Annotated in this window: 57 protein-coding genes and 2 tRNA genes (1 of these 59 cut by a window edge); 36 read left to right on the top strand and 23 right to left on the bottom strand. The window is 70.5% G+C overall.

Features of this window, described 5'->3' with window-relative positions; genetic code table 11:
* The 5 genes from KXC43_RS38440 to KXC43_RS38420 form a co-directional block, all read left to right on the top strand.
* A protein-coding gene (locus KXC43_RS38440; protein WP_221381156.1) for a M48 family metallopeptidase crosses the window boundary here: on the top strand, positions 1-366 show its 3' end. 696 nt of this gene lie to the left of the window's left edge; the window shows 366 of its 1062 coding nt (coding positions 697-1062); the start codon falls outside the window, past its left edge; it ends in the stop codon at positions 364-366.
* Between the two features lie 21 nt (positions 367-387).
* Complete coding sequence (locus KXC43_RS38435) at positions 388-1743, top strand: dipeptidase (protein WP_221381155.1); 1356 nt, start codon at positions 388-390, stop codon at positions 1741-1743.
* A 10-nt stretch (positions 1744-1753) separates the two neighbouring features.
* A complete protein-coding gene (locus tag KXC43_RS38430) occupies positions 1754-3247 on the top strand; it encodes an FAD-dependent monooxygenase (RefSeq protein WP_221381154.1) in 1494 nt (497 codons plus the stop codon).
* A 161-nt stretch (positions 3248-3408) separates the two neighbouring features.
* Entirely contained in the window at positions 3409-3723 is a 315-nt protein-coding gene (locus KXC43_RS38425) for a hypothetical protein (protein ID WP_251804212.1), read from the top strand.
* Between the two features lie 67 nt (positions 3724-3790).
* Entirely contained in the window at positions 3791-5371 is a 1581-nt protein-coding gene (locus tag KXC43_RS38420; RefSeq protein WP_221381153.1) for an ATP-dependent DNA ligase, read from the top strand.
* 812 nt (positions 5372-6183) lie between these two features.
* On the opposite strand, the gene KXC43_RS38415 is transcribed toward KXC43_RS38420, so the two are convergent.
* Positions 6184-7314, bottom strand: coding sequence for an SURF1 family cytochrome oxidase biogenesis protein (locus KXC43_RS38415; RefSeq protein ID WP_221381152.1), 1131 nt, complete (start codon positions 7312-7314; stop codon positions 6184-6186).
* Positions 7315-7953: 639 nt separating this feature from the next.
* Here KXC43_RS38415 and KXC43_RS38410 point away from each other — a divergent pair.
* Positions 7954-9474 (top strand): cobyrinic acid a,c-diamide synthase CobB, encoded by a 1521-nt coding sequence (locus tag KXC43_RS38410; RefSeq protein ID WP_255645564.1) that lies wholly within the window; start codon positions 7954-7956, stop codon positions 9472-9474.
* 151 nt (positions 9475-9625) lie between these two features.
* Positions 9626-10234, top strand: a complete 609-nt coding sequence (locus tag KXC43_RS38405; RefSeq protein WP_438870942.1) for a TIGR03086 family metal-binding protein — start codon at positions 9626-9628, stop codon at positions 10232-10234.
* 61 nt (positions 10235-10295) lie between these two features.
* On the opposite strand, the gene KXC43_RS38400 is transcribed toward KXC43_RS38405, so the two are convergent.
* Positions 10296-12551, bottom strand: a complete 2256-nt coding sequence (locus KXC43_RS38400) for a transglycosylase domain-containing protein (RefSeq protein ID WP_221381150.1) — start codon at positions 12549-12551, stop codon at positions 10296-10298.
* A 65-nt stretch (positions 12552-12616) separates the two neighbouring features.
* On the opposite strand from KXC43_RS38400, the gene cobC reads away from it, so the two are divergent.
* From cobC to KXC43_RS38380, 4 genes are all read left to right on the top strand, one after another.
* The gene (gene cobC, locus KXC43_RS38395) at positions 12617-13669 is read left to right on the top strand and encodes an Rv2231c family histidinol phosphate aminotransferase CobC (RefSeq protein ID WP_221381149.1); all 1053 of its coding nucleotides are present in this window, start codon (positions 12617-12619) and stop codon (positions 13667-13669) included.
* Between the two features lie 173 nt (positions 13670-13842).
* A complete protein-coding gene (gene cobT, locus KXC43_RS38390; protein WP_221381235.1) occupies positions 13843-14889 on the top strand; it encodes a nicotinate-nucleotide--dimethylbenzimidazole phosphoribosyltransferase in 1047 nt (348 codons plus the stop codon).
* Positions 14886-16076 carry a uroporphyrinogen-III C-methyltransferase gene (gene cobA / locus KXC43_RS38385; protein WP_221381148.1) on the top strand — a complete coding sequence of 397 codons (1191 nt, stop codon included), beginning with the start codon at positions 14886-14888 and terminating at the stop codon, positions 16074-16076. The genes cobT and cobA overlap by 4 nt, the downstream gene beginning before the upstream one ends.
* A gap of 30 nt (positions 16077-16106) precedes the next feature.
* A complete protein-coding gene (locus tag KXC43_RS38380) occupies positions 16107-16484 on the top strand; it encodes a VOC family protein (protein WP_221381147.1) in 378 nt (125 codons plus the stop codon).
* Here KXC43_RS38380 and KXC43_RS38375 read toward each other — a convergent pair.
* Positions 16472-17902, bottom strand: coding sequence for an alpha,alpha-trehalose-phosphate synthase (UDP-forming) (locus tag KXC43_RS38375; protein ID WP_221381146.1), 1431 nt, complete (start codon positions 17900-17902; stop codon positions 16472-16474). The two genes, KXC43_RS38380 and KXC43_RS38375, sit on opposite strands and share 13 nt — an antisense overlap.
* A 208-nt stretch (positions 17903-18110) precedes the next feature.
* On the opposite strand from KXC43_RS38375, the gene KXC43_RS38370 reads away from it, so the two are divergent.
* From KXC43_RS38370 to KXC43_RS38350, 5 genes are all read left to right on the top strand, one after another.
* Positions 18111-18593 carry a hypothetical protein gene (locus KXC43_RS38370; protein WP_221381145.1) on the top strand — a complete coding sequence of 161 codons (483 nt, stop codon included), beginning with the start codon at positions 18111-18113 and terminating at the stop codon, positions 18591-18593.
* A gap of 145 nt (positions 18594-18738) precedes the next feature.
* Entirely contained in the window at positions 18739-20415 is a 1677-nt protein-coding gene (gene ettA / locus KXC43_RS38365) for an energy-dependent translational throttle protein EttA (protein ID WP_221381144.1), read from the top strand.
* Positions 20416-20451: 36 nt separating this feature from the next.
* Complete coding sequence (locus KXC43_RS38360) at positions 20452-20856, top strand: acyl-CoA thioesterase (protein WP_221381143.1); 405 nt, start codon at positions 20452-20454, stop codon at positions 20854-20856.
* The gene (locus tag KXC43_RS38355; protein WP_221381142.1) at positions 20853-21512 is read left to right on the top strand and encodes a DUF8185 domain-containing protein; all 660 of its coding nucleotides are present in this window, start codon (positions 20853-20855) and stop codon (positions 21510-21512) included. Before KXC43_RS38360 ends, KXC43_RS38355 begins: the two co-directional genes overlap by 4 nt.
* Before the next feature lie 131 nt (positions 21513-21643).
* Positions 21644-22225 carry a type III secretion system chaperone family protein gene (locus KXC43_RS38350; RefSeq protein WP_221381141.1) on the top strand — a complete coding sequence of 194 codons (582 nt, stop codon included), beginning with the start codon at positions 21644-21646 and terminating at the stop codon, positions 22223-22225.
* A 182-nt stretch (positions 22226-22407) separates the two neighbouring features.
* Here the strand turns inward: KXC43_RS38350 and KXC43_RS38345 are convergent, their stop codons facing one another.
* From KXC43_RS38345 to KXC43_RS38330, 4 genes are all read right to left on the bottom strand, one after another.
* On the bottom strand, positions 22408-23661 hold the full coding sequence (locus KXC43_RS38345) for a delta-60 repeat domain-containing protein (protein WP_221381140.1): 1254 nt from the start codon (positions 23659-23661) through the stop codon (positions 22408-22410).
* A 103-nt stretch (positions 23662-23764) separates the two neighbouring features.
* The gene (locus KXC43_RS38340) at positions 23765-24184 is read right to left on the bottom strand and encodes a globin (RefSeq protein ID WP_438870940.1); all 420 of its coding nucleotides are present in this window, start codon (positions 24182-24184) and stop codon (positions 23765-23767) included.
* Positions 24181-25581: an MFS transporter gene (locus tag KXC43_RS38335; protein ID WP_221381138.1), complete on the bottom strand. Its 1401-nt coding sequence runs from the start codon at positions 25579-25581 to the stop codon at positions 24181-24183. The genes KXC43_RS38340 and KXC43_RS38335 overlap by 4 nt, the downstream gene beginning before the upstream one ends.
* Positions 25582-25790: 209 nt before the next feature.
* Positions 25791-26867, bottom strand: coding sequence for a mechanosensitive ion channel family protein (locus KXC43_RS38330; RefSeq protein ID WP_221381137.1), 1077 nt, complete (start codon positions 26865-26867; stop codon positions 25791-25793).
* A 232-nt stretch (positions 26868-27099) separates the two neighbouring features.
* Between KXC43_RS38330 and KXC43_RS38325 the strand changes: the two genes are divergently transcribed.
* The gene (locus tag KXC43_RS38325; protein ID WP_221381136.1) at positions 27100-27648 is read left to right on the top strand and encodes an HNH endonuclease; all 549 of its coding nucleotides are present in this window, start codon (positions 27100-27102) and stop codon (positions 27646-27648) included.
* Between the two features lie 6 nt (positions 27649-27654).
* Here KXC43_RS38325 and KXC43_RS38320 read toward each other — a convergent pair whose 3' ends face one another.
* Positions 27655-28443, bottom strand: coding sequence for a class F sortase (locus KXC43_RS38320; RefSeq protein ID WP_255645563.1), 789 nt, complete (start codon positions 28441-28443; stop codon positions 27655-27657).
* A 46-nt stretch (positions 28444-28489) separates the two neighbouring features.
* Positions 28490-28993 carry a hypothetical protein gene (locus KXC43_RS38315; RefSeq protein WP_221381134.1) on the bottom strand — a complete coding sequence of 168 codons (504 nt, stop codon included), beginning with the start codon at positions 28991-28993 and terminating at the stop codon, positions 28490-28492.
* Positions 28994-29257: 264 nt separating this feature from the next.
* Here KXC43_RS38315 and ctaJ point away from each other — a divergent pair, with 264 nt between their 5' ends.
* The 3 genes from ctaJ (at position 29258) to KXC43_RS38300 (ending at position 30704) form a co-directional block, all read left to right on the top strand.
* Complete coding sequence (gene ctaJ, locus KXC43_RS38310) at positions 29258-29545, top strand: aa3-type cytochrome oxidase subunit CtaJ (protein ID WP_308129449.1); 288 nt, start codon at positions 29258-29260, stop codon at positions 29543-29545.
* Positions 29546-29609: 64 nt separating this feature from the next.
* Positions 29610-29990, top strand: a complete 381-nt coding sequence (locus KXC43_RS38305) for a DUF5130 family protein (protein ID WP_221381234.1) — start codon at positions 29610-29612, stop codon at positions 29988-29990.
* Between the two features lie 147 nt (positions 29991-30137).
* Entirely contained in the window at positions 30138-30704 is a 567-nt protein-coding gene (locus KXC43_RS38300; protein ID WP_221381233.1) for a Uma2 family endonuclease, read from the top strand.
* On the opposite strand, the gene pepN is transcribed toward KXC43_RS38300, so the two are convergent.
* A complete protein-coding gene (pepN, locus tag KXC43_RS38295) occupies positions 30701-33262 on the bottom strand; it encodes an aminopeptidase N (RefSeq protein ID WP_221381132.1) in 2562 nt (853 codons plus the stop codon). The two genes, KXC43_RS38300 and pepN, sit on opposite strands and share 4 nt — an antisense overlap.
* A 129-nt stretch (positions 33263-33391) precedes the next feature.
* Here pepN and KXC43_RS38290 point away from each other — a divergent pair, with 129 nt between their 5' ends.
* From KXC43_RS38290 to KXC43_RS38270, 5 genes are all read left to right on the top strand, one after another.
* Positions 33392-34021, top strand: a complete 630-nt coding sequence (locus KXC43_RS38290) for a mycothiol-dependent nitroreductase Rv2466c family protein (RefSeq protein ID WP_221381131.1) — start codon at positions 33392-33394, stop codon at positions 34019-34021.
* Between the two features lie 79 nt (positions 34022-34100).
* Positions 34101-34313, top strand: coding sequence for a hypothetical protein (locus KXC43_RS38285; protein WP_221381130.1), 213 nt, complete (start codon positions 34101-34103; stop codon positions 34311-34313).
* Between the two features lie 11 nt (positions 34314-34324).
* On the top strand, positions 34325-35521 hold the full coding sequence (locus KXC43_RS38280; protein ID WP_221381129.1) for a DUF1015 family protein: 1197 nt from the start codon (positions 34325-34327) through the stop codon (positions 35519-35521).
* Positions 35522-35563: 42 nt separating this feature from the next.
* Positions 35564-36478, top strand: coding sequence for an alpha/beta hydrolase (locus KXC43_RS38275; protein WP_221381128.1), 915 nt, complete (start codon positions 35564-35566; stop codon positions 36476-36478).
* Positions 36479-36505: 27 nt separating this feature from the next.
* Positions 36506-36982 (top strand): ribose-5-phosphate isomerase, encoded by a 477-nt coding sequence (locus KXC43_RS38270; protein ID WP_221381127.1) that lies wholly within the window; start codon positions 36506-36508, stop codon positions 36980-36982.
* 2 nt (positions 36983-36984) lie between these two features.
* Here KXC43_RS38270 and KXC43_RS53625 read toward each other — a convergent pair whose 3' ends face one another.
* Together KXC43_RS53625 and KXC43_RS38260 are read right to left on the bottom strand one after the other, a co-directional pair.
* Entirely contained in the window at positions 36985-37425 is a 441-nt protein-coding gene (locus KXC43_RS53625; protein ID WP_221381126.1) for a hypothetical protein, read from the bottom strand.
* Positions 37426-37450: 25 nt separating this feature from the next.
* On the bottom strand, positions 37451-38671 hold the full coding sequence (locus tag KXC43_RS38260) for a GNAT family N-acetyltransferase (RefSeq protein ID WP_221381125.1): 1221 nt from the start codon (positions 38669-38671) through the stop codon (positions 37451-37453).
* 103 nt (positions 38672-38774) lie between these two features.
* Between KXC43_RS38260 and KXC43_RS38255 the strand changes: the two genes are divergently transcribed.
* On the top strand, positions 38775-39368 hold the full coding sequence (locus tag KXC43_RS38255; RefSeq protein ID WP_221381124.1) for a DNA-directed RNA polymerase II: 594 nt from the start codon (positions 38775-38777) through the stop codon (positions 39366-39368).
* Here the strand turns inward: KXC43_RS38255 and KXC43_RS38250 are convergent.
* Positions 39361-40233 carry an SDR family oxidoreductase gene (locus KXC43_RS38250; protein ID WP_308129448.1) on the bottom strand — a complete coding sequence of 291 codons (873 nt, stop codon included), beginning with the start codon at positions 40231-40233 and terminating at the stop codon, positions 39361-39363. The two genes, KXC43_RS38255 and KXC43_RS38250, sit on opposite strands and share 8 nt — an antisense overlap.
* Positions 40234-40312: 79 nt before the next feature.
* Between KXC43_RS38250 and KXC43_RS38245 the strand changes: the two genes are divergently transcribed.
* Positions 40313-41209, top strand: a complete 897-nt coding sequence (locus KXC43_RS38245) for a glycosyltransferase family 2 protein (protein WP_221381123.1) — start codon at positions 40313-40315, stop codon at positions 41207-41209.
* On the opposite strand, the gene KXC43_RS38240 is transcribed toward KXC43_RS38245, so the two are convergent.
* The 7 genes from KXC43_RS38240 to KXC43_RS51725 form a co-directional block, all read right to left on the bottom strand.
* Positions 41197-41568, bottom strand: a complete 372-nt coding sequence (locus tag KXC43_RS38240; RefSeq protein WP_221381122.1) for an AtzH-like domain-containing protein — start codon at positions 41566-41568, stop codon at positions 41197-41199. The genes KXC43_RS38245 and KXC43_RS38240 overlap by 13 nt on opposite strands.
* Positions 41569-41594: 26 nt before the next feature.
* Positions 41595-43217 (bottom strand): regulator, encoded by a 1623-nt coding sequence (locus tag KXC43_RS38235; RefSeq protein WP_221381121.1) that lies wholly within the window; start codon positions 43215-43217, stop codon positions 41595-41597.
* Positions 43214-43873, bottom strand: coding sequence for a cysteine hydrolase family protein (locus tag KXC43_RS38230; RefSeq protein WP_221381120.1), 660 nt, complete (start codon positions 43871-43873; stop codon positions 43214-43216). The genes KXC43_RS38235 and KXC43_RS38230 overlap by 4 nt, the downstream gene beginning before the upstream one ends.
* A gap of 1 nt (position 43874) precedes the next feature.
* Complete coding sequence (biuH, locus tag KXC43_RS38225; RefSeq protein WP_221381119.1) at positions 43875-44567, bottom strand: biuret amidohydrolase; 693 nt, start codon at positions 44565-44567, stop codon at positions 43875-43877.
* A complete protein-coding gene (gene atzF / locus KXC43_RS38220; protein ID WP_308129447.1) occupies positions 44564-46156 on the bottom strand; it encodes an allophanate hydrolase in 1593 nt (530 codons plus the stop codon). The genes biuH and atzF overlap by 4 nt, the downstream gene beginning before the upstream one ends.
* A 62-nt stretch (positions 46157-46218) precedes the next feature.
* On the bottom strand, positions 46219-46854 hold the full coding sequence (locus tag KXC43_RS38215; RefSeq protein ID WP_221381117.1) for a GntR family transcriptional regulator: 636 nt from the start codon (positions 46852-46854) through the stop codon (positions 46219-46221).
* A 662-nt stretch (positions 46855-47516) separates the two neighbouring features.
* Complete coding sequence (locus KXC43_RS51725) at positions 47517-47762, bottom strand: hypothetical protein (RefSeq protein ID WP_255645560.1); 246 nt, start codon at positions 47760-47762, stop codon at positions 47517-47519.
* On the opposite strand from KXC43_RS51725, the gene KXC43_RS38210 reads away from it, so the two are divergent.
* Positions 47728-48033 (top strand): MmyB family transcriptional regulator, encoded by a 306-nt coding sequence (locus KXC43_RS38210; protein WP_308129446.1) that lies wholly within the window; start codon positions 47728-47730, stop codon positions 48031-48033. The two genes, KXC43_RS51725 and KXC43_RS38210, sit on opposite strands and share 35 nt — an antisense overlap.
* Before the next feature lie 41 nt (positions 48034-48074).
* Here the strand turns inward: KXC43_RS38210 and KXC43_RS38205 are convergent.
* A tRNA-Gly gene (locus tag KXC43_RS38205) sits at positions 48075-48145 on the bottom strand.
* Between the two features lie 131 nt (positions 48146-48276).
* On the opposite strand from KXC43_RS38205, the gene KXC43_RS38200 reads away from it, so the two are divergent.
* The 5 genes from KXC43_RS38200 to clpX all read left to right on the top strand — a co-directional run bounded on the left by KXC43_RS38200 (position 48277) and on the right by clpX (position 52802).
* Positions 48277-48350 (top strand) — tRNA-Pro (locus KXC43_RS38200).
* A gap of 37 nt (positions 48351-48387) precedes the next feature.
* Positions 48388-49737, top strand: coding sequence for a trigger factor (gene tig, locus KXC43_RS38195; RefSeq protein ID WP_221381115.1), 1350 nt, complete (start codon positions 48388-48390; stop codon positions 49735-49737).
* A 259-nt stretch (positions 49738-49996) separates the two neighbouring features.
* Positions 49997-50626: a ClpP family protease gene (locus tag KXC43_RS38190; RefSeq protein WP_221381114.1), complete on the top strand. Its 630-nt coding sequence runs from the start codon at positions 49997-49999 to the stop codon at positions 50624-50626.
* An 11-nt stretch (positions 50627-50637) separates the two neighbouring features.
* Complete coding sequence (locus tag KXC43_RS38185) at positions 50638-51303, top strand: ATP-dependent Clp protease proteolytic subunit (protein ID WP_221381113.1); 666 nt, start codon at positions 50638-50640, stop codon at positions 51301-51303.
* A 209-nt stretch (positions 51304-51512) separates the two neighbouring features.
* On the top strand, positions 51513-52802 hold the full coding sequence (gene clpX, locus KXC43_RS38180) for an ATP-dependent Clp protease ATP-binding subunit ClpX (RefSeq protein WP_221381112.1): 1290 nt from the start codon (positions 51513-51515) through the stop codon (positions 52800-52802).
* Between the two features lie 71 nt (positions 52803-52873).
* Here the strand turns inward: clpX and KXC43_RS38175 are convergent, their stop codons facing one another.
* Positions 52874-53449, bottom strand: a complete 576-nt coding sequence (locus KXC43_RS38175) for a PadR family transcriptional regulator (RefSeq protein WP_221381111.1) — start codon at positions 53447-53449, stop codon at positions 52874-52876.
* 70 nt (positions 53450-53519) lie between these two features.
* Between KXC43_RS38175 and KXC43_RS38170 the strand changes: the two genes are divergently transcribed.
* The 3 genes from KXC43_RS38170 to KXC43_RS38160 all read left to right on the top strand — a co-directional run bounded on the left by KXC43_RS38170 (position 53520) and on the right by KXC43_RS38160 (position 55412).
* Entirely contained in the window at positions 53520-53879 is a 360-nt protein-coding gene (locus KXC43_RS38170; protein WP_221381110.1) for a nuclear transport factor 2 family protein, read from the top strand.
* Between the two features lie 45 nt (positions 53880-53924).
* Positions 53925-54467, top strand: coding sequence for a hypothetical protein (locus KXC43_RS38165; protein ID WP_221381109.1), 543 nt, complete (start codon positions 53925-53927; stop codon positions 54465-54467).
* 147 nt (positions 54468-54614) lie between these two features.
* Positions 54615-55412 carry a carbon-nitrogen hydrolase family protein gene (locus KXC43_RS38160; RefSeq protein ID WP_221381108.1) on the top strand — a complete coding sequence of 266 codons (798 nt, stop codon included), beginning with the start codon at positions 54615-54617 and terminating at the stop codon, positions 55410-55412.
* A gap of 80 nt (positions 55413-55492) precedes the next feature.
* Here KXC43_RS38160 and KXC43_RS38155 read toward each other — a convergent pair whose 3' ends face one another.
* The gene (locus KXC43_RS38155) at positions 55493-55708 is read right to left on the bottom strand and encodes a hypothetical protein (protein ID WP_221381107.1); all 216 of its coding nucleotides are present in this window, start codon (positions 55706-55708) and stop codon (positions 55493-55495) included.
* Positions 55709-56206: the final 498 nt, after the last annotated feature.

Raw genomic sequence — 56206 nt, 5'->3', positions numbered from 1 at the left:
GAGAGCGGCGGCGACCTGCGCGACAGCATCCACAAGATCGGCATGACTCTGGGCAGCACCCACCCCGTGCCCGTGGCCCGTGCCTCCGAGCTGCGCAAGTGGGTCGACTCCGGGGCGTACGCCGAGATCCTCGGCGGCGACTACCCCCGCCGCGACTCGGACGGCGACGCCTCGGTGAGCGACGACGTGAAGGCGGCCGCCCAGTCGTACCGCGAGACGTTCACCAACTCGCAGGATCCGCTGGTCGGTCTGCTCCGCAAGCTCGGCGACGGCGCCGGCGACCTGGCCGGATCGGCCGTGCGCGGCGCCCGCGGCTGGATGGGGGACGCCTCCCGGCGGGGCCGGCAAGACGGCGAAGAGAGCTGAACGACCCTTAGGATCATCCTCATGAGTTTGAGCGAAGACGATCTGCGCGCGGCCGTCGCGCGGGAGTTCCCCGGAGTCCGGGCCGACCTGGAGCGGCTGGTCCGCATCCCGGGCATCGCCTTCGAGGGTTTCGACCACTCCCACGTCGAGCGGTCCGCCGAGGCCGTCGCCGAGCTGCTGCGCGGCTGCGGTCTCGACACGCAGGTCGTGGTCCGCGGTGGCCAGCCGGCCGTCATCGGGCGCAAGGCCGCCCCCGAGGGCGCGCCGACCGTCCTGCTGTACGCACACCACGACGTGCAGCCCGTCGGCGACGTGTCGCTGTGGAGCAGCGATCCGTTCGAGCCGGTCGAGCGCGACGGCCGCCTGTACGGGCGGGGCGCGGCCGACGACAAGGCCGGCGTGATGGCCCACGTCGCCGCGTTGCGTGCCTTCGGCGACCAGCTGCCGGTCGGCGTGGTCGTCTTCGTCGAGGGCGAGGAGGAGTACGGGTCCGAGTCGCTCGACGCGATCATCGAGGAGTTCCGCGAGGAGCTGCGGTCCGACGTGATCGTGATCGCCGACTCCGGCAACTGGGACATCGGCCGCCCCGCCCTGACCACCTCGCTGCGCGGCCTGGTCAACCTGTTCGCCGAGGTCAAGGTGCTCAAGTCGGCGGTGCACAGCGGCATGTTCGGCGGCCCGGTGCCCGACGCGCTGATCACCCTGGCCCGCCTGCTGTCGACCCTGCACGACGAGAGCGGCGAGGTCGCGGTCGACGGACTGGTCGGTCGTGAGGGCGCGAGCGTCGACTACCCGGCCGACCGGTTCCGCCACGAGGCGGGCATGCTCGACGGCGTCGAACTGATCGGCAAGGGTTCGATCACCGACCGCATCTGGACCAAGCCGTCGATCTCGGTGCTGGGCATCGACGCGCCCCGCACGTTCGAGGCGGCCAACGCGCTCCAGCCCACCGCCAAGGCCAAGATTTCCGTACGCCTGGCGCCCGGCGACGACCCGAAGGCGGCGTACGCGGCCGTGCGGTCCCACCTCGAGAAGCACGTGCCGTGGGGCGCGGAGGTCGAGGTCACCCTGGAAGCCGACGGTGAGCCCTGCGTGATCGACGCGACCGGCCCCGCGTACGACGCCGCGCGCGCCGCCTTCCGCTCGGCCTGGGACGGTACCGACCCGGTCGACATGGGCGTGGGCGGCTCGATCCCGTTCATCGCCACCTTCCAGCAGCTGTTCCCGCAGGCCGCCATCCTGGTCACCGGCGTCGAGGACCCGCACTCGGCCGCACACGGACCGGACGAGAGCCTGCACCTCGGCGAGTTCGAGCGCGTGTGCGTGGCTGAGGCCCTGCTCCTCAAGAACGTGGCGGAGACTTTGTCGACGAAGTAAGGGGCGGCCGATGGCCGAGCTGTCGTGTGACGTGCTGGTGGTGGGCGCCGGCCCGACCGGGCTGATGCTCGCCAACTGGCTGGTCAAACTCGGGGTCGACGTGATCGTCGCCGACGGCAAGGAAGGCCCGACCCGCGAGTCGCGCGCCCTCGTCGTCCAGGCCCGCAGCCTCGAGATCTACGACCAGCTGGGCCTGGCCGACCAGGTGCTCGAGGCCGCCGAGCGCGCCGACGCGCTGGCGCCCGGCTTCCTCGACCGCGTGTTCGGGCGCGTGTCGCTCGGCCGGCTCGGCGGCACCCTCACGCCCTTTCCGTTCATCGAGGTCCTCGAGCAGAGCCGCAACGAGGAGATCCTCTACGAGAACCTGCAGAAGCTGGGCGCCGGTGCTCCTAGTCGGATTGTGCGGTGGGAGACCCCGGTGACGGCGGTCCGACAGGTCGAGGACGGCGTCGAGGCCAAGGTCGGCAACGACACCGTGCGGGCCCGCTTCTGCGTGGGCTGCGACGGGTCGAACTCGGCCGTCCGCAAGGCGCGGCGCATCGCGTACGAGGGAGTCACCAACCCGCACCGGTTCTACGTGATCGACGCGGTCGGCGTGGCCGGCCTGGTCGAGAACGCGATCAACGTACGCCCGGGTGGGAGCGATTTCCTGCTCGGCTTCCCGATGCGCGGCCGGCACGCGTGGCGCCTGCTCGGCCTGGTGCGCGACGAGGACGGTGACTCGCGGCTCACCGAGGAGGACGTGCGCCCGCGGATCAGGCGGTTCGCGGTCACGTACGGCGAATCGCGGTGGTTCGCCACGTACAAGGTGCACCACCGGGTCGCCGCGACCTTCCGGGACGGGCCGTTCTTCCTGGCCGGGGACGCGGCCCATGTGCACTCGCCGGTCGGCGGCCAGGGCATGAACACCGGCATGCAGGACGCGCACAACCTGGCCTTCAAGCTGGCCGACGTGCTGCAGGGGCGCCGCAAGGACGCGTGGCTCGACCGCTACGAGGCCGAGCGCCGCCCGGTGGCGCGCACGCTGGTGGCCACGACCGACCGGATCTTCGGCGCGATCACGTCGCAGCGGCCGGTCGCCCGGCTGCTGCGGCGAGTCCTGGTGCCGGTTGTGGCGCCGCTCGGTGTCCGTTTCGTACCCAGGCTGTCGGGCGGCGGGCGGGTGTTCCAGTACGTGTCGCAGATCCGCGTCCACTACTGGATGACGCCGAACGCGCGGGCCGCGGCCGGTGGGCGCCGCGACCCGGTGGTGGGCCGGCGGCTGCCCTGGGCGGGCGGCAACTTCGAGGTGCTGCGAGACCTCCGATGGCAAATTCACGCGTACGGCGGGGTGGCGGCGACCGACGTGCCGGACCTCAGCCTCCCGGTGCACGTCTTCCCGCCCGCGCCCGGCACCGGTCTGCAGCCGGGGCGCCTCTATCTCGTACGCCCGGACGGGTTCGTGGCCGCCGAGGCCGCCGTCTCGGAGGCGGCGGGCGTCTTCCCCGCGTTTTTGCGTGGCTGAGCGTTCGAGGCAGTGGGCGTCTTCCCCGCGCTGTCGCGTGGCTGAGCGTTTCGAGGCGACGGGCGTCTTCCGCGCGCACATGCATCGCTGAGCGTTTCGAGGCGGCCGTCACGGAGAGCAAACCGGTGCGGCGGGCGATCTCGTCCTGTTAGGATTAGAACATGCGTTCGAACACTGAGCCTGTTGTCACCCCGGGGCCCGCCTCGGTGTCTCTGGTGGTGCGGCCGATGCGCGCCGGGCCGCGCAACGCGATCGACCGTCTCCGTTCCCGTGATCGTCTGGAATCCATCGCCCGCCTGCGCTCCGCCGTGCTGGCGATGGACCAGCTCGACGTGGCCGACTGGGACGACGGCGCCCTCACCGACCATCTCGACGAGCTCTCGGCCACCCTCTGCGCCATCGACGCCCAGGTGACGCGTGTCGCCGAGGCTGTCCGGGCGCGCGGGTTCCGCATCGCCGAGCCCCGCGCCGCCTGATCCCTCCGATCCGTCGCGCGCCCGCAACGGGCCGAAAAGTGTCAGGGGGTGCTGCCAGGATGTGGGAGTGCGATTCGTAGACCTGGCGGCGACCTCGGCGGCCGTCGCGGCGACCTCGGGGCGCAAGGCGAAGGTCGAGCTGCTGGCCGGCGCCCTGCGCGCGCTCGACCCCGACGAGATCGCCGCCGGCTCGGCCTATCTGGCGGGTGAGCTGCGGCAGCGGCAGACCGGGGTGGGCTATGCGAGCCTGCGCGATCGGCCGGCGCCCGCCGAGGCCCCCAGCCTCACCGTGGGTGCGGTCGATGCGCTGGTCGCCGAGATCTCCGTGGTCGCCGGGGCCGGGTCGCAGGCTCGGCGGCGCGATCTGGTGGCGGCGCTCTTCGGCGCGGCCACGGCCGACGAGCAGCGACTGCTGGTCGGCTTGTTCAGCGGCGAGCTGCGACAGGGCGCCCAGGCCGGGCTGCTCGCCGACGCGATCGCCAAGGCGGCCGAGGTTCCGCTGACCGCGGTGCGCCGGGCCCTGTTGCTCTCGGGCGACCTGAAGCAGGTCGCGGTGGCGGCGCTCGCGGGCGGGGCCGTCGCGTTGGCCGAGATCAGTCTGCGGGTGGGCACGCCGCTGACGCCGATGCTGGCCCAGAGCGCGCCCGACGTGGGGGCCGCTCTGCTGGCCACGGGCACCCCGGCCACGGTCGACGTGAAGCTCGACGGCATCCGCATCCAGGTGCACCGCTCCGGCGACGAGGTGGCGGTCTTCACCCGCAGCCTCGACGACATCACCGCCCGCATGCCCGAGGTGGTCGAGGCTGTCCGCAAGCTGCCGCTGCGCGAGGTCGTGCTCGACGGCGAGGCGATGACACTCGACGCCTCCGGCCGCCCGCGCCCGTTCCAAGAGACTTCCAGCCGGGCCGCCACGCGCGGCGCCGCCGCTTCCCGCAAGACGGCCGTCGCAAGCGGCGCTGCGCAGGGTGGGGCGCCTCCGCTCGCTCTGGTGCCCTTCTTCTTCGACGTCCTCCATTTGGACGGCGCCGACCTGCTCGACGAGCCGGGCCGGGTCCGGTGGGCGGCGCTGGCCGATGCCCTGCCGGCTGAGCTCCTCGTCGGTCGCACCGCCGTGACCAGCGAGGAAGAGGCGGCCGCAGCCTTCGCCGCCGCGCTCGCGGCCGGGCAGGAGGGCGTCGTCATCAAGGCGTCCGAGGCCCCCTACGACGTGGGCCGGCGCGGCTCGGCCTGGGTCAAGGTCAAACCCCGGCACACCCTCGACCTCGTCGTTCTCGCCGTCGAGTGGGGGCACGGCCGGCGCAAGGGCTGGCTGTCCAACCTGCATCTGGGCGCCCGCGACCCCGAATCGGGCGGCTTCGTGATGCTCGGCAAGACCTTCAAGGGCCTCACCGACGAGCTGCTGCGCTGGCAGACCGAACGCTTCCAGCAGCTGGCCACCGCCGACGACGGCTGGGTGGTGCGGGTGCGCCCCGAACAGGTCGTCGAGATCGCCTTCGACGGCGTGCAGACGTCCCCGCGCTATCCCGGCGGCGTGGCCCTGCGCTTCGCCCGGGTGCTCCGCTACCGGGACGACAAGCCCGCGGCCGAGGCCGACACGATCGACATGGTCCGCAGCATCGGCAGCTTCCCCCGGCCGGATCAGCCCTGACCGCGGCCGCCACGAGACCAGCGCGCCGTGCAACACCGCTCTCGGCGACGATCCCGGTCTCCTCGGTGAAGTGCGGCGCGAATCGCTGTCTCGCGCGAGGCGGGCTTGGCCGATCGACGAGCTGGGCAGCGGCTCGATGTCTCCGCCGACATCGCCCTACTGGCCGTCCAGATGCCGGCAGGCCAGCACCGCAGCCGTGGGGCGAGGCCCTCCGCCGAGGCGGTCCGTCGAGGTAGGTTTCGCGACGAATTCCCACAGGGCCCGGTTGCCGCCCAGTGCGGAGGCCGAGCCGGCGATCCGGCCGGTGAGAACGGGCAGCGCCGGGCGGCCCGACCATGGGGATCGAGTCGGCCGCGCTGGATGCAGAGTCGCCCCACGTGTCGTCCCGGGCCCGTCCTGAAGGGCAGGTCCCGCGCCCGTGTCTCAGTGCGGTGGCTAGCACCGCAGCGAAATGATGAACGACGAGATCCGCTGCCCGGCCAACGGCGTCCTGGGCGTGTGGCCACGCAGCCGCGCAGTCGGAGGCGGGCGCTCGTCCACGCTCATCACCGCCGGCCTGCGCTGCGCGGAACTGGCCCAGTTGGCGGCATGGCCGTCTGCACACGGTGGGCGTCGGACCAGCGACCACGCTGCGTGGCAGCCGAGGCGGACCGATTGCGGTCGGCTCCTCGAAGCGGTCACCGGACGCGAGACTTGCCTCAGCATCCGCACGGTTGAGGCCGGCATCACCGACGATCAGCAGTCACCCGTCCGACCGTAGGCAGCCGAGGTAGCCCGGGCCGGGCTGTCCCGGGACGCGACCCTGTCCGGGATCAACCCCGTCGGCGGTCGGCTTCCGCGACCCGGTCGCCGGCGGCTGCAGCGGCGGCACGGCGATCAGCCTCTTCCACGCGGTCGCCTCCACTGCGGCGCCGGTCGACTTCCTCTACGCGGTTGGCGGTGGCGGCGAGCTTGCGGTCAGCCTCTTCCACGCGGTCGCCTTCTGTGCGGCGCCGGCCGGCTTCGTCTGCGCGGTTGGCAGTGGCGGCGAGCTTGCGGTCGGCGTCTTCCACGCGGTCGCCTCCGGTGCGGGGCCGGTCGGCTTCGTCCACGCGGTCGCCGGTGGCGTCCCGCCTGCGGTCGGCGTCGTCGACTCGGTCGCCTGAGTCGGGGCGTGGGCGGGTGGGGGCGCGCTCGCGAGCCCGCTGGTCGCTGCCGCCGTGGGCCTCTTTGCGGGCGTAGTAGACGTAGGCGGCGAGGGCCATGAGCGCGAACAGCCACCACTGCACGGCGTAGCCGCCGTTCTGCCAGGCGTCCTCGTGGTCGATCGGGATGCTGGTGAAGGCGGCGTCGGCGGCGGGGGTCTGCTCGGTCAAGAGCACGTAGGCGCCGTACACGGGGTAGGGCATTTCGGGCGCTAGGCGGGGCAGGGAGATCCGGCGGGTGTCCAGGCGGCCGTCGCGGCGTTCCACCGCCACGGGTCGGCTTTCCGACAGGTGGATCTGGCCGACTACCGTCACCGGGCCGGTCGGCGCGGGTGGCGCCACGGGTGCGGCGAGCGCGCCGCCGGGCGGCGCCGGCACCCAGCCCCGGTCGACCAGCACCGCTGTGCCGTCGGCCAGCACGAGCGGCGTGACGATCTCGAAGCCGACGTCGCCGTTGACCGTGCGACCGCGCGCCTGGATCTCGTGCGAAGGGTCGTATTGACCGGAAACCGTCACCTTCGTCCAGGCCAAATTCTTGCCCGGAGAAGTTCCGGCCGTGCCCGGCGCGGTCGGCCGGGTGAGCACCGAGGTGAGCGGAACGGCGGCCACCGAATCAGCGGCATCGATCCGGTCGTTTGTCGCGCTGCGCTCCTCGTACCGTCGCAGCTGCCAGTTGCCGAGCATCACCATGACCAGAGCGGCGGCCACCGCGAGCGCGGCCGCGGCCAGCCAGCGCGGGCTCAGCAGGAAGCGGTACACGCAACGAGGCTACCCGTCGCGCGGTCGCCGCCTGCCGGAGCCAGGTACTGTCCCTGTCCGGCAACGCAAACACCGGGCCGGCAACGGCTATGGGCACTGCAAACAACGGCAACAGCAACGGCTGCCGGCGCCGAATCGGAAAGCATCCGAGTCGGCACCGAGAGCAACGGGCTGAACCGGAGACATAGGCCTTGGCCGGAAGCATCGGGAGGACCCGAAGCATCGGGCCGGGCCGGAAGCATCGGGCCGGAAGGATCGGGCCGGACCGAGGCATCGGGCCGGCAACGGCAAGACGCATGGCCTGCTCGGCGCACCAAGCTGGGCGGGAGCAAGGGGCAACACCCGGGCGGCAACGGCACCACGCCGAGCGGGTGGGAGTTCGAGACGGCGACAGACAGTGTGTCGGCGGCAGGACGCCGGGCCCGGGGATGATACGAAGTCGGCGCGGGATCACACCCGGCCGGCGATTGGCACCGGATCGACGCGGTAAACATCGGGCTCGGCACCGGTGCGAGACCAATCAGGAAACGTCTTGGCTGGTTAAAGCGCGAGCCGGCGGGGAAGCAGCCCCGGCCGGTGACTGGCACGAGGCCGGCGGGGTCACCCCGGGCCGGCAGCAGAAAGGCCCGGGAAGACACGATGAGCGCCCAGCCCCGCCTGGTCGTGAGCGCCCCCGCCTCGGGGCACGGCAAGACCGCGATCGCGGTCGGCCTGCTGGCGGCGTGCGCGGCCCGCGGCATCCCGGTGGCCGGGTTCAAGGTCGGCCCGGACCACACCGACGCCGCGTACCTCGGTCTGGCCGCCGGACGACCCGGCCGCAACCTCGACCCGCGGCTGGTCGGCGCGCAGCGCATCGCGCCGCTCTTCCAGCACGGGGCCTCCGGCACCCAGCTGTCGGTGATCGAGGGCGCGATGGGCCTGTTCGACTCGCTGACCGGTCAGCCCGAGATCGACGGCACCGCCGCCGTGGCCGCTGTGCTGCGGGCTCCGGTCGTGCTGGTCGTCGACGTCGCCTCGATGGGGCATTCGCTGGCCGCGCTCGTGCACGGTTTCCGCATGTTCGACGAGATGGTGCACCTGGGCGGGGTCGTCCTCAACCGGGTCGCCTCGCCCCGCCACGAGCAGATGCTGCGGACGGCGCTCGACGACATCGGCATGCCGGTGCTCGGCGCGCTGCGTCGCGGCGATCTGCCCAACGTGCTGCCCGCCCGGTCGCACGGCCCGGTGCCGGTCGCGCACCGCACGGTCGAGGCTGTCCGCGCGGTGCGCCGGCTCGGCGAGGCGGTGGCGGGCAGTCTCGACCTCGACCGGATCGTGGCGCTGGCCGGTTCCGCGCCCGCCCTGCCGGGGCCGCTGTGGACTCCGGCCGAGGCGGCCGGGGCCGAGGTCTTCGAGCAGCGTCCGGTGGTGGCTCTGGCCGGTGGGCCGGGCGCGCCCTACACGTACGTCGAGACGGCCGAACTGCTGACCGCGGCCGGCGCCGACGTGGCCGTGGTCGACCCGCTGCGCGACGAGGGCCTGCCCGCCGGCACCCGGGCGCTCGTGGTCGGGGCCGGACTGCCCGAGGGGTACGCCGAGGAACTATCGGCCAACCGCCGGTTGTGTTCCTCGGTGGCCCAGTTCGCCGCCGACGGCTGGCCGGTGATCGCCGAGGGGGTGGCCCTGCCCTGGCTGGGCCGCGACCTGGACGGCCGCCCGATGTGCGGCGTGCTCGACGCCACCTCGGTGACCGGTGAGCAGACCGTCGCCGGCTATCGCGAGGCCACCGCGCCGGCCACCTCGCCGCTGGCCCCGACCGGAGCCCGCATCACCGGCTACAAGCAGCACCGGGCCATCGTCACGCCGCGTGCCGGCGCCGTGCCCGCCTGGACCTGGTCGGGCGGCAATCCGGAGGGCTTCGTCTGGCGTCAGGTGCACGCCTCGCAGCTAGGCCTGCACTGGGCGGCAGCGCCCGAGATCGCCAAGCGGGTCGTCGCGGCCGCCGTGGCCGGCCCGGCGCAGCTGCTGCCGCCGATCCCACTGCGACCCGTGCCGCCGATGTCGCCGCCTCCGCCGCAGGCCCCGGCTCAGCACCAGCCGGCTCAGCACCAGCCGGCCCAGTACAAGCCGGCTCCGGTCGCGCCGAACCTGAACGACACGGTGGACATCACCACGGCCTGACCAGTTCGTCAATCCGGAAAACGACGCTCCGCAAGATCGAAATGTCGGAATGCCTGACTCCGGGAAGCATCCGTGAAAACGCCCTTCGCCGAGCAGAAAAGTGTCGCACCCCACCCGTAACGTGGGGTTAACAGGCATGACGCGAAGGAGGATGGCCGTGGCCGATCGTGTTCCTCTGGACTTTGACCCACCGGTGCGGGTGCTGCGGGCTCTGCTGCTCGGCGTCGACAACGGTGAGCTGGCCAATCCCACGCCGTGCCCCGGGTGGACCGTCGCCACCCTGCTCGACCATCTGATGGGCCTGTCCGTGGCCTTCACCCAGGGCGCCCACAAACGGGTCGACGATTCCGCGCCCGAGCCCTCCGCCCACCATCTGACCCGCCACTGGCGCAGCCGCCTGCCCGTCCTGCTCGAAGATCTCGCCACGTCGTGGAAAGATCCGGCCGCCTGGACGGGCACGTCCCAGGCGGGCGGGGTCACCATGCCCGCTGCCGCGTTGGGTCACGTCGCGATGACCGAGGTGATCATGCACGGGTGGGACCTCGCCCGAGCCACCGGTCAGGAATACTTCGCGGACCCGCGCACTCTCGAGATCCTCATCGAGTTCCTGGCGCAGGGGCCCGCCGAGGGCACGCCCGGTCTGTTCGGCCCGGTCGTGCCCCTGGACGACGAGGCCACGCTCCTCGACCACGCACTCGCGCTGGCCGGCCGCGACAGCCGATGGCGTCCACCGCGCCGCCGGCCGGCCGTGGCGGCCTAGGGTCTGTTTCGCAGCGGGGCCGGGGCTGCGCCTCGCTCCCACCCCCGCTGCGAAACAGACCCTAGGCCTCGTCGCTCTCCCGATCGCGGTCCCGGCCGTCGTCGCGGTTCCGATCGCTGTCGCTGTCGCTGTCGCTGTCGCGGTCGCGGTCGCGGTCCCGATCACGGTCGCGGCTGCTCCAGCGGTCGACGAGGTCGTCCGAGGGCGGGGTGAACTTCGCCTTCGGCTGTCCCTTCAGCGCGTCCTTCAGAGTCTCGGCGACGGTGAACTTCGAGGTGGTCGACCGGTTCGAGCCCACGTTCATCTCCGGGTTGTCCGGGTCGGCGACGAAGGCGGCCGCCGCCAGCTGGGGAGTGAAGCCGCAGAACCACGCCGTCTTGTTGGCGTCGGTCGTGCCGCTCTTGCCCGCGACCGGCCGCTTCAGCGTCCCGTAGACCATCTCGGAGGTGCCCCACCCGCCGCAGCCGCCGCGCGCCGCGCCGTAGCCGGTCACGCACCGGGCCGCGTCCGTGGCCGCCCGCGCCACGTCGGCGCTGACCGCGCGGTGACAGCGCGGCGTCGCCACCGGCTTGCCCTTGTAGGTCGCGTCCGTACCGTCCCGGGTCCTGATCGCCTCGACCGGCAGCGGCTGGCAGTAGGTGCCTTCGGCCGCCAGGGTGGCGAAGACGTTGGCCATCTCGACCGGGGTCACGTCGCTGACCCCGAGGGTGAAGGCGCCCCACCCGCTCGCGTGCTCGGGGGAGGCCAGCCTGCGGTCGACCTCGGTGCGCCACCGCAGGCCGAGCCGCTCCGCCATCTTGACGGCCTTCTCGGCGCCGACCTTCTGCTCGAGCTGGACGAAGTAGGTGTTCACCGACTTGCCGAAGCCGCTCCACATGGTCTGCCGGCCGGTCATCGAGGGTGTCGAGTTCTTGGGGCACCAGTGCACGCCGCACGTCGCCGGCCCGGGCGCGGTGATGTATTTCGAATAGAACCGGGGCGGGCTGAAGAACGAGGTGCTCAGCGGCATCCCCTCGTCCAGCGCGGCCAGCATGGTAAAGATCTTGAAGGTCGAGCCGGCCTGGTACCCGGCCATGTCGCCACCGCCGAGCAACGGGTTCACGGTGTTCGGATAGTTGCCCTTGACGCCCTTGAACCGGCTGTGTTTGGCGTTGCCCTTCTGGTCGAGCGAGTAGCGCCGGTTGACCGCCAGGCTCAGCACCCGCCCGGTGCCGGGTTCGATGATCACCTGACCGTGAGCTATCCGGCTGCGCCGCTTCTCCTTGTCGAGGATGTGTTTCATGGCCGACGCCTGGATCTTCGGGTCGAGCGACGTGATCACCCGGTAGCCACCGCGCCGCAGATTCGCCTCGCGCTCCTGAGGGGTGGACCCGAAGGCGGGTTGCTCCTTCCACCACGACCGCAGGTAGTCGCAGAAGAAGCCCCAGTTGTTGTGCTTGTTGGCGATGCCGATGCAGTCGTTGGGCGGCGAGCTGAGGTTGAGCCGGATCTTCTCGCGCTTGGCCTCGGTCGCCTGCGACGGGGTGATCGCCTTGATCTTGAGCATCTGGTCGATCACGTAGTTGCGGCGGTCGGTGGCGGCCTTGCGGTCGTTGGTGGCCGGGTCGTAGGCCGAGGGCGCCTTGACCAGGCCGGCGAGCAGGGCAGCCTCGGTCAGGTTGAGTTCCCGCGGCGTCTTCGAGAAGAAGACCTGAGCGGCGGCGAAGATGCCGTACGCGCGGTGGCCGTAGTACGCCGTGTTCAGGTAGCGCTCGAGGATCTGCTGTTTGGACAGGCGCTTCTCGAGCTCGATGGCCAGCCGCATCTCGCGCAGTTTGCGCTGCGTGGTCTGCTCGGTGGCCTCCAGCGCCTCCTTCGGCGTCTGCGCGCTGTCCCGCAGCGCCATCCGCACGTACTGCATGGTCAGCGTGGACGCGCCCTGGGAGACGCCGCCCGCCTGCTGGTTGGCCACGAACGCGCGGGCCACACCCTTGGCGTCGACGCCGTTGTGCTCGTAGAAGCGGGTGTCCTCGGACGCAACGATCGCCTGGGTGACGTACGGGGACATGTCCTCGATCTTGATCGGCCGGCGGTGCTCCTCGTAGAACATCGTCAGCAGCGTCTTGCCGTCGTTGGCGTACACGTACGTGGTCTGGGCGCTCGGCACCTCGATCAGCTCTTCCGGCATGGCCTGAAGAGCTTCGGTGCCGGCCTTGACGCCGAGTCCGGCGACGGCGGCCAGGGGGTAGGCGAGACCGGCGATCACGAGACCCGCGATCAGGCCGGTACGGACGAGGGGTGCGACTTTTCCGGCTGCCACCATATGAAGGTAGGACAAAAACTCTCATGACCGTACGGATCAGCCGAAAGTGAGACGCCGATCGGGTCGGGCATTCTGATGCCATGACGATCGACCTCGGCCACCACGGCGACACGGAGGTGGGCGCCGGCCTCGTCGATCTGGCGGTCAACGTGCGCCGCGAGCCCATGCCGGCCTGGTTGTCGGCGCCGCTGCGAGCCTCGTTGGACGATCTCGCGGCCTACCCCGACGCTGCCGACGCCACCGCGGCCGTGGCCGCGCGGCACGGCCGGGATCCGGCTGAGGTCCTGCTGACGGCCGGCGCCGCCCAGGCCTTCGTGGTGCTGGCCCAGGCGCTGCGCGGAGCCCGCCGCGCTGTGGTCGTGCACCCGCAGTTCACCGAGCCCGAGGCCGCGCTGCGCAACGCCGGTCACCCGGTCGAGCGGGTGCTGCTGCGGGCGGAGGACGGCTTCCGGCTCGACCCCACGCTCGTACCGGCCGACTCGGACCTGGTCTTCGTCGGCAACCCCACCAACCCGACCTCGGTGTTGCACCCGGCGAGCGAGATCGCCGCGCTGGCCCGGCCCGGCCGCGTGCTCGTCGTCGACGAGGCGTTCTCCGACACGACGTACCGCGCGGGGGTTCCGGGCGAGCCCGAATCGCTGGCCGGCCGGCGCGACCTTCCGGGCCTGGTCGTGCTGCGCAGCCTGACCAAGACCTGGGGTCTGGCCGGCCTGCGCATCGGCTACCTGCTGGGCCCGGCCGATCTGCTGCCGCGGCTGGCCGCCGCGCAACCGCTCTGGGCAGTCTCGACGCCCGCGCTCGCCGCGGCCACCGCCTGCGCCGGCCCGGTCGCGGTGGCCGCGGAACGCGAGATCGCAGCCCGGCTGGCCGCGGAGCGCGATCATCTGGTGCGACGGCTGCGGCACGTGCCGAACCTCACGGTCGCCGGCGATCCGGCCGCCGCGTTCGTGGCCGTACGCTTTCCCGGCGCCGACAAGGCCCGCGTTGAGCTGCGTGAACGGGGCTATGCCGTCCGCCGTGGCGACACCTTTCCCGGCCTGGGCCCCGATTGGCTGCGCATCGCGGTGCGCGACACTGCCACTACCGACGCATTCGTCGACGTTCTGACCGCCGTACTCGAGGAGCGCCCGTGACCGCCGATCCAGGGTCTGTTTCGCACCAGGGGCGGGGCTGCGACGAGGCCCAGATCCCGCCTGGCGGCGTCCCGCGAAAGCCCGGTTCCAACACCGGGAGCCGGACTTCCGCGGGCCACCACCAGACGAAATCTGGACCGCGCCTCGCTCCCACCCCTGGTGCGAAACAGGCCCTGGACGCGACGATCGCCGCCGTCCGGCCCGCCGACGAGGTGGCCATGGCCGCCGCCCGCGACCTCCAGGCGCGGCTGACCAAGCCGGCCGGCTCGCTGGGCGCGCTCGAGGAGCTCTCGGTGCGGCTGGCCGGCCTGGCCGGGGTCTGCCCGCCCCCGCTGCCCACCCCAGCCACCGTCGCGGTCTTCGCCGGGGACCACGGCGTGCACGCCCAGGGCGTCACCCCGTGGCCGCAGGAGGTCACGGCCCAGATGGTCGCGAACTTCGTGGCCGGGGGCGCGGTCGTCAACACGTTCGCCCGGCAGGCGGGGGCCGACGTCATGGTGGTCGATGTCGGCGTGGCCATTCCGCTGCACGGTGGGGCCACCCTGCTCGACGCGAACGTCCGCCGGGGCACCCGCGATCTCTCGGTGGGCCCGGCGCTGACCCGCGACGAGGCCCGGGCCGCGGTCGAGGTCGGCCTCGGTGTCGCCGCCGCGCTCGTCGAATCCGGCGCGAAGTGCCTGCTCACCGGCGACATGGGGATCGCCAACACGACCCCCGCGGCCGCCCTGATCGCCGCCTTCACCGGCGCCGGCCCGGCCGCCGCCACCGGCCGCGGCACCGGCATCGACGACGCGACGCTCGAGCACAAGGTGGAGATCGTCGGGCGGGCGCTGGCCCTGCACCGGCCCGACCCGGCCGACCCGCTCGGCGTGCTGGCCGCCGTCGGCGGCCTCGAGCACGCGGCGCTGACGGGCTTCATCCTGGGCGCGGCCGCGCACCGGGTGCCCGTGATCATCGACGGCGTGATCGCCGCGTCGGCCGCCCTGGCCGCAGCCGCGTTCGCGCCCGACGCCGTGGCCGCGATGGTTGCCGGTCACCGCTCGGCCGAGCCCGGCGCCACCGTCGCGCTGGCCCACCTCGGCCTCGAGCCCCTGCTGGATCTGGGCATGCGTCTGGGGGAGGGCAGCGGCGCCGCGCTCGCGCTGCCGGTCGTCACGGCCGCCGTACGCGTGCTGCACGAGGTCGCCACGTTCGACTCGGCGGGAGTGTCGGAGAAGTGAGCAACGTCTATCCCCTCGGTCTCAAGCTGGCCGGCCGCCGGGTGCTGGTGGTCGGCGGCGGCGCGGTGGCCACGCGCCGGATGCCGGCCCTGCTGGCCGCGGGGGCCGTGGTCGAGATCGTGTCGCCCGAGCTGACCCCGGCCCTGCGCGGCCAGGTCGACGCGGGCCGGGCCGCCTGGAGTGCCCGCCGGTTCGAGCCGGCCGACGTCGACGGCGCCTGGCTGGTGCACGTCGCCATCGACGACCCGGCCGCCGCCGAGCAGGTCAGCGCGGCCGCCGAGCAGCGGCGGGTGTTCTGCGTCCGGGCCGACGACCGTGAGGCGGCGACGGCCTGGACGCCGGCCGTCACCCGGCACGGCCAGGTCACCGTCGCGGTCACCGACGGCGGCGACCGGCGGCGCGCGATGGCCGTACGCGACCTGGTCGCGCACGCCCTCGAGAGCAGCCCGCCCGCCGCACCCGAGCACAAGGGCGTCGCCCTGGTCGGCGCCGGTCCCGGCGACCCGGAACTGATCACCGTGAAGGGCCGCCGGCTGCTGGCCGCGGCCGACGTGGTGGTGGCCGACCGGCTCGTGCCCGGCCTGCTGCTGGGCGACCTGCGGCCCGAGGTCGAGTTCGTCGACGCGGCCAAGATCCCGTACGGGCCGGCCGCGGCTCAGGAAGAGATCAACCGCATCCTCGTCGAGCGCGCCCTCGAGGGAAAGTTCGTGGTGCGGCTCAAGGGCGGCGACCCGTTCGTCTTCGGCCGCGGCGGCGAAGAGGCGATCGCGTGCGCCGAGGCCGGCGTCCCCGTGCTCGTCGTGCCCGGCGTGACCAGTTCGATCGCCGCGCCCGCACTGGCCGGCATCCCGGTCACCCACCGCGGCGTCGCGCACGAGTTCACCGTCGTGAGCGGGCACATCCCGCCCGGCCACCCCGACTCACTGGTCAACTGGCCGGCCCTGGCCCAGCTGCGTGGCACCTTGGTCGTACTCATGGGCCTGAAGAACCTGGGCAGGATCGCCGCCCAGCTCCTCGCCGATGGGAAGCCCTCCGAGGCCCCCGCCGCCGTGGTGCAGGAAGGCTCGACCAGTCACCAGCGTTTGCTGCGCAGCACTCTCGGCGCGGTCGCCGGCGCGGTCGCCGAGGCCGGCATCCGCCCACCGGCCGTCGTGGTGATCGGAGACGTGGTCGACGCAGCGGTATAGAAGCGTCACTGTCTGGGTAGGTCGTTCGTCATGGACGGACGGCCGCAGATCACCTTGACCGCGACGGTGTTGGACGCGCCCGATGCTCGCGAGCTGGCCGGCTTCTATCGGCGGCTCCTCGGGTGGAGCGCAACCCAGGAGGAGGACGACTGGGTGGTGCTCGGCGCTCCCGGCGGCGGCGCCGGCCTCTCCTTCCAGACCGAGAAGCAGTACGCGCGGCCGGTGTGGCCCGCCCAGCCCGGGCAGCCGCAGATGAGCATGCACCTGGACATCCGGGTCGAGGATCTGGAAGCGGCGTGCGAACACGCCACGAAGGCCGGTGCCACGCTCGCCGACTTCCAGCCCCAGGAGAACGTCCGGGTCTTCCTTGACCCGGCCGGTCACCCGTTCTGCCTCTACGTGGACTGAGCCTCCGCCGGCTCCGGGGCGCGGCCCTCGGCCGCCACCTCGAGCGCCTCGAGGAACGTCTGCGCCCACTGGGCTACGTCGTGCGTACGCAGGTGGCGCTGCATCACCCGCATCCGCCGCTTCAGCTCGGCCGGCTCGGCGGCGACGGCCCGCATCAGCGCGTCCTTCACGCCGTCGGGGTCGTGCGGGTTGCACAGGAACGACTGGCGCATCTCGGTCGCCGCCCCCGCGAACTCGCTGAGCACCAGCGCACCGCCGGTGTCGGCCCGGCAGGCGACGTATTCCTTGGCCACCAGGTTCATGCCGTCGCGGAGCGGGGTCACCATCATGACGTCGGCCGCGACGTACAACGCGGCCAGTTCCTGCTTGCTGTACGACTGGTGCAGATAGTGGACCGCGGGCACGCCGACCCGGCCGAACTCGCCGTTGATCCGCCCGACCTCGCGCTCGACCTTGACCCGCAGCGACTGGTAGTGCTCGACGCGTTCCCGGCTGGGCGTGGCCACCTGCACCATCACCGCGTCGCCGACCTTGAGCTTGCCGTCGGCGAGCAGCTCACGGAAGGCCTTGAGGCGCAGCTCGATGCCCTTGGTGTAGTCGAGCCGGTCGACGCCCAGGATGATCGTTTTGGGATCGCCCAGCTCGGCCCGGATCTCTTTGGCCCGCGCCTGCACCTTGGGGTCGGCCGCCAGCCGTTCCATCTCGCGGGTGTCGATGCTGATCGGGAAGGCGCCCGCCTTGACCTTGCGCCCGTCGACCTGGATCGACTGGCCTTCGTAGCGGAGCCCGAGCAGGTGCCGGGCCAGGCGTACGAAGTTCTGAGCGGCCAGCCGCTGCTGGAAGCCCACCAGGTCGGCGCCGAGCAGCCCGCGCAGCACCTCGGCCCGGAACGGCATCTGCATGAACAGCTCGATCGGCGGGAACGGGATGTGCAGGAAGAACCCGATCTTGAGGTCGGGGCGCAGCTCACGCAGCATGGCCGGCACCAGCTGGAGCTGGTAGTCCTGCACCCAGACGGTGGCGCCGTCGGCCGCGACCTCGGCTGCGGCCTGGGCGAAGCGCTGGTTGACCGAGCGGTAGGCCTCACGCCAGCGACGCTTGTACACCGGCGTCTCGACGGCGTCGTGGTAGAGCGGCCAGATCGTCGCGTTGGACTGGCCCTCGTAGTAGCGCTCCAGCTCGTCGGCGCTGAGCGGCACCGGATGGATGTGGATGCCCTCGAGGTCGAACGGCTCGGGCGCCTCGCCGGTGCCGCCGGCCCACCCGATCCACGTGCCGCCGTGCTCGGTCAGCACCGGATGAAGGGCGGTGACCAGGCCGCCCGGACTGGTACGCCACTGGCGCTCCCCGTCCGGGGTGGTGACTTCATCGACGGGCAAGCGGTTGGCGACTACGACGAAGGAACTTCGTTCGGCCACGCTGAGTGCACCTCCGGGTCGTTTCTGTTCCCACTTGTGAGCCTACTGTGCGTAGCAGCACGAGGCGTGCCCAGTCTCGAGCCCGCCGTCGTGGACTGCGCTGGCGGCCGGGTGCCATCCTGGGCGCGTGACACCGTCCGCTGATCTTTCCCCGCCCCGGCGGCCGATCTTCTTCCCTGTGGTCATTGCCACGGTTTTCTTGACGATCATGGCTATGACGGGGGGCTTCGTCCTGGGTGAGCGCCAGCGCGACGTGCAGCGCGCGAACGGCGGCGGCCAGATTTCCGGTGACCAGCAGTCGCCATCCCCGTCGCCCGCTTTCACACCGCCCGGCGACTTCTGCCCGGAGGAGACGCTGGACACCGCGCGGAAGGTCGGGCTCGACGGCGATCTCTGGCAGGTGCTCAAGATATACACCGACAACGACAGCACCTACTGGATCTGCACGGATGCCAAGGGCGCGCTCTACTACCAGGGCAAGACCGGCGGCATCGACGCCAAGCTGGTCGAGGGCGACAACGGGCTCTTCCTGAAGAATGTGCGCAAGGTCGGCACCGACACGTACGAGGTGTACGACCAGCGGGGCAATCGGTTCGTGATCACACCCAGCCTGTTCGAGCTGACCTTCGCCAAGGTCGAGGGCAAGCCGCAGCGCAAGCCCCAGCGGAATGCGGCCCGCCGCGCCGGTTGACCGGGAATCCCCCGTACGGTCGAGGGGTTGTTAACAGAGGCCGGTGGGCGACCTGGAAAGATTGCCCCTGCATTCTGCAACTCATCCGGCGCTGATCCAGCGCTGAGCCGGCACGAAATCATCGATCACGGAGGTAGGGCGCACCGTGGCCCAGTTCATTTACGTCCTGGAGAAGGCGCGCAAAGCGCACGGCGACAAGGTCGTGCTCGACAACGTGACCCTGAACTTCCTGCCGGGCGTCAAGATCGGCGTCGTCGGCCCCAACGGCGCCGGTAAGTCGACGCTGCTCAAGGTCATGGCGGGAATCGAGACGCTGAGCAACGGCGAGGCCCGCCTGATGCCCGGCTACACCGTCGGCATGCTGGCCCAGGAACCCCCGCTCAACGAGTCCAAGACCGTCCTCGGCAACATCGAGGAAGCGGTGGCCGAGACCAAGGCCAAGCTCGACCGGTTCAACAAGATCGCCGAAGAGATGGCGACCGACTACACCGACGAGCTCATGGAAGAGATGGGCAAGCTGCAGGAGCAGCTCGACAACGTCAACGCCTGGGACCTCGACGCCCAGCTCGAGCTGGCGATGGACGCGCTGCGCTGCCCGCCCCCGGACGCCGACGTCACCCAGCTCTCCGGTGGTGAGCGCCGCCGGGTCGCGCTGTGCAAGCTGCTGCTCGAGGCGCCCGACCTGCTGCTGCTCGACGAGCCCACCAACCACCTCGACGCCGAGAGCGTGAGCTGGCTGGAGCAGCACCTGGCCAAGTACGCCGGCACCGTCATCGCCATCACGCACGACCGGTACTTCCTGGACAACGTGGCCAACTGGATCCTCGAGCTCGACCGCGGGCGCGCCTACCCGTACGAGGGCAACTACTCGACCTACCTCGACAAGAAGGCCCAGCGCCTGGCCGTCGAGGGTCGCAAGGACGCCAAGCTCAAGCGGCGCCTCACCGAGGAGCTCGAGTGGGTGCGGTCGAACGCCAAGGCCCGCCAGACCAAGAGCAAGGCCCGCCTCGACCGGTACGACGAGATGGCGACCGAGGCCGAGAAGACCCGCAAGCTGGACTTCGAGGAGATCCAGATCCCGCCGGGCCCGCGTCTGGGCAGCACGGTCATCGAGACGAAGGACCTGACCAAGGGCTTCGACGGCCGTACGCTCATCGACCACCTGTCGTTCTCGCTGCCCCGCAACGGCATCGTCGGCATCATCGGCCCCAACGGCGTCGGCAAGACCACGCTGTTCAAGACCATCGTCGGGCTCGAGCAGCCCGACGAGGGCACGGTCCGGGTCGGTGAGACCGTCAAGCTGTCGTACGTGGACCAGAGCCGTGAAGGCCTGCAGGGGCCCCAGACGGTGTGGGAGGTCGTCTCCGACGGTCTCGACCACCTCATGGTCGGCAAGGTCGAGATGCCGTCCCGGGCGTACGTCGCGGCCTTCGGGTTCAAGGGTCCCGACCAGCAGAAGCCGGTCAAGGTGCTCTCCGGTGGCGAGCGCAACCGGCTCAACCTCGCGCTGACGCTGAAGATCGGCGGCAACGTGATCCTGCTCGACGAGCCGACCAACGACCTCGACGTCGAGACCCTGGGCAGCCTGGAGAACGCGCTGCTCGAGTTCCCGGGCTGCGCCGTGGTCATCTCCCACGACCGGATGTTCCTCGACCGGGTGGCGACCCACATGCTCGCGTGGGAGGGCACCGACGAGGACCCCGACAAGTGGTTCTGGTTCGAGGGCAACTTCGAGGCGTACGAGAAGAACAAGGTCGAACGTCTCGGCGCCGAGGCCGCCCGCCCGCACCGCGTCACGTACCGCAAGCTGACGCGTGACTGAGCCGGCCCCGCGGCGGAAAACCCCGGAAAAGGGCTCATGAAGCGATTCGTCCACACTGTGCCCGTGCGCTGGTCCGACATGGACGCGTACGGGCACGTGAACAACGCGCGCTTCCTCACTCTCTACGAGGAGGCGCGCGTTGCCATGTTCTTCGTCGGCGCGCGCGAGCACGGGCTGGGCTCGTTCGAGGAGGGCATCGTCATCGCCCGCCACGAGGTCGACTACCTGCGCCCGGTCGACTATGGAGACCCGGTGCGCATCGAGATGTGGATCTGCGAGCAGCGCGCGGCCTCGTTCACCGTCGCCTATGAACTGTTCGACGACGACGTGCTGGCCAGCCGGGCCAGGTCGGTCTGCGTGCCGTACAACCTGGCCAACGGCCACCCGCGCCGGCTCAGTGAGGCCGAGCGCGAGTTCCTGCGGCCCTACCTCGAGTCATGAGCGCGCACGGGCTGCTCGGGGTCCCCGACGCCGGCGCCTTCCTGGCCCGGCTGACCCGGCTCGACCCCGCGGCCCCCGTGCGGTTGCGCAACACCGGCGGGCGGGTCGCCCTCTGGGGCAAGTTGCCGTGGGAGGTGCTGGTCACCCGTGAGGTGGCCGGGCACGGTCCGGGCGATGCCACGGTGGCCGCCGGTCAGCTGCTCGACGTGCTGGCCCGCGGCGGCGACGAGTTGCCCACGCTGCGGGATGCCGACTGGCGCTGGCCGCTGCCCCCGCCGGGCGGTGAGACGGTCGAGGCGGTCTCCGGCGCCGAGTTGAGCCGGCTGGCCGAGGCCGCGGCCGGCACCCTGCGCGAGGTCTCGGCGGGTGGGCTGGCGGGCCGTTCGGTGGGGCAGCGGGCCGTCCGGGATGCTCTGCTCGACCACGTGGCGCTCGTCGTCACCTCACCCACCGGTCGCTCGGTGGAGGTCTCCCAGCGACTCGTTCAGGCGATCTCCCGGATGGGTTTCCTCGGTCCGGGGGAGACTGAGGCTCCGGATACGCGGGTGCGCGTGGCGGGGAACTGGGTGGGCCTTTCGGCACCATATGGAGTGGCGTGGCTACAGGCGGTCAAGAAATTGACCGTAATGCCTATAGGTGGTCACCCGAAAGGGTGATGCATGGTCGTACGAGCGGTCCCGCCCTCCCGTTGGGGGGATGACCTCCGCGACCGGTACGGGTACCGTCGGCCCTCGGATCCACTCGCTACGTCCGGCAGTGGGTTCGCTGGGGAGTGAGGTGCACAAAGATGCCGTGGTGGTCATGGCGTCCGGGCTCGGCGGCAAGTAACGCGCCGGAGGCCGAGGATGATTCGGCGGCGCGCGGCACTCTGCGTGTCGGTGTTCCCGCGCAGCGTGAGCCGAGCCGGCTGCCGGTCCCGGTGGAAGGCGCCGCAACCGACGAGCCCGAGGTCGTCTCTCCGGTGACGCTCACGCGCATCGGCAAGGCGCTCGATCTGCTCGACATCCGGTTCCTGGCCGACGGCGGCGGAAGCCTGCTGGCGATGTGGGAACGACACGCGGTGCTGTTCACGCTGGAGGGCCCCGACGACGAAATTCTCGTCATGCGCGCCCGCCCGCACTCAACGGTCCCACCCGACTGGGCCGACCGCGCCTACCGCGTGGTCAACGAGTGGAACCACACCCGCCGCTTCTGCAAGGCCTACGTGGGCGACCCCACAGAACGTGGCCAGCTACCCATATACGCAGAACTACAGGTCCCCCTGGCCGCAGGCACCCACGACGCCCTCTTGACAGAACTACTGGACTGCGGCGCAGCAGTAGCCACAAGCTTCGTCGACTGGCTACACGACGAGGGCGCGCTGTTATAAGGCTCCGCTTCGCTCCGCGGCGATTTGCCCCAGGAGGCCGATGAGATGACGTGCGGTTTTTCGACGCCGCGGGGTTTGCGGCGGCGGAAAACCGCACGTCATCTCATCGACGGGCAAATCGCGGGTCGCTCACATCAGTGGTGGCTCCCGTATAAATAGGGCGTCGGGGTTGAGGGCTGGGCTTAGAGCGGGAACATGCCGATCCGGCCGTGGTACTCCTTGCCGAGTTGGTCGGTGTCGGAGCCGACGAGCAGGCCCTGCGGGGTGGCGACGAAGACCCGGACGCCCACGCCGCGCTTGCGGGTCGGGTTCCAGGAGAGGGCGCGCCCCGTGCTCGGGCTGACCGCCCCGATGCCCACCCGCGAGACAGCGCCCGGCCCCGGCCCCTTGTCGTCGGTGCCGTGCGGGTTGTCGAAGTAGCGCTGGTGCCCGCCGAGGTACACAGCCGAGCCTGTCACCGCGACCGCGTAGAGCGAGTCACCGCCGGTGCGCTGCACCCACGTCGGGTTGTGCCGCCCGGTGCCGCCGGTCTCGAAGCGGGCCGCCGAGTCGCAGAGCCGGTCGGGCGAGGACGCGCGGCCGGTCGCGGCGACCACGATGTAGGAGCCGTCGGGTGAGAATTTGACCTGCCGCAGGTACGTGTCGAAGCCCTTCATGCACTGCGGCTTGTAGGCGTCGGTGTACCAGCTGGTCAGCTGAGCTGACGGGCCGGCCACGTCGAACATCGCGATCTGCGTGCGGTCGTAGCCGCTCGCCCGCAGCAGGGCGCCCACCGCGACCAGCTTCCGGCCGTCGGGTGAGATGTCGAAGTGCTCGACCCGGGTGCGGCTGAGACCGGGGGCGCTCAGGCGGGCGTCGAAGCCGGAGTCCACCGCCCCCGTGGCCGAGCTGAGACGGGCCAGCCCGGCCCGGTTGACGCCGTTGATGTTCTGGAACGTCCCGGCCGCGTACAGCCGTGAACCGCGCGCCTGGACGGCCCGCACGTCGCCCCACCCGATCCGGGCGGTGAAGGCGCTGACCCGCTGGCCGCCGAGCGTCAGCTTGGTGATGCCGCGCTGGGCGGCGCCGTTCACGGTCTTGAAGGCGCCACCGGCGTACACCGTGCCGTCGGCGCCGGGCGCGAGGGAGTAGACAGCGCCGTCGACCCGTGGGGCGAAGGTGCGGATGGCGCCGTCACGCAGGCCGTACGCGAAGAGGTTCTTGCGGGCGAGGGTGGTCCGCCGGGCGGCGTCGGTGACCTTGGTGAACGCGCCGCCGACGACGACGGTGTCACCGACCACGGCCATCGACCAGACGGTCCCGTCCAGCACGTGCGGGGTGAAGTCGACGGGGTTGGGGGACACCACGGTGGAGTGGGCCATGTCAGCCGCGGCGGGGTGCGCGCACGCCACGACGGCGGCGGCGACGGTGGCGGCGGCGAGCAGGCGGCGGCGCATGGCGGAGCTCCTGGTCGTTATACCCGAATTAACAGGTGATGGGCGGGTTGGTCACCCGCTCAACGACCTAGCCGCGCCGCCGGAAACGATCAGCCCGGCTCGCTCAGGCGTTGACCATGAAGTACGCGGCGCGTTCCAGGTAGTCCCACAGCTGGTCGTGCAGGGGCTGGGGGAGCTCGAGGGAATCGACGGCGGCGCGCATGTGGGTCAGCCAGGCGTCGCGGGCGGCGGCGTCCACGACGAAGGGGGCGTGCCGCATGCGCAGGCGGGGGTGTCCGCGCGTCGCCGAGTAGGTGTTGGGGCCGCCCCAGTACTGCATGAGGAACAGCGTCATCCGCTCGGCGGCGGGCGCGAGATCGCCCTCGGGGTACATCGGCCGCAGCAGCGGATCGTCGGCGATGCCCTCGTAGAAGCGATCGACGAGGCGCCGGAACGTGGGTTCGCCGCCGACGGCGTCGAAGAAGGTCGGTGCGGTCACCTGTCCATCCTGCCAGGTGTAAGGAGCGGCGACCGCCGCGGTCACTGTCGCTCGGGTGTGACGCTTGTCGTCGCCACCGCCGGCCGGGGCGGCGCGGGTGGCGCGACGGGGGCGACCGGGGCCGGCGGCGGTGGTGGGGGCTGGCTCTCGGCGGCCGCGTCGGTGGCGGCGGCGAAGGTGGCGGAGCTGGGCCACCGGTATGCCAGGAGTGTCAGCGCGACCGTGCCGCCCACGCTCCACAGGCCGACCACCGCCGGCAGCCGGAAGTGGTCGGCGAGCAGGCCGGTGACCATCACGGCGCCGAACTGACTGAACTGGAGGCCGGTCTGCATCACGCCGTACGCGCGGGCGCGGTAGCCGTGCGGCAGGATCAGCACGAACTTGCCGTTGAGGGTGGGCACCACGCCGCCCTGGGCGATGCCGGACAGGGCCACCATGATGGCGACGATCGGCGCCGGCGGGGCGGCGAGCGCCGGCACCAGCGCGAGCGCTGACAGCACGGCGAGCGGTCGCACCAGCCGGTCGCGCAGGGCGGGCCCGGCGAGCCGGTTGATCAGCAGGCCGCCGACCACGAAGCCGATCGGCCCGGCCGCCATGATCAGGCCCTGGTTGAGGCCGCGGGCAGCCGGGTCGGAGTCGCCCTCGGCGGCCCAGGCGGCGGCCAGCCCCTCGGGCACGATCGCGAACATGGTGAGAACGAAGACCATGATCGCGATGGACCGCAACGTGGTCGAGCCGAACACCAGGCGGTAACCCTCGGCCGACTCGCGCAGCAGGTGGCGTCGCTCGGCGCGGTTGTGCGCGGCCGGCCGGGGCCGCACCCGGATCGCGATCAGCAGGGCCGAGACGGCGAAGGTGATCACGTCGATGATCAGGGCCACCTGCGGGTTGATCGCGGTGGCCAGGGCGGCGCCGGCCAGGTAGCCGAAGACCTGAGCGGCCTGCACGCTGGTGGCGTTGGTGGCGACCGCGATGGGCAGCATCTCGCGCCCCACCACCAGCGGCTGCAACGCCGAGCGGGCGGCCTGGGTGGGTGGGGTGCCGAGGGCAGCCAGGAAGACGATCAGCAGCATGACCGGGATCGGCATGTGCGGGATCAGCAACAGCGTGATGAGCACCATGCGATAGATGTCGGCGGCGATCAGCACCCGCTGGTAGGGGTAGCGCTCGACCAGTGCCGAGAGCACGGTGCCACCGATGACCCAGGGCAGGAACGTCACCGCGAAGGCTGCCGCCGACAGCAGCACCGACTGGCTCTGCTCGTAGACCAGGACGGTGATGGCGGCCCGGGCCAGATAGTCGCCGACCCAGTTGGTGACCAGGGAAAGGTAGAGCGCCCGGTATTCGCGGATGGCAAAGAGATCACGAAACGTGATCAGCCGCTCGCTCTCCGTAGGCGCGTCGGCACTGGCTGCCGTGCGCGCATCCGGGTCTTCGGACACCAGGCCCTCCATCGATCTCGGCATTCCGCCTGTTCAGACGGTCACCGGGGCACGCCCGCGCGGGGCCGGCGCCCGACGGGAACGTGATGCCGCATGTGCGAATGCTCAAGCGGATTCTGCCCGATCGTCCGAGCCGATGCTAGGGCGTACGGGCGGATTGTCGGCCATTCGGTCGAGGCCGGACATCACCCGGAAGAACTAATCCCAGCTCAGCTCGCCCCGCCCGGCTGCTGATCGTTCCCCGAATTCCCGAGGTACGCCGGAGGCACCGCACCCCGCGGCAGCAATCGAGAGGCGGCGATGCGCTCGGAGAGCCCGGAGGCCTCGAGCGCCTCGGTCAGGGCCCGCCGCAGCTCCCGCTGGACGGTCACCTGGCCGTCGGCGGTGGTCTTGGCGATCGTCCGGATCGTCGCGCCGTCGACGGTCAGTTGCTCGACCCCGACCACGTCGGGCGGCTCCAGGAACTCGGTCTGGTGGTCGGGCAGCTCGGCGACGGCCTGGGCCGCCTCGCGCAGGACGGCGATGGCCTGCTCGGAGTTGACGAAGCCGATCGGGATGTCGATCACGACCATGGCCCAGCCCTGGCTCTTGTTGCCGACCCGGACGATCTCGCCGTTGCGGATGTACCAGAGCACCCCACGCGCGTCGCGGATGGTGGTGATGCGCAGGCCGACGGTTTCGACCACGCCGGTCGCCTCGCCCACGTCGACCGTGTCGCCCACGCCGTACTGGTCCTCGAGCAGCATGAAGAGGCCGGCGATCAGATCCTTGACCAGGCTCTGGGCGCCGAAGCCGAGGGCCACGCCGACGATGCCGGCGCTGGCCAGCAGCGGCCCGAGGTTGAAGCCGAGCTCACCGAAGACCAGCAGGGCGGCCATCGTGAACACCACGGCGCTCACGAAGCTGCGCAGCACCGACCCGATCGCCTCGGCCCGTTGCCGCCGGCGCTCGGGGATGAACTGACCGTCCTCGGCCGTGGCCGTGACCTTCTCGCGCAGCGGGCGCAGCAGGGCCGGCATCGAGGCGCGGCTCGAGGTGTGGGTCAGGCGGTCGATCGCGCGGTGCAGCAGCCACCGGATGAGCATCGCGATCAGGATGATGCCGATGATCCGCAGCGGCTTCACGATGATCACGTAGCTGCTGTTGGCGAGCCACTGGTTGTTCGTCCACTCGAAGACCCGGCTGCAGACGACGTCGGTGTCGCAGATCGCGGACACGTCGGGCGACTGGAAGTAGTCGGTGGGGGTGGGCGAGCTCGGACCGGGGTTGGGGGCTAGCAACAACACGGGAAGCCACCGTACCGGGCGGGGACGGGCCGGCTCTCAGCCACCACTCAGCGCTGTGACCTCAGACGTTTACCGTCCGGCCACGGATTGTGCTCGCAATTTGGTCATCCATCAGGGACTATTGGCGCACGGGACCTCGTCGTCGAGGCCTCGCTACCAGACCACGGGCAGTATTCGACCAAGCAAAAGCATCAGGAGCGGTGACAAGCGCCAACCCCGAAGGGTGACAGCGATGCCTGACATACGACCTACAGTGGGCTCATCCGCGTTGGTTCTGAACGCCACCTACGAGCCGCTGTGCGTCGTATCTGTGCGTCGGGCGACCATCCTGGTGCTGACGGCCAAGGCCGAGTGCGTCTCCGACGGTGACGGCCTGCTGCACAGTGTGCACACCACCCTTCCCGTCCCGTCCGTGGTCCGCCTGACGAGGTACGTGAAGGTTCCGTACCGTACGCATGTCGGCCTCTCCCGCCGGGCGATCTTCGCGCGTGACGGGGGCCGGTGCGCCTACTGCCGCGGTTCGGCCGAGACCATCGACCACGTGTTCCCGCGCAGTCGCGGCGGCCTGCACGCGTGGGACAACGTCGTGGCGGCCTGCGCCAAGTGCAACCACAGCAAGGGCGACAAGACCCCGGCCGAGCTCGGCTGGCGGCTCCACCAGATACCAGCCGCGCCCCGGGGGGTGGCCTGGCGGGTGCTCGGACACCGCACGCCCGATCCCCGTTGGGCCGACTGGCTCGACCTACCTGCCGCCCCGGCCGTCACGGCTGAGGCGGCTTGATTGTTTCTAGGTCTTCTTCGCGGAGACCAGGGACGCGAAGACCACGATGTTGTCGGAATAGCCCGTGCTGCCGCCGACCCAGCGGCCGCCGCAGGTCACCAGGCGCAGTGACGGCCGGCTGTAGTCGCCGTAGACCCGCTGCACCGGCAGCTTGCCCTTGTCGAAGTGCTCGACCGAGTTCACCTCGAAGACGGCGACCGAGTTGTCGGCCCGGGTCACCTCGATACGCTGGCCCGGCTTGAGCTTCGGCAGGCCGTGGAAGACCGAGGGGCCCGTACGCGTGTCCGCGTGCCCGACGATCAGGGCCGGCCCGAACTGTCCCGGGGTGGGCCCGCCGTCGAACCAGCCGGCCTCGTTGTGCCGCTTGAGCGGCGGCACCCCGACCGACCCGTCCGAGGCCAGCCCCACCTCGAGGATCGGGGCCCGCACGTTGATGGCCGGGATGCTCAGCCGCTCGGGCCGGCTCGGGTCGAGCACCGGGAACGCCCGCGGCGGGGCCTGGTTCTTCGCCGAACCGCCGAACAGTCCGGTCAGGTCGAGGTTGGTGGCCGCCCCCAGGCCCATGGCGACCACGAACAGGCCGAGGAAAAGCAGGGCGAGCGCGATCAGGCCGATCGGCCACGGCTTCTTGCCGCGCATGGGCCGGGGCGGCTGCCGGGGTTGCGGGCGGGGGCTGGGTGCGCGAAAGGGAGGGCGGCCGCGGGTGCGGGGCGGGGGCGGCAGCGGCCCCGTGATGGTGCCGGGCGGCGGAGCGACGATCTGGGCCGGGCGCTTGCGCAGCACCGACTCGGGCATGCGAGGCCCTCTCACCGGGGGCGGCTGTCGGCTGGCCATGCGGGCCTCAGCCGAGCCGCCGCCGGCGCAGCGCGACCACGCCGAGCCCGATGGCCGCCGCGATGACGGCGAGGCCGCTGCCGATCAACATCGGCGCGCCGCGCCCCGGGGCGGTACCGCCCGCACCGGTGGCCGGACCGCGGGCCGGCTGCACCTTGGCCACCACGTGCAGCGTGGCCGACGCCGTGGCGCCGTCGGGGCAACGCAGGTCGATCCGGTAGTCGCCGGGGCGAGTGCTCGAGGGCACCCGCGCGGTCGCGGTCAGGAAGCCGTAGCGCGGCGCCACCGTGACCGTGCCGAACAGCCCCGAGTTGACCGTCGCTGCCTTGAGATTGTCGTCACACGAGGCGCGGAGTCCGACCTCGTCGCCCGCCGGGACCGTGCTCGGGCTCAACTCGAGAAAGACAGCGGCCCGGGCCGCCGCCGCCGACTCGGCCGGCGAGATCGGGATGAACAGGACAGGTAGGCCCAGGACGAGCGCCGCCAGGGCGGCGGGGACGGACAAGCGCATCGATTCCCCCTCCTGCCGTTCGAGGGCGCGTGGGCACGAACGGCGCGTGTGGGTGATTTTCGCACCTCGCGGCCAATTCCGCGTAGATCCCGACGGCGTGAGACCCGTCCGGCCGCCCGCCGCCCGCCCTTGACCAGACTGAAGACCTGCCTTATACGAGACCCGGCGACTCGGGATGTCCGTCGCTCCGCTACCGTGACTGGTGTTCGTTTCATCAGGGAATTCAGGCGCCTGGGGGCGTTGAGGTTGTCGATTCTGAGTACCGTGCTGATCTATCTGATCATTCCCGCGGGTGTGATCGCGCTGGTGGCCGCGCTCGTCTTGGCGGGTGGCCGCAGCGAGAAGCCTGATCGCCGCTACCGGCCGGGCCGTCCGTACACGTTCCAGCCGATCTGGTTCCTGGCCTCGCCGGAACAGGTCATCGGCCACGACCAGCCGGCCGTGGCCGGCCGCGGGAACGGCCAGGCCGCCCTCACCGGTCCCGTGCTGGAAGACAGCGCCGGCGCCCGGATCAAGGCCGGTCCGACAGGAGGCGCAAGTGACAGCTGGTGACCTGGCCGCTCAGGGTGGGCACGACCAGCCCCTGACCGAGCTCGACCACCCGGGCGGCGACACCATCGTGGCCCACAGCCACGCCGCCGACGGTCCCTTCACCACCCGGCAGCTGCTCCGGCTCGACCACGCGCTGCGCGTCGCCAACGACGAGACGGGGCTGACCTTCAGCGTCTACCTCGGCGAGTTCGAGACGCCGGCCCGCGAGTTCGCCGAGAAGCTGCACAAGCAGGTCGAGAACTCCGACCGGGCCGTGCTCATCGCGGTCTCGCCCAACCAACGCAAGCTCGAGATCGTCACCGGCAACGAGGCGCGCAAGCGCATCTCCGACCGGGACGCGAAGCTGGCCGGCCTGTCCATGGCGGCCGCGTTCGCGGGCGGCGACCTGGCCGGTGGCATCGTCGCCGGTCTCGACCAGTTGGCCACCCACGCGGGTCGCAGTTAGTCAGATCTAGGACAGCGCTCTCGCCCCGCCGCTGGTGGGACGGGGGCGCTCGTCGTTGTGCGGAATCCGAAACCGAGCGGTAACAACACTGTGTAGGTAAGCTGATCACCCCGTGCAAGCGGCATCGCGGAGGTGGTCCGGGTGGTGATGACGAGTCCCGCGGCGAGCAGCCCGCCCCGGTGGACTACGCCGGACGGCCAGTGGACCGAGCCCGATCTGCACCTCTTCCCGCAGGACGGTCACCGCTACGAGATCGTCGACGGCAGCCTGCATGTCGCGCCGCCCGAGCCCGAGTCGCACGAGGCGCTGGTGCGCGCGGTCGTCACCACCCTGCGCGCGGCCGCGCCGCCGGGCTGGTGGGTCTGTGACCGATTGGGCGTCGAGATCGGCCAGAGCAACTTGGTGCCCGACGTCACCGTGCTGCGCCCCCGCTCGTCCGGGGCGATCTGGTGCGACCCGGCCGACGTGGCTCTGGTCGTCGAGGTCGAGACGAGCGCCACCCGCCGCTTCGACCGTCTGCTCAAGCCCTCGCTGTACGCCGAGGGCGGCATCCCGGCGTTCTGGCGGGTCGAGCCCGGCCGGCTGAGCCCAGTGCTGCGGACGTACGAGCTGGGCGCCGCCCGCTATCGGGCCCAGCACAGCATCGAGGGCGCCGAGCCGGTCAAGCTCGACGCCCCCTATCCCGTCCGAGTAGCCCCGGCCGCGTGGATCTAGTTGGCCGCAGCGGCATCCTTCGCCCGGGCCTTGAGGGCGCGGACGATGCCGTCGCGGCCCTCGGCGACCAGGCGCCGCAGTGAGGCCGGGTGCCCGTCGCGGGCCAGCCAGGCGTCGGTGAGTTCCACCGTGCGCTCGCTGACCTGGTAGACCGGGTAGCCCATCTGCACGAACTCCTGCGCCGGCTCGCTGTCCGAGCGGGCCCACACGTCGGCCACCACGTCGAAGTACTTCTCGGCGTAGGGCGCGGTCAGCTCGGTCTGCTTGGCGCTCTGGAAGCCGCTCAGCAACGAGCGGTTGAGCCAGTTGGGCAGGTCGGCCTCGCCGGTCAGCTCGCCCCACACCCGGGCCTTGTTCTCGGCGGTGGGGATGAGCGCCCGGGCGATCGCCGCCTCCCGCTCGCCGCTGGCCGTGCGGTCGGAGTTCAGCTCGTTCTCGATCTCCTCCTCGCCGGCCGCGCCCAGCGACGCCAGCGACTGGAGCAGCGACCAGCGCAGCTCGGTGTCGACGACCAGGCCCTCGGGCACGCCCTTGCCGTCGAGCCAGCCCCGCAGCACGGCCTGTTCCTCCGGCGTGCGGGAGGCGGTGATCAGCGAGCGGGCCCAGCTGAGCTGCCAGCCGCTGCCCGGCTCGGCCGCGGCCAGCGACGTGCGGGCCAGCTCGGCCAGCTGCGCCCAGCCCGTGGAGGTCCAGGCCGGGTCGGCGTACTGCGCGACGGCGGTCGCCGCCTGCCGGGCCGTCCAGGTGGTCAGGTTGATGTCGGTCTCGGCGGGCAGGCCCGAGCAGACCAGCGTCACGTAGTCGCGGGTGGCCATCTCGCCGTCGCGCAGCATGTCCCACGCCGCGTTCCAGACCAGCGCGCGCGACAGCGACGAGTCGAGCCCGTCGATGTGCCGCACCACGACGGCCAGCGAGCCCTCGTCGAGCCGCAGCTTCGTGTACGACAGGTCGTCGTCGTTGAGCAGCACGACATCGGCCGCCTTGACGCCCGCCAGCGCCGGGATCTCGGTGCGCTCGCCGGTCACGTCGATCTCGAGCAGGTCGCGCCGCACGAGCCGCTTCCCCTCGAGGTCGTAGAGGCCGACCCCGATGCGGTGGGTGCGCAGCGTCGGATAGTCGGCCGGGGCCTCCTGGTGCACCAGCACGCGGGTGTAGGCGCCGTCCGGTCCCACCTCGACGATCGGGCGCAGCGTGTTGACCTGGGCCGTCTCGAGCCACTGGGCGGCGAACTTGCGGAGCTCGCGGCCGGACGCCGTCTCGAGCTCGGTGAGCAGGTCGTCGAAGGTGGCGTTGCCCCACGCGTGCTTGCCGAAGTAGGCGCGCAGACCGGCGACGAAGGAATCCTCACCGACGTAGGCGACCAGCTGCTTGACGACGCTCGCACCCTTGGCGTACGTGATGCCGTCGAAGTTGACCTCGACGGCCTCGAGGTCGGGCATCTCGGTGTAGACCGGGTGCGTCGAGGACAGCTGGTCCTGGCGGTAGCCCCAGCTCTTGCGCACGGACAGGAAGGTCGTCCAGGCGTCGGTGAAGCGGGTGGCGTGCGAGCTGCACCAGTGGCTGGCCCACTCGGCGAACGACTCGTTCAGCCACAGGTCGTTCCACCAGCGCATGGTCACGAGGTCGCCGAACCACATGTGGGCCATCTCGTGCAGGATCGTGTTCGCGCGCTGCTCGTACTCGAAGTCGGTGACCTGCGAGCGGTAGATGTAGTGCGACTCGGCGTGCGTGACGCAGCCGAAGTTCTCCATCGCGCCGGCGTTGAAGTCGGGCACCCAGAGCTGGTCGTACTTGGGCAGCGGGTAGCGCACGCCGAACTGCTCGTGGAAGAAGTCGAAGCCCTGCTTGGTGATCAGGAACAGATCGTCCGGGTCGAGGTACTGAGCCATCGAGGCCCGGCAGTACACGCCCAGATCGATGCCGTCGTGCGAGTCGCGCACCTCGTGGTACGGCCCCGCGCAGATCGCGGTGATGTAGGTGCTCATCCGCGGCGACTGCTGGAAGTGCACCGTCTTGGCGCCCGGGCCCGCCGCCTCGTCCCGCTCGACCGGCATGTTCGAGACGATCTTCCAGTGCTTCGGCACGGTGGCGTGCCAGGTGTAGACGCTCTTGAGGTCGGGCTGGTCGAAGCAGGCGTAGACCCGCTGGGCGTCGGCCGTCTCGAACTGGCTGTAGAGGTAGACCTCTTTGTCGACCGGGTCGAGGCTGCGCTGCAGGCCCTGGCCGCTGGCCGAGTAGAAGAAGTCGGCGTCGACCACCAGTTCGTTCTCGGCGGCCAGGCCGGTCAGGGTCAGGCCCTTCTCGGCCGAGAAGCCGGTCAGGTCGACCGGCTCGCCGTTCAGGGTCGCGGACCGCACCGACGAGGCCGCGGTCTCGATGAAGGTTTCCGCACCGGGCTCGCGGCAGGTGAACGTCACAACCGTGGTGGAGCGGAAGGTGCCGTCGCCGGGATTGCCGTAGCCGTCGGTCAGATCCAAGGTGATGTCGTATCCGGTGACCTCCAGCAGGCGTGCCCGCTCGGCCGCCTCCACCTGGGTCAAATTACGAACTCCGGCCACAGCCACTCTCCTCTGAGCGCACAAGCTTTCCTCCGCCAGCCTAGGCGGACGCGAGGTGTCCCACCTCACCCGGACCACAACCCGCGGCGATAGCGACACCAGATAGTTGCGTGGAGGAGTATCTGACTCATGACTGAACGCGCCACGGTCGACATGTGGTTCGACCCCGCCTGCCCCTGGGCCTGGATTACCTCGCGCTGGCTGCTGGAGGTCGAGAAGGTCCGCCCCCTCGACATCCGGTTCAACGTGATGAGCCTGGCCGTGCTCAACCAGGGCCGCGACCTGCCTTCGGAGTACACCAGCTTCCTCGAGAAGGCCTGGGGTCCCGTACGGGTCTGCATCGCCGCCGAGGAGGCCGCCGGCCCGCAGGTGCTCCGCGACCTCTACACCGCCCTCGGCACCCGGATCCACCTGCGCAAGTACGAGTTCGGCGAGCAGCTCTACACCGAGGCGCTGACCGAGGCCGGCCTCGACCCGGCGCTGGCCGACGCGGCCGGCAGCAACGCCTGGGACGACGCGCTGCGTGGCAGCCACGACGCGGGCATGAAGCCGGTCGGGATGGACGTCGGCACCCCGGTCATCCACGCGCCCGGCCCCGGCGGCGGCGACGAGAAGATCGCCTTCTTCGGCCCGGTCGTCACCCCGGCCCCCAAGGGCGAGGCCGCGGGCCGCCTGTGGGACGGCGTGATGCTGGTCGCCGGCACTCCCGGTTTCTACGAGATCAAGCGCACACGTGACATCGGTCCGGTATTCGACTGATCCCGGCGAAAGCGCTACCGGCCGGTCCGCCACGTCGTTGGATGAGGTGATGCACACCTCATTCCACGACGAGGCGGAAATGACTGACTCCGACGCCGTCGCCCTGTCGGCCATCGCGGTGCACCGTGATGACTGGGTAAACCTCCCGCCCGAGCTGGCCGCGCTGGTGGCGCCGCCGGTCACGGTCTCGGCAGTGCCGGTCGAACGCCCGGTCGGCAGTTGGCGCCGCGGCCAGCTGGCCAGGTCACGGGGCAACATGCCCGTCGGACGGCACCGTGGGGCGGCCCGGTAACTTCTTGTGTCATGACGGTCGTGCACCCGATCAGCCGGGCCTGGGTCACCACTGGTGGCACGGGCGCCCAGAACTACGACGAATTCGCCGACGACGCCGAAATAACGTCCATCATCGCCGACAATCCGCATAGTTCACTCGCTGTCGAGATGCCGCACCTGGCACCCGAGTCACTGGGCAAGACCTTTGCCGCCTCGCTGCCCGACGCGGTGGCCCGGCTCGCGCTCGAGCGCGCCGAGGGCCTCTACACGCCGGCCGACGAGGTCGTCGTGCTCTACCGGATCACCGCGGCGGGCGAGCCCCCCGCGTACGGGCTGTGGTGCCTGGTCGACACCGACCAGATCTCGACCAGCGCCGACGAGCCGGGCCTGGTCATCCGCAACGAGGACGTCTTCCTCGAGAAGGTCCGCGAGCGCGTGGCCCTGGCCGAGGCGGTGGGGACGCTGCTGTCCCCGGTCCTGTTGCTGCAGACCGGCAAGGGCGAGCAGCTGCACGCGGCCCTGGCCGCCGCCACCGACGCGGCGGGCGCCCCGGCTGCGACCGACGTCGACCAGACCGGCCGCACCCACGCCATCTGGCTGCTCGGTCCCGGCCCCCAGCAGGACGAGCTGACCGCCCTGGCCGGCGGGGGCGAGCTGGTCGTGGCCGACGGCAACCACCGCAGCCTGGCCGCGCAGACCGCCGGCCTGCCGCGCTTCCTGGCCGTCGTCACGACGCCCGCCTCGGTCGCCATCCAGCCCTACAACCGCCTGGTCAGCGAGCTGCCGCTGCCCCTCGACGAGCTGCTCGCGCGGCTTCGTGAGGCCGGGGCGACGGTCACCGAGGTGCCGCGGCCCGCGCGCACGCCGGGCAAGGGCACCATCGAGCTGTATTCGGCCGGGCGGTCCTTCGCCGTCGGCCTGCCGGTCAACACCAACCTGGCCGACGTCGACAACCTCGACCACGCGCTGGTCGAGCGGGTGCTGCTGCGCGACGCCCTGGGGCTCGATCCCGGCGACAAGCGGATCAACTACGTGGGCGGTGACTACCCGGCCGAATGGCTGCGCGGCGAGGTCGAGGCCGGCCGGTCCGAGCTGGCCGTGCTGATCGCGCCGGTCACCGTCGACGACTTCGTCCGGGTGAATCTCGAACGGCAGAAGCTGCCCCGCAAGAGCACGTGGTTCACGCCCAAGGCGCGGGGCGGTCTAGTCCTCAGCCAGCTCGACTGATGCTGAACCCCCATCCGACCACCCCACCCACCACCCATAAAAATGACGCTTAAGCGACAAATCATTACGGCGGCCGGGCTGCGTGCCCGGCCGCCGGCTGAGCTCTCCGACTCGTACGAAATCCTGCAGTTCCTGCGGCAGGCGATGGAGGACTCGAACGAGGCCGAGTGCGGCCCGGCCCTGCCACTGCCGGTGGTGGCCGACGTCGACGCCGGGGGAGTGCCGGCCCGGCTCTACGCCGCCCGGGTCGACGCGCCCGTGTTCGTCTACGTGCACGGCGGCGGCTGGTGCTACGGCAGCATCGAGACGGTCGACCGGGCGTGCCGGCGTATCGCCGACCGGTCCGGCTGCGCGGTGCTCTCCGTCGGCTATCGGCTCGCGCCCGAACACGTCTTCCCGGCCGCTCTGGACGATGTCGAGACGGTCATCGCGTACGTGCGCAAGGCCGGCGCCGAGCTCGGCGTCGACCCTTCACGGCTGGCCATCGGCGGCGACAGCGCGGGTGGCCAGCTGGCCACGGTCGTGGCCCGGCGGCAGCGCGACGCGGCGACCCCGCTCGACCTCCAGGTGCTCATCTACCCCGCCATCGACCCGATGACCGCCTCCGAGTCGTACGACGAGGTCGGCTCGTACGGCCTCGACCGGGCCTCGATGCAGCGGGCCTGGACGATGTACGCCCCCGACCCGCTGACCCGGTTCACGCCCGACGTGGCCCCGCTGGCCGCGGACGACCTGGCCGGCCTGCCGCCCGCGCTGATCATCACGGCCGAGTACGACGCCCTGCGCGACGAGGGCGCCGACTACGCCGACGCGCTGCTCTCGGCCGGGGTGCCGGTGGTGCACACCCGCTACATGGGGGTGAATCATGGATTCGCCCGCAAGCTCGCGGTGATCGACGACGCCCGGGTGGCCACCGATCAGGTCGCCGCCTACCTGCGCGCGGGCCTGACCTTCTGACCGCCGTATTTTTGAGAGAGTGAGACCATGCGCGTCTACCTGGGTTCCGACCACGCCGGTTACGAGCTGAAGATGCACCTCGTGAACCACCTGATCAAGCAGGGCCACGACGTCGTCGACGTGGGGCCGCACGTCTACGACCCGGAGGACGACTACCCGGCCTTCTGCCTGCACACGGGGGCGCGGGTGGTCGCCGACGAGGGCTCGCTGGGCATCGTGATCGGCGGTTCCGGCAACGGCGAGCAGATCGCGGCCAACCTGATCGACGGCGTGCGCGCCGCGCTGGTCTGGCGCACCGAGATCGCCCAGCTGGCCCGCCAGCACAACGACGCCAACGTCATCTCCATCGGCGCCCGCGAGCACACGCTGGACGAGGCCACCGGCTTCGTCGAGACGTTCCTGGCCACCCCGTTCTCGGGCAACCCGCGCCACGCCCGCCGCATCGCTCAGCTGGCCGAGTACGAGGCGAGCCGGCCGGCGCTGCCGGAGCTCCCGGCCAGCTGATCTCAGCGGTTGCGGGGCAGTTCCTCCCGCGGCACCCAGTTCCGGCGGACGATCGTCAGGTTGCGGTCGGCGTCGGCCAGATCCTGCTCGCTGGGGCGGGCGGCGTCCCGGGCGCGCAGCGCCGCACCCACGCTGACCTGTGACGACCCCGAGCCGACGAGGCCGCGCAGACCGCGCTCGAGCTCCCGGTCGTCCCCGTTGCCGCCCGGCCCGGGCGGTTGACGACGGCTGCCGCCGTTGCGCGGCGGTCGCACCAGCCGCTCGATCGGCGCCGGCCCGGCCGCCCCCGCCGGCTCTGCTTCGGGAACCGGGTCGGCGATCGGCTCGGTCACGGCCGCACCCGCGGCCGGCCCGGCGGCCTCGTCGGCGGTCGGCGGTGGGGCCGGCACCGCGGAACCGGAGGAGGGACGCAGGCGACGCCGGCGGCGTTCGGGCTCAGCCATGCCGCCGACGCTACCGCGAGCACCCTCAGAACACCTCGAGGACGCCCGGCAGGCGGTACCACTGGAACGCGGTCGACGGCAGGTTGCCGGTGAACTGCTGGATGCGGCCGGCCGTGGCCAGCGTGGCCAGCGTTGTGCCGCCCAGGTAGGCCGCGCCCAGCTCGGTGATCGAACAGGCGAAGTCGGGGGCGTCGTCCGTGCGTACACAGGATGCCTTCTCAGCGTCGCCGATGAGCCGCCAGCGCCCGTTGTTGGCCTCGAGAACCGGATCGGTCACCTCGAACACGGCGTCGACCGGGGTCGCGTAGCGGCGGGCCTCGAGCGCGGCCGGCAGGTCGACCAGCCGGATCCAGAGCGCGTCGGCGTAGCGCCGGCCCAGCTTGCGGGGCTCGTCGACCATGAACTGCAGCGGCTCGTCGACGCTCGCGAAGTCGTACGACGCCGTCCGGGCCAGGTCGGTGCCGAACAGGAACCTCCACAGCGCCGCGTAGACGCCCGGATCGCCCGCCACCAGCTCGTTCACGCGCACGTCGGCGGCCGGGCCGTGTGAGTCCCAGTCGCTCTTCACCCGCCACAGGGCATAGCCGACGGGCCCGTCCGCGGTCTCGTAGACGACGCCGCGCATGTTGGTCGCGCCGTCGCGCATGGCGTCGTTGTCGGCCAGCAGGTAGTCCCACCAGTAGTCGGGGCGGCTCGACCAGCCCACCCGGTGGATCCGTACGGCGTCGTGCACCGCGACGAGTTCGGCCCGTGCCGCCTTCGGATCGATCAGCCGGAACTTGCCGGCCGGCGCCTCGGGCCCGGTGACGGTGATCTCACGGCTGCGGATGTCGAGGCGGAGCCGGTCGGCGGCCGGACCGTAGCCGTACCGCGGGTAGATCGCCGTCTCGCTGGCCCAGAGCGCCGCCACCGGCTCGCGGCCGGCCTCGGCGATGTCGGTGAGCTGGCGGCGCATCATGGCGGTCAGCAGGCCCTGGCGGCGGTGGGTGGGGGCGACGCCCACGCCGGTCACGTGCGCGACCGGGATCACCGCCCCGGGCACCGTCAGGTCGCGCGTCTGAACGGCCGCGTTGCCGACGATCAGGCCGTCGTCGTCGGCCACCACCGACCGCTCGGGCTCGATGATCCGCATCTCGAGGTCACGTTGATCGTCGGTGCCATGCTCATGGAAGACAAACAGCAACAGGTCGGCGATCCCGCGCCGATCTTCGTCGGTGGCGGCGCGCAGGCGCACGGATTCGAACATAGGACTTGTGTAACGGACCGCGGGCCCGAGAGCGAATGGTTTGCCGGGTCGCTACTCTCGATGAGGGCGGGTGGGACGCACCGCCCGACCGGAGGGGGAACCAATGCCTGAGCAACCGCAGTGGTCGGAGCGGACGCTCGACATGCCGCCACAAGACCCGTGGGCCGACGCGCCCACCACGCCGACGCAGGGTGCACCCCCACCGACGGCGCAGTTCCCGGCGCCCGAGGCCGCGCCGCCCGCGCCGTTCAACCAGGGCCGCGCTCAGGTGAACGCCCGGCCGCGGGCCGAGCACGAGCCGACGGGCGTGGGCTGGCCCGGCGCCCCGGCGCCGCACGCACACCACCCCATCAGCTGGAAGTGGAGCGAGCTGCGCCAGGGCGGCGAGTGGACCAGCGCCGCGGTGCTGTTCGCCTTCGTCTGCTGGGGCATCTGGGCCCTGTCGGGCGAAGGCCCGTTCGGCACGCCGACGGTCGTGCTGGTGGTCACGCTGGCCGTCGCGGTCGGCGTCTTCTGCCTGGCCCGGGTCGTCGGCCACCTGGTGATCGAACGCCAGATGGGCCGTGTCCGGCGCACCGCACGCGGTTCACACCTGGTCACGGCCCTCTTCCTGGCCGGCGTCGGCCTCGCCTGGCTGCAGCAGACCGAGTGGGTCATGGACGCCTTCCACTGGGTCGTCGGCCTGTTCGCTAACTGACGGGTTTGCCGCCGGTGATGCCCAGCACCTCACCGGTGGTGTAGCTCGACTCCGGGCTCGCGAAGTAGACGTACGCCGGGGCCAGCTCGGCCGGCTGCCCGGCCCGGCCGAGCGGGACGTCCTCGCCGAAGGTCTTGATCTTTTCCTCGTGCATGGTGGCCGGGATGAGCGGGGTCCAGATCGGGCCCGGCGCCACGGCGTTGACCCGGACGCCCTTGTCGGCCAGGTCCTCGGCCAGCGCCTTGGTGAAGGCGACGATGCCGCCCTTGGTGGTGGCGTAGTCGAGCAGGTGGGCCGACGACTGATAGGCCTGCACCGACGCCGTGTTGATGATCGTCGCGCCCGGCTGCAGGTGCGGAACGGCCGCCCGGCAGAGCCAGAACATCGCGTACAGGTTGGTCTTCATCACCCGGTCGAACTGCTCGTCCGTGATGTCGGTGATCCCGCCCGGCTGAGCCATCTGATAGGCCGCGTTGTTGACCAGGATGTCCAGGCCGCCGAGCTCGGTCCGGGCTCGGTCGATGATGGCGCGGCAGTGCGACTCGTCGCGGATGTCGCCCGGAACCAGCACCGCCTTGCGGCCGGCCTTCTCGATGTACTGGGCGGTGTCGCGCGCGTCGTCCTCCTCCTCGGGCAGGTAGGAGATCAGCACGTCGGCGCCTTCTCGCGCGTACGCGATGGCGACCGCCCGCCCGATGCCGGAGTCGCCGCCGGTGATGACCGCCTTGCGGCCGCTGAGCCGGCCCGAACCCTGGTAGCTCTGTTCGCCGTGGTCCGGGCGGTCCGGCATCGCCTTGGTCGAGCCGGGCGGGTCCTGGTCGCCGCCGTCGAGCGCCGGACCGGGGTACTTGCTGCGCGGATCCACGGTGTTACCTCCTGATTACGGTGCGAGGTGTGCTGGTCAGCACGGTATGCCCGCGAAAGAGCCGGGTATTCCGGCCGCCGTGATTGATCAGCGGACAGGCGTCGTCGTGATCACGTGGCAGCGGCGCGACGAAGCGGTGGCGGCGGTGCGGCGCCTGCGGGAGCTTCCCGAGCAGCCGCCGATCGTGCTGGTGGACAACGGTTCCACCGACGGCACAGCCGAGGCTGTCCGGCGCGAGTTCCCCGAGGTCGACGTCGTGCCGCTGACCGAGAACCTGGGTGCGGTCGGCCGCAACGTCGGGGTCGCCCGCCTCCGTACGCCCTATGTGGCGTTCTGCGACGACGACACGTGGTGGGAACCGGGTTCGCTGGCCCGGGCGGCCGACGCCCTCGACGCTTTCCCCCGCCTGGCGCTGGTGAACGCGCGCATCGTCGTGGAGCCGCGCGGCGTCGACGACCCGATCGTCGAGGAGCTGCGCGACTCGCCCGTGCCCGGCCCCGACTGGCTGCCCGGACCGGCGCTGGGCAGCTTCCTGGCCGGCGCCTCGGTGGTGCGGCGCGACGCCTTCGAGCAGGCCGGCGGCTTCAGCGAGCGGCTCTGGCTGGGCGGCGAGGAGGAGTTGCTCGCCACCGACCTGCTCAGCTCGGGTTGGGAGCTGTGCTACCTGGAGGATCTGGTCGTGCACCACCGCGCGTCGGTGCTGCGCGACGCCGTCCACCGGCGGCGGGTGGGCCTGCGCAACACGCTGTGGTTCACCTGGCTGCGCCGACCGATCGGCCCGGCCCTGCGCCGCAGCGCCTTCCTGGCCCGTACGGTGCCGCACGACCGCACCTCGGCGCTGGCCGTGTGGGACGCGCTGTGGGGACTGCCCTGGCTGCTGACCGCCCGCCGGCCGCGCCCCGCCGATGTCGAGGCGCGGCTGGCCGGACTGGACGAGGCGCAACGCCGCTCGAAGGCCCGCCGCTACGTCGGTTGACCGCGCGGCTCGGAGACGTGGGCGGCGACGATCCGCCAGCCCTCGGGCAACCGCACCCAGGTCTGCGACTGGCGGCCGAGCACCTCGCTGCCGGGATAGCCGAACAACGTGTTCACCACGGCGACATCCGGCCCGTAGGCCTGGATGATCGTGTCCTTGAGGCGCCGGCCGGGTGGCAGCGGCGGCTGCGCGAGCCGCCACCGCCGCTGCTCCTCCAGGCCGATCTGCATGTCGGCGAGGCCGTAACGGACGGCGTCGCCGGCGAAGAATCCGATGATCGCGTCGACGTCGTTGCGGATCAGGGCTTTCTCGTACGCCTCGAAGGCCGTACCGACCTCCGCGATGACGTCCGCGTCCACGACATTCCTCCGGTTGCGCTCGATGATCAGGAAACGGCGGGCTCTTCCTTACGTGGAGTCGGCACTCCACCTTCCGGCGCCTCGGTGAAGCTGTTGCCCTCGAAGCTCTCCTGTTCGTCCTTGTCCGGCACGCGGGGCGTCGGCTTGCCGAGCGCGAACACCACGCACACGACGGCGAGGAACAGGTAGCCGAGCGTCACCTGCCCGTCCGCGTTCCACTGCACCTTCTCGGCGTGGATCAGGCCGATGAAGCTGAGCACCGCCCCCGACCCGGCGAAGACCGCGGCGTGCCAGAAGCGTTTGTCGATGATGAAGGCGACGATCGCGCCCAGCACCAGCCCGGCCAGGATCGCGCCCTCGCCCAGCGTCTTCAGCCCGTCGTAGACCACACCCGCCCCGGCCAGCGCGTCCGTGCCGACCTCGGCCGCGGTGGTGCCGGCGGCGGCCAGCGCGTTGTCCATCTGTCCGGTGGCCCACGAGGCGATGTTCGGAATCAGCGCCGCGACCACCGCGGCCGCGTGAGCCCGCGGGGTCGCCTGGAAGGCCTGAGCGCCGATCAGCAGGCCGATGTAGAGCAGGATGGGCACGATGGCAGCGGTCGGGAAGATCGCGCCGAGCAGGCCGAACAGCCCGAAGAAGCAGAGCAGCGCGATCACCACGCCGGTCGCCATCGAGTAGCCGGTCCGGCCGCCGGCCGCCTTCCAGCCGGGGTGGCCGACATACACCGCGGGCGGGAACGGCGAGCCCAGGCACGAGCCGATCACCGCGCCGGCGCCGTCGGCCAGCAGCACGCTGCGCAGGTTGTAGCGGTCGCCGGCGGTGGCGGCGCTCTCCACGTTGGTCATCGCCTCGGTGAAGTTGTAGACGCCGAGCGGGATCGCGGTGGCCAGCAGCGGCGCCATGTCGCGGAGCCCGTCGACCAGCAGGTCGAACTTGAGATGGGGGAAGGCGAACGCGATGTCCCGGGCGGCCGAGGTCACGTCGGGCACCGACATGGCCCCGCCGGCCCAGCCGATCGCCGAGCCGACGAGCAGCGCGGCCAGGCCGATCGGGAAGTTGAACGGCAGCTTCACGTCGGTCAGCAGGCCGATCAGCAGCAGGCCGAGGACCGGCAGGGCGATCCACGCGTAGTTCCACATGTTGCCGGCCGGGTTCATCGAGATGAACGTGATCGAGATGCCGGCCAGGGTGCCGAGCAGCGCCGCCCGCGGGGTGTACTTGCGGATGTACGGGCCGACGAACGCGCCGATCAGCACGATCACGCCGATGATGAAGGCCCACGCGATCCCGGCCGTCCACGCCTGCACCGGGTTGCCGGTGTTCAGGTAGATCGGCAGCATGATCACGAAGATCACGATGAACATGTGCGGCACGCTCGGCCCGTACGGCAGCGCGGTGACGTCCGAGCGGCCCTCCTTGGCGGCCAGCCGCCGGGCCAGGAACGTGTAGTAGACGTTGCCCGCGACGAGCGCGATGCCGAGCGCGGGCAGGATCACGCCGAAGACGTCCGACGCCGGCATCTTGATGACCCCGATGCACAGCGCCGTCAGGGTGAGAACGTTGACCAGCACGTTGACGCCGAAGCCGAAGAAGGCGTTGGTGTCTCCGCGTACCCAGAGGGGTGGTTTGGCCGCGACAGTGGTCGTCATTTCTGCTCCTGGAGGGCGGCGATGACAGCGGGGGAGTCGGCGACCCAGCCGAAGATGCCGCCCTGCGCGGCGATCATCTCCAGCCCGACGCGCTGGAATTCGGGAAAGTACGAGCCGACGCAGTCGGCGAGCACGAGGCAGTCGTACCCGCGGTCGTTGGCCTCGCGGACCGTGGTGTGCACGCAGACCTCGGTCGTGACCCCCGTGACGATCAGCTTTTTCGTGCCGAACTTGTCCAAGATGTCAGCGAGGTCGGTGGCATAGAACGCGCCCTTGCCGGGTTTGTCGATGACCGGCTCGCCCGGCAGCGGCTGCAGCTCGTCGACGATGTCGTGGCCGTATTCACCGCGTATCAGGATCCGGCCGAAGGACCCCTGCTCGCCGATGCCACCGCGAGCCAGCTTGGACGGCGGACAGTCGGACAGATCGGGTTCGTGGCCCTCGCGGGTGTGAATGATCGGCAGGTTCTGGGCGCGCCATGCCGCCATCAGCACGCTGAGCGGCTCGATGGTCCGGCTCAGCTGGGACACGTCGTTGCCCAGGCTCTCGCCGAAGCCGCCGGGGAGAAGGAAGTCGCGCTGCATGTCGATGACGAGCAGCACGGTGCTGTCGGTGTCGAAGGTGAACGGTGCGGGTTTGGCATCGACTGTCGGCATGTCAGGGCTCCGTTGCTGCTATTACGTCGTCCGAGGTGGCGACGCAGCCGAAGACACCGCCCTGCATGGTGACCATGTGCAGGGCGGCGGTGTGGTTGGACGGGTCGGTCGCGCCCGTGCAGTCGCTGAGGATCAGGCACTCGTAGCCGCGGTCGTTGGCCTCGCGCATCGTCGTGTGCACGCAGACGTCCGTGGTGATGCCGGTCAGGATCAGGTGGGTGATGCCGTGCGTGCGCAGGACGAGGTCGAGATTGGTGGCGTAGAACGCGCCCTTGCCCGGCTTGTCGACGATCACCTCGCCGGCCACCGGGGCGACCTCGGGGACGATCTCCCAGCCGGGCTCGCCCTTGACCAGGATCCGGCCGCACGGCCCGTCACTGCCGATCTCGGCTCCGATCCGGGCCGAGCGCCAGCGCTTGTTGGGCGGCAGGTCGGACAGGTCGGGGTCGTGCCCTTCACGGGTGTGGATCACGAGCATGCCCAGGTCGCGGACGTGCTCGAGGAGCCGGGCGGTGGCCGGCAGCCCGGCCCGGGTCAGCTCGATGTCGTAACCCATCGAGTCGACGTAACCGCCCTTACCGCAGAAGTCGGTCTGCCAGTCGACGCAGATGAGCGCCGTCCTCGACACGGGGACCGTGCCGTCGTACGGCCAGGGGTAGGGGTCGGCCTTGACCGGCCCGATCGATGCGGTCATGTGGTGGCTCCTCTCGCACGGTAGTTACGCCAGCCGCCACTGGCGGTGATGTCAGGGGCACCGGTCGCCGCGTACGCCTCGCACAGGAAGCCGGTGACCTCGGTGCCGTCGTCGAGGGCGACCCGGCCCAGCGACAGGGGCGCCGCGATGCCGGCCAGGAAGCTGCCGACCTCGGTGGCCGGCATCTGCCAGAGCTCGATCTCGATCGACTCGCCGGCTTCGCTGCGCACCAGGCCGGGGGCGCCCGAGGGCAGGTGATACAGGCGGTAGCAGGGTGCGGTGCGGGCGACGCCGACCAGCGTGGCGCCGCGGTCGAGCAACTCGCCGTTGCGCGGCTCGCCGCTGAGGTGCAGTCCGACCACGGCGAGGGTCAGGCTGTTGTCGACCGGCAGCGAGCGGGCCAGCAGGGCCAGGGTGTCGTCGCTGAAGGCCGGCCCGAACAGGGTGATCGAGGCGGGGCGGCCGTCCGCGGTGAAGCCGTTGGGCACGGTCACGGCGGCCATGTCGAGCAGGTTGGCGAACTGCGTGTAACGACCCAGCGTGAGGTTGCGGCCGATCGGATCCTCGGCGATCTCACTATGAGTGAAAGTGGTGCCGACCGTCGGGAGCGCCAGGACGTCGATCCCTTCCCACATGCGGTCCGCCGCGTTTCGCAGTTCCCGCAGGCGATGCTGGGCGCGGAACGCGTCGACCGCCGTGAAGCCGTGGCCGGTCTCCAGGACGGCCCGGGTCACGGGGAGCACCGACTCCGGATGCGCCTGCAGGAAGTCACCCAGATCGGCCAGCCGCTCCGCCACCCAGGGCCCGCGATACAGCAGGTCACCGGCCTCGAGCAGCGGTCCGACATCCACCGTCACGTCGCCCCCGAACCGGGCGAAGGCCTTCTCCTGCCCGGCATCTCCGAAGAAATCAAGGGCTTCCGGTACGCCGATCCGCGGCTCGGCCAGCAACGGCCGGCTTCCCTCGCGTGACCAGGGGTCTTCCCGTACGCGACCCCGCGCGACCCGCATCACCCGGTCCGCCATGGGCACGTCCCGGGCGAAGATCGAGACACAGTCGAGCGAGCGGCACGCCGGCACCACCCCGAGCGTGCTCAGCAGACCCCGGGTCGGCTTGATCCCGACGATGCCGTTGAGCGCGGCCGGCACCCGGCCCGAGCCCGCAGTGTCCGTGCCGAGCGCGAAGACCACAGTGCCGTCAGCCACCGCGACCGCCGACCCGGAACTCGACCCGCCCGAGATGAGCCCGCCCCCGAAGACGCTCTCCGGCGCGCCGTAGGGGGAGCGCGCCCCGGTCAGCCCGGTGGCGAACTGGTCGAGGTTCGTCTTGCCGACCACGATCGCGCCCGCCTCGACCAGGCGCTGCACGACCGGCGCGTTCCGTTCGGGCACGTACGCGAAATCGGGGCATCCGGCCGTCGTCGGCAACCCGGCCACGTCGATGTTGTCCTTGACCGCGAACGGCATCCCGGCCAAGGGCAGCCGAGGATCCGCCTGCTCGGCGCGTTCTCGCAGCTCATCGGCGCCGAATGCGCTGATCCAGACGTCCGGCCGGCCGCGTACGGCTTCGACGATCGCGTTCGCATCCACATCGTCGATTGTCGACAATTCTGTTTCGGGGAATGCTGCGCTTTGTAACGGCGCGATTTCCCTTAGCTCAGATACGTCCGGGCGCCGTGCGCGCTCAACGCCTCGAGGATCGCCGCGGTGTCGCCGCGCTCGACCGCGGCGAACAGCCGCTCGTGCCGGGCCACGCCGTCCTCGGCACGAGCCACCTCGGCCTCACGCCGCATGTTGACCGCCATGTAGAGCTGGATGCGCACCAGCACCGAGCCGTACAGCTCGGCCAGCTGGCGGTTGCCGCCCAGGGCAACCACCGCGGTGTGGAACCGCCGGTGCGCGTCGGCCAGCTCGAGCCGGTCACCGGCTTCGGTGGCCGTCCGCATCACATCGAGCGCGGCCCGCAGCGCGGTCAGGTCGGGACCGGCCGGAATCGTGGAGACGGCATGCCGCTCGAGGACGTCCCGCACCTCGTACAGCTCGCGCACGTCGTCGTCGGAGAGCGTCGCCACCCGGGCGCCACGCCGCGGAATATGCTCGACCAGCCCCTGCTGGGCCAGCAGCCGCATGGCCTCCCGCAGCGGCGCCCGGCTGATCCCGAGCCGGCGCGTGAGCTGTTCCTCGACCAGGCGCTCGCCCGGGTCGGTGTGCCCACCGAGAATCTCGTGACGGAGACGCTCGACGGCCAGCTCGACAAGGCTGTACGTCTGAAGCTCCCCGGTACTCACGCGACGAGTCTGCCAGCCCCCGCACAGCGCCGCGTCAGGCGCTGTCCCGTTTGTCGTCGTGGCGTCGCCGACCTTCGCGCACGCTGGGCCACACAGCCACCAAAATCATGACCACCCCAACGATGATGAGCGCTGTCCACAGCACGGTCATCGTGCGAGGCTACGCCGTCCCCACCCGCTCGGCAGCGTGCCGTGGTGCGCCATCCGCGCATTCAGCCCAAGCTCACCCCGCACCCCTCTTCGGCGGCGGGTGTCACGCCGCAGTTCAGGGAGGCGCGGCCCGCGCCTGACCGAACCTCCCCGCGGTCGCCCATGATCGCGCTGAGTGACCCGGACCGAACCTCACAGTGCGATTTAAGCCAGACCTAATAGACGGGCATCAAAGCACAGGACTAAATTCTCCGCGGGTATCTGGAGCACCATCCTCCAGAAGCTCCCGGCCGAGGCACCCAAGCCGGCCGAGACGCGCGGCGCCGGGTGGCGGCCCGGCGCCGCGCCCCGAACCACAGCGAAGCCGTGGCCCGCCTGAGCGCGGCGCCGGCCGAGCTGCCCATCCAGCCGACCGCCCTGGTGGCTTTGCGAACCAGACGTACCTGATCCGCACCGCCCACCGCCTCGCCGGGCGTACCCCTCCGAGATCCTGCACGTCTCCGGCTCACAGGTCAGGCCGCCTGAGCGGTGACTTCCTCCAGACGTGCGGTCAGGGCCTCACGGATCGTGGTGCGCGCCTCGTGACCCACGGCGACCCGGGTTGGCGGGTTGTCGCTGTCCACGGCGTGCAGGATCGCGTCGACCACCTCGCGGGGGGCGCCGAACTCCTCGGCCGGCTTGGCGCCGAAGGCCGCGAAGAAGTTGGGGGACGCGCCGGCATACGTGCTGGGCCGCCGGACCGACGTGTTGGCTGCCAACCCGATGGCCCGGCTGCTGCTGGCCAACTTCGACGCGATGCCGGCGCGGCACCGCAACGCCGTCCGATGGCTCGTGCTGGACGAGGGCGCGAAGTCGATCTGGGGCGACAAGTGGGCGAAGACTGGCCAGGCCCGGCTCCGAGACCGCCGACGCCCTCGCCATGCTCGCCGGACTGGCCGCCGAGCAGAGCGGGACACCGGTCACGCGTATGGCCTGATCTCCCAGATGCGCGCTGTCCCGGCGGCGTCGCCGGCGGCAGTGCATGTGTGACCGGCCGTTTCGAGGATAATGGCCTGAGCAGGGAAAACTTGAGCGGGCGACGAGAATCGAACTCGCGTAATCAGTTTGGAAGACTGAGGCTCTACCATTGAGCTACGCCCGCAACGCCCCCGTCTTGGACGGGGATGCTCGGCCAGCTTACTGAATCATCTCCCGTTCACGCGAACCGGATTCCCCACCAGGTGACTCCAGCGCACGCGCGTGGAAGCGGACCGCATACACTGGCCGTCGCCACGGGGTGTGGCGCAGCTTGGTAGCGCACTCGCTTTGGGAGCGAGGGGCCGTGGGTTCAAATCCCGCCACCCCGACTGACATCAACTATCCGCAGCAACAAGGAGTACGCCTGTGAAGAGCACCGTCGAGACTCTGAGCCCGACTCGGGTGAAGCTCGCCATCGAGGTGCCGTTCGACGAGCTCAAGCCGAGCCTGCAGAAGGCGTACCGGGAGATCGGCGCGCAGGTGCAGGTGCCGGGCTTCCGTCGCGGCAAGATCCCTTCAGCGGTCATCGACCAGCGTGTCGGGCGTGGCGCGGTCCTCAACGAGGCCGTTCAGGAGGCGATCCCTCAGCAGATCCTGGCCGCCGTGCGTGAGCACGACGTCAAGACGCTGGGCCGCCCCGAGGTCGAGATCACCGAGTTCGGCGACAACGAGCCGCTGAAGTTCACCGCCGAGGTCGACGTCCGTCCCGAGATCACCGTGCCCGACCTCAAGACCATCTCGGTCACGGTCCCGGCCGTCGAGATCGGCGACAACGAGATCGACGAGCAGATCAACGGGCTGCGGGAGCGTTTCGCCACCCTGAAGACGGTGGAGCGGCCGGCCGCCGAGGGCGACTACGTGCAGCTCGACCTGAAGGCGACCGTGGACGGCACCGAGGTGCCGGGCGGCTCGGCGACGAACATCTCGCACGAGGTGGGCAGCAAGCAGCTGCTCCCGGGCCTCGACGAGGTTCTCGTGGGCCTGGTGGCCGGCGCCGACGCCCAGTTCACCACGCAGCTGGTCGGTGGCGACTTCGCCGGCCGGGACGCGGACGTCGAGGTGACGGTTCGCAGCGTGAAGGACAAGCAGCTGCCCGAGGTCGACGACGATTTCGCTCAGATGGCCAGCGAGTTCGACACGCTGGAGGAGCTGCGCAACGACCTGCGTGAGCGGCTGACCAAGGTCAAGAAGGTCGAGCAGATCTACGCGGCCCGTGACGAGGCGCTGAAGCAGCTGGTCGAGACGGCCGACATCCCGGCGCCCGAGGGCGTCGTCAAGGATGAGGTCGAGGGCCGCAAGCAGGCCATGACCGACCAGCTGGAGCGGATCGGCGCGACCCTGCAGGACTACCTGAGCTCCGAGGACAAGACCGAGGAGCAGATCGAGCAGGAGCTGACCGAGGCCGCTCAGGAGGGCGTCCGCATCCAGCTGCTGCTCGACACGATCGCCGACGCCGAGGACGTTCAGGTCTCCGACGACGAGTTCGGGCACGAGATCGTGCACCGTGCGCAGCGCGCTCAGATGCAGCCTCAGGAGTATTACGACCAGCTGGTGCAGTCGGGTGCGGCTTCGGCCGTGTTCGGCGATGTGCGCCGCGGCAAGGCCCTGGCTTCGGTGATGGAGCAGGTCGAGATGAAGGACAGCGAAGGCACCGTGCTGACCCTCGACGACCTCCGCGCCGCCAGCGAGGACGAGCACGCGGGCCACAACCACTGAGGTCCCAGCTATAGAACGCGATCGCCCCGCTGACGACGAGACGGTGGTTTTCCGTCCCCGCGCTCTTTGCGGTGACGGAAAACCACCGTCTCGTCGTCAGCCTCGAAGGGGCATCGCGTTCCGGCTGGCTCAGCCGTGCGCTGTCAGCGAACACCTGCCCGAGCGGGAAGCTGATGCGCAATGGACCGGTTAGGTTGGTCGTACGACGGACAACTTGCCGGCCGCCACTGGCCGACACAGTCAGCTGTGAAGGGCTGCCATGACCGATCTTCATCTCCCCGCGAGCCCCGTGCTCCGCGGTGATTCCCTCAGTGGCAACCTCGACGACTCGGTCTTCAACCGCCTGCTGCGTGAGCGCATCATCTTCCTCGGCAGCGAGGTGACCGACTCGGTTGCCAACCGCATCTGCGCGCAGCTGCTGCTGCTTTCCGCCGAGGACCCTGAGCGCGACATCAACCTTTGGATCAACTCGCCCGGTGGCTCGGTCTACTCGGGTATGGCGATCTACGACACGATGCAGTTCATCGACAACGACGTTCAGACCGTCGCGATGGGCATGGCCGCGTCGATGGGACAGCTGCTGCTCTGCGCCGGCGCCCCGGGCAAGCGTTTCTCGCTGCCGCACGCGCGAATCATGATGCACCAGCCGTCCGGTGGCATGGGCGGCACGGCCGCCGACATCGCCATCCAGGCCGAGCAGATGCTGTACACCAAGCGCATGTTCCAGGAGCGGGTCGCCTTCCACACCGGCCAGACCCAGGAGCAGATCGAGCAGGACTCCGACCGTGACCGCTGGTTCACGGCTCAGGAGGCCATGGATTACGGCTTCATCGACAAGGTGATCACCGGGGCCACTCAGGTTCCCGAGGGCGCCGGAACGCTGAACTGAGGAGCTGAAAGATGACTGACATGACCCTGCCCTCCGGGTTCGCGCCGGTGCACAACCGCTACGTGCTGCCTTCCTTCGTCGAGCGTTCCTCGAACGGGATGATGAAGGAGACGAACCCGTACAACAAGATGTTCGAGGACCGGATCATCTTCCTCGGCGTGCAGGTGGACGACGCGTCGGCCAACGACGTGATGGCCCAGCTGCTGACGCTGGAGAGCTCCGACCCGGACCGCGACATCCTGATGTACATCAACTCGCCCGGCGGCTCCTTCACCGCCATGACGGCGATCTACGACACGATGCAGTACGTCCGCCCCGACATCTCGACGGTCTGCCTCGGGCAGGCTGCCAGCGCCGCCGCGGTTCTGCTGGCCGGCGGTACGGCGGGCAAGCGCATGGCGCTGCCGAACTCGCGTGTGCTGATCCACCAGCCGGCCACCGAGGGTGGTTACGGCCAGGGGTCGGACATCGAGATCCAGGCGCGTGAGATCCTCCGCATGCGCACCCAGATGGAGCAGATGATCTCGCGGCACACCGGCCGCCCGCCGGAGCAGGTCCGCAAGGACGTCGACCGCGACAAGATCATGACGGCCGACGAGGCCAAGGAGTACGGCATCGTCGACGTCGTGCTGGCGAGCCGCAAGAAGAGCCTGCAGTCGGTCGGCTCCGGCAGCTGAGGCATCATGTCGGGGGCCGGCCGGTGCCAAATAGGCCGGCCGACCCCTGACACGCCCGTTTTGGGGGGTCGGAGAACCGCACCTTTGCGGGTAACGTCGAGCATGCAGCCTCAGTTACGCGGTTCGGCAGACGATGAGATGGCAACGAGGCAATCAGTCCTCAGATCAGGGCCGGCGCAAGCCGGCCGATGAGCTCAAGGAGTACGTAGGTGGCACGGATCGGCGACGGCGGCGACCTACTGAAGTGCTCCTTCTGTGGGAAGTCCCAGAAGCAGGTCAAAAAGCTCATCGCGGGCCCTGGGGTCTATATCTGCGACGAGTGCATTGACCTCTGCAACGAGATCATCGAAGAGGAGTTGGCCGAGACCGGCGAGGTGAAGTGGGAAGAGCTTCCCAAGCCGATGGAGATCTGCCAGTTCCTCGACCAGTACGTGGTGGGTCAGGAACAGGCCAAGAAGGCGCTCTCGGTCGCCGTCTACAACCACTACAAGAGGATTCAGGCCGAGTCGAGCGGCGCGCCCGGTGCAGGCAGTGACGTCGAGGTGGCCAAGTCCAACATCATGCTCATCGGCCCCACGGGCTGCGGCAAGACCCACCTGGCGCAGACGCTGGCTCGCATGCTGAACGTGCCGTTCGCGATCGCGGACGCCACGGCTCTGACCGAGGCCGGCTACGTGGGCGAGGATGTGGAAAACATCCTGCTCAAGCTGATCCAGGCCGCCGACTACGACGTCAAGCGGGCCGAGCAGGGCATCATCTACATCGACGAGGTCGACAAGATCGCCCGCAAGAGCGAGAACCCGTCGATCACCCGCGACGTCTCCGGTGAGGGCGTCCAGCAGGCTCTGCTGAAGATCCTCGAGGGCACGGTGGCCAACGTTCCGCCCCAGGGCGGCCGGAAGCACCCCCACCAGGAATTCATCCAGATCGACACCACCAACGTGCTGTTCATCGTGGGTGGCGCGTTCGCAGGCCTCGACCGCATCATCGAGTCGCGGGTGGGCCACGGCGGTGTCGGTTTCGGCGCTCACCTGCGCTCGATCTCCGAGCGGAACACCGACGACATCTTCAGCCGCGTCATGCCGGAAGACATGCTGAAGTTCGGCCTGATTCCCGAGTTCATCGGTCGTCTGCCGGTCATCACCACGGTCCGCAACCTCGACCGCGAGGCTCTGATCAAGATCCTGACCGAGCCCCGCAACGCCTACGTGAAGCAGTACCAGCGCCTCTTCGAGCTGGACGGGGTCGAGCTCGAGTTCGACTTCGGCGCTCTCGAGGCCATCGCCGACCAGGCGATGCTGCGCGGCACGGGCGCCCGCGGTCTCCGCGCCATCATGGAAGAGGTTCTGCTCTCCGTGATGTACGAGGTGCCGAGCAACCCCGACGCCGCTCGTGTGGTCATCAACCGCGAGGTGGTTCTCGAGAACGTGAACCCCACGATCGTCCCGCGCGAGTTCGTCGGCCGCCGCCGTCGCGAGCGCGAGGAAAAGTCCGCCTGACGTTGTCAGAAGCCGCCGCTGTCGTCCCTCCGGGTGCGACGGCGGCGGCTTTTTCGCGTACGCGGTGAGTCCTACCCGCTCGTGCCGCGCACTCCGGCGTGGCGGTTGGTGAGCGTCTCGAGCACGGTGGTGGCCCACCGGATGTTCGTCTGCTCGTACATCCGCCCCGCCATGAGTGTCAGGTAGGGCCCGACCTGGTCGCTCTCGCGCAGGAACTGGTCTTCGTCGCGTCCCGCCAGCATCCGTTCCCGCAGTTGGTCGTACCGGGCGAGTTTCTCGCGCGACCGTCCGATCCGCTCCGTGGCCGCGGCGAGGATCGCCTCGGGCCGTTCCGGGTCGACGGCCTGCAACTTGACGAGGAACTCGTCCCGCATCGCCGGCGGCTTGGCCGGCCGCTCGCCGAACGCCCGTAGCTCCTCACGTCCCGCGGTGGTCAGCACGAACACCCGCTTGTTGGGCCGGCGGCTCTGCTCCACCACCCGGGCGCTGACCAGGCCGTCCTGTTCGAGCCGTTCCAAATCCCGGTAGAGCTGCTGCGGAGTGGCCGACCAGAAGTTGGCGACTCCTACATCGAACCGCTTGGCCAGCTCGTACCCCGACGCTTCGCCCTGCGCCAGGGCCGCCAGCACTGCGTGGCGCAGCGACATCTGGACACCTCCTCGAGCGCAGGTTAGCGTAATCCGCACCTATTCAACTAGTTGACTATAGGGGCCCGCCTTGCACCCGTTCCGAGCCGCCATCGAAGCCCAGGACATCGACGCCGCCCTGGCACTGCTCCACGAGGACGTCGTCTTCCGCAGCCCGGTTGTCTTCACTCCCTATCGCGGCCGTTTCGCCGTGGCCCCGATCCTCAAGGCCGTCGTTCAGGTCTTCGAGGACTTCCACTACACCCGTGAGCTGACCTCGCCGCCCGACCACGCCCTGCTGTTCCGCGCCCACATCGGCGACATGCACCTCGAGGGCTGCGACTTCCTCCAGGAGGCCGCGGACGGCCAGATCACCGAATTCACAGTGATGATCCGACCGTTGAAGGGCATCCACGCGCTGGCCGAGGCCATGCAGTCTCGCCTGGCCTGACCGGGGTTTCCTCATGTCCTCGCAGTTCTCCTCCCGGTCGCGGCCATGATCACCGTTCGCGAGATCGAGACGCCGCCCGGCCTCGAGGCCCTCGCCGGCCTGGAACCCGTGGACTACCGCGAGTCGTTCGCCTTCGCCACATCGGCCGACCGGACAGCCGAGCAGTGGGCGCGGCAGACCCTGGAGCGCTGCCCCCGGGCTACCCGAGCGCAAATGATCGCCGTCTGGACGCTGCTGGGCATCCCGCTGGCGCCACCGTGGTCGCGTGCCCAGGTGCTCGGATGGCGGATCCTTCACAACTGCTCCTCCCACATCGTCCTCGAATCGAGGGCCGCGACCGGCGTGACCGCGCGTCTCGTCCTGCACAGCACGGGAACCGAGGTGACCCAGGCGATGCTGGTCCGTTTCGACCGTCCCCTCGGGCGCCGGATCTGGACCCGCCTGGCCCCGAAACACCGGCGCTTCCTGCGTGCGCTCCTGGCGCGGGCGGCCGCATCGCCCCCGCCCGTGGTGCCTCCGTCTGCATCGCCTCCGTGTGCATCGCCTCCGTGTGCATCGGCTCCGTGTGCATCGCCTCCTCACGCCTGACCGGTCGCGGCTTCGATCGATCAGGTGGGAGTCAACCGTGGAGCCGCCGCCACGGCTAGGGCCATCGGTAGGGGACCGGGACAGTTCTTTGGTACTGCCTCCTCGGCGGGGGTTGGGCTGCGCCCGGAGCGCTCGTAGGCTTCAGGAATGCGTGTTGCGGTGTGTCAGGTGAACTCGCGGGCCAACCGGGATCACAACCTCGAGGTGGCCCGCGATGTGCTCGAACGCGCGGCAGCGGCCGGGGCCGAGCTGGCGGTGCTGCCGGAATACGTTGACTACCTCGGTCCGGGGCAGACGGCGCCCAAGCCCGAGCCGATCGATGGCGACTTCGCGAAGTTCTTCTCGAACGCGGCGCGTGAGATCGGCATCTGGGTGCACACCGGCTCGTTCCACGAAAGCGGGCCCGACGCCGATCACACCTACAACACGTCCCTGGTCTTCGACCCCGATGGTGGCCTGGTCGCGCGCTACCGCAAGATCCATCTGTACGACGTGGAGATCGCCGGCCGGGTCTCCTATCAGGAATCCCGATCAGTGGCGCCCGGCGACGAGACTGTCGTGGCCGAGATCGCCGGCGTCCGCACGGGCCTGTCGATCTGCTACGACCTACGTTTCCCCGAGCTCTACCGCCGGCTCGCCATCGAGGGCGCCGCGCGAGTCCTGGTTGTGCCGGCCGCGTTCATGATGCACACCGGCCGTGACCACTGGGAGGTGCTGCTGCGGGCCCGGGCGATCGAGAACCAGTGCTACGTCGTGGCGGCCGGCCAGATCGGAGACCACGACCCCGGCCGTACCTGCTTCGGCCGCAGCATGATCATCGACCCCTGGGGGACCGTGCTGGCCCAGGCGCCCGACACCGTCGGCGTGGTGACCGCCGACCTCGACCTCGGCCGTCTCGACAAGATCCGCACAGAACTGCCGAGCCTCGCCAACCGCCGCCTGTAGTTCCGGCTGGAAGGGCGCTTCTCCGGTACCCGGCGTCTGAGGTACGTGCTCAGTGGTTCATCACTGAGGTGTCAGCGGCGTCACAGAAGCTGGATCAGGTAGCCGACCAGGGCGAAACCGATGACCGCGCCGCCCGACAGCAGCATTGCGCCACCCATGCGGGAAGGCCCTCGCTCGAGGAGCCGGCGCACCGAGACAACCAGCGTGACCAGCACAAGAGCGCCGATGACGAACTGGCCGAACGGCATGATCATGTCTACGAGCACGTCGGCCGCCAGCGTCCGCGAAGCTCCCATGTGCCCACTCTTTCACGTCGGGGAGCGGTTTCGGGTCGTCTCGGAGCACTGATGGGCACGGGGGTCGATTTGCATGAGCGGCACCCGGTCGCGTAACTTTCTCTCTGCCCGAGGGAAACCCGGACGAACGACGCGAAAGCGACGCTCGGACGGCGCTCCCGAAGGGTAGGCGTTACGCTTGACCGACAGGCCGGGTGGAGCAGGGCAGGGCGACTTGCGCTAGCGAAACCAACCGGGTAAGTTAGTCAAGCCAGCGGGAACCGGGCAAGCAGATCACTCAGTGATCGTCGGCCGGTCCGCGAGGCCACTCTCACGATCTACCCCGCCGGAAAGCGGGTTCCAGTCGTGGAGAAAACTTGGGCGATGCGAGCAAGATTTTAGATCTTGCGCTCGCGAAGTCGACCAGGTAAGTTTGAGCGGTTGCCCCGGAGCGGTTGGCCGGGTGTGGTTGTTCTTTGAGAACTCAACAGGGTGCTTGATAAGCCAGTGCCAATTAGT

Source organism: Paractinoplanes polyasparticus (assembly GCF_019710575.1).
GTDB lineage: Bacteria > Actinomycetota > Actinomycetes > Mycobacteriales > Micromonosporaceae > Actinoplanes > Actinoplanes polyasparticus.
This window is presented reverse-complemented; position numbering and strand designations above follow the sequence as displayed.

Coding starts and splice junctions, on each gene's coding strand:
- KXC43_RS38435 (WP_221381155.1), top strand. CDS start 388: ATGAGTTTGAGCGAAGACGATCTGCGCGCGGCCGTCGCGCGGGAGTTC.
- KXC43_RS38430 (WP_221381154.1), top strand. CDS start 1,754: ATGGCCGAGCTGTCGTGTGACGTGCTGGTGGTGGGCGCCGGCCCGACC.
- KXC43_RS38425 (WP_251804212.1), top strand. CDS start 3,409: ATGCGTTCGAACACTGAGCCTGTTGTCACCCCGGGGCCCGCCTCGGTG.
- KXC43_RS38410 (WP_255645564.1), top strand. CDS start 7,954: ATGAGCGCCCAGCCCCGCCTGGTCGTGAGCGCCCCCGCCTCGGGGCAC.
- KXC43_RS38405 (WP_438870942.1), top strand. CDS start 9,626: ATGGCCGTGGCCGATCGTGTTCCTCTGGACTTTGACCCACCGGTGCGG.
- cobC (WP_221381149.1), top strand. CDS start 12,617: ATGACGATCGACCTCGGCCACCACGGCGACACGGAGGTGGGCGCCGGC.
- KXC43_RS38380 (WP_221381147.1), top strand. CDS start 16,107: ATGGACGGACGGCCGCAGATCACCTTGACCGCGACGGTGTTGGACGCG.
- KXC43_RS38370 (WP_221381145.1), top strand. CDS start 18,111: ATGGCTATGACGGGGGGCTTCGTCCTGGGTGAGCGCCAGCGCGACGTG.
- KXC43_RS38360 (WP_221381143.1), top strand. CDS start 20,452: ATGAAGCGATTCGTCCACACTGTGCCCGTGCGCTGGTCCGACATGGAC.
- KXC43_RS38355 (WP_221381142.1), top strand. CDS start 20,853: ATGAGCGCGCACGGGCTGCTCGGGGTCCCCGACGCCGGCGCCTTCCTG.
- KXC43_RS38350 (WP_221381141.1), top strand. CDS start 21,644: ATGCCGTGGTGGTCATGGCGTCCGGGCTCGGCGGCAAGTAACGCGCCG.
- KXC43_RS38345 (WP_221381140.1), bottom strand. CDS start 23,661: ATGCGCCGCCGCCTGCTCGCCGCCGCCACCGTCGCCGCCGCCGTCGTG.
- KXC43_RS38325 (WP_221381136.1), top strand. CDS start 27,100: ATGCCTGACATACGACCTACAGTGGGCTCATCCGCGTTGGTTCTGAAC.
- KXC43_RS38320 (WP_255645563.1), bottom strand. CDS start 28,443: ATGCCCGAGTCGGTGCTGCGCAAGCGCCCGGCCCAGATCGTCGCTCCG.
- KXC43_RS38315 (WP_221381134.1), bottom strand. CDS start 28,993: ATGCGCTTGTCCGTCCCCGCCGCCCTGGCGGCGCTCGTCCTGGGCCTA.
- KXC43_RS38300 (WP_221381233.1), top strand. CDS start 30,138: ATGACGAGTCCCGCGGCGAGCAGCCCGCCCCGGTGGACTACGCCGGAC.
- KXC43_RS38290 (WP_221381131.1), top strand. CDS start 33,392: ATGACTGAACGCGCCACGGTCGACATGTGGTTCGACCCCGCCTGCCCC.
- KXC43_RS38285 (WP_221381130.1), top strand. CDS start 34,101: ATGACTGACTCCGACGCCGTCGCCCTGTCGGCCATCGCGGTGCACCGT.
- KXC43_RS38280 (WP_221381129.1), top strand. CDS start 34,325: ATGACGGTCGTGCACCCGATCAGCCGGGCCTGGGTCACCACTGGTGGC.
- KXC43_RS38275 (WP_221381128.1), top strand. CDS start 35,564: ATGACGCTTAAGCGACAAATCATTACGGCGGCCGGGCTGCGTGCCCGG.
- KXC43_RS38270 (WP_221381127.1), top strand. CDS start 36,506: ATGCGCGTCTACCTGGGTTCCGACCACGCCGGTTACGAGCTGAAGATG.
- KXC43_RS53625 (WP_221381126.1), bottom strand. CDS start 37,425: ATGGCTGAGCCCGAACGCCGCCGGCGTCGCCTGCGTCCCTCCTCCGGT.
- KXC43_RS38260 (WP_221381125.1), bottom strand. CDS start 38,671: ATGTTCGAATCCGTGCGCCTGCGCGCCGCCACCGACGAAGATCGGCGC.
- KXC43_RS38255 (WP_221381124.1), top strand. CDS start 38,775: ATGCCTGAGCAACCGCAGTGGTCGGAGCGGACGCTCGACATGCCGCCA.
- KXC43_RS38235 (WP_221381121.1), bottom strand. CDS start 43,217: ATGACGACCACTGTCGCGGCCAAACCACCCCTCTGGGTACGCGGAGAC.
- KXC43_RS38230 (WP_221381120.1), bottom strand. CDS start 43,873: ATGCCGACAGTCGATGCCAAACCCGCACCGTTCACCTTCGACACCGAC.
- biuH (WP_221381119.1), bottom strand. CDS start 44,567: ATGACCGCATCGATCGGGCCGGTCAAGGCCGACCCCTACCCCTGGCCG.
- KXC43_RS38190 (WP_221381114.1), top strand. CDS start 49,997: ATGACCGATCTTCATCTCCCCGCGAGCCCCGTGCTCCGCGGTGATTCC.
- KXC43_RS38185 (WP_221381113.1), top strand. CDS start 50,638: ATGACTGACATGACCCTGCCCTCCGGGTTCGCGCCGGTGCACAACCGC.
- KXC43_RS38175 (WP_221381111.1), bottom strand. CDS start 53,449: ATGTCGCTGCGCCACGCAGTGCTGGCGGCCCTGGCGCAGGGCGAAGCG.
- KXC43_RS38165 (WP_221381109.1), top strand. CDS start 53,925: ATGATCACCGTTCGCGAGATCGAGACGCCGCCCGGCCTCGAGGCCCTC.
- KXC43_RS38160 (WP_221381108.1), top strand. CDS start 54,615: ATGCGTGTTGCGGTGTGTCAGGTGAACTCGCGGGCCAACCGGGATCAC.
- KXC43_RS38155 (WP_221381107.1), bottom strand. CDS start 55,708: ATGGGAGCTTCGCGGACGCTGGCGGCCGACGTGCTCGTAGACATGATC.